Raw genomic sequence first — 57,671 nt, forward strand, 5'->3', positions numbered from 1 at the left:
CCCGTTTCATCAGCCCTTAAGGCTTGTGCGCCCGCGACAGGAACTCGTGGGACTGCATCTCCAGCAGACGGCTGAGCGTACGCTGGAACTCGAAACTCAGGCGCCCGCCGGTATACAGGTCCTTGAGCTCTACCTCGGCCGAGATGATCAGCTTCACGTTGCGGTCGTAGAACTCGTCGACCATGTTGATGAAGCGCCGGGCGATGTCATCGGTGGTCACACCCATCTGCTCGACATTGCTCAGCAGCACGGCATGGAAGATCTTGCCCAGTTCGATGTAGTCGTTCTGGCTGCGCGGCCCGTCGCACAGGGCACGGAAATCGAACCAGGCGACGTCGTCGCAGGTGCGCAAGGCATGGATCTCGCGGTTCTCGATCATCAGCACGTCGTTCTCGACGGCCTGGGTGCACTCAGGGGTCAACGCCTTGAAGCTGGCGCGCAGGCTTTCATGCGCCGCAGCGTCGAGCGGGAAGTGGAACAGCTCGGCCTGTTCCAGGTGACGCAGGCGATAGTCCACGCCGCTGTCGACGTTCACCACATCGGTGTACTGCTTGATCATGGCGATCGCCGGCAGGAAGCGCGCGCGCTGCAGGCCGTCCTTGTACAGGCCGTCCGGGACGATGTTGGAAGTGGCCACCAGCGACACGCCGTTCTTGAACAGCTCTTCCATCAGGGTGCCGAGGATCATGGCATCGGTGATATCGGAGACGAAGAACTCGTCGAAGCAGATCACCTTGGCTTCATCGCTGAAGCGCTTGGCGATGATGGTCAGCGGGTTCTTCTCGCCCTTGAGGGTCTTCATCTCCTCGTGGACGCGCTTCATGAAGCGGTGGAAGTGCGTGCGCATCTTCTGCTTGAACGGCAGCGCTTCATAGAAGGTGTCGACCAGGTAGGTCTTGCCCCGGCCCACGCCGCCCCAGAAGTACAGGCCCTTGACCGGCGTCTGCTCCTTCTTGCCGAACAGCTTGCCGAACACGCCCGGCTTGTTGTTCTGCGCGTGTACCAGGTCGTCGTACAGGCGCTGCAGGTGACGCACCGCAGTTTCCTGCGCCGCGTCATGGAAGAAGTCGGGGCGTTTCAGATCGGCTTGGTATCGTTCTAGGGGCGTCATGATTTCGTTAGCGAGGCAACAAAAAACGGGCCGTCACTGTAGCGACCGGCCCGCTTAATGGCAATCAGACTTGCGTCAAAGTGACTCAGTCCGCCTGTGGCGCCAGGGCCTCGCGCAGGCTGGTGATGGCCGCGTCACGGGCCTCGGCGGCCTCGAACTGCGGCCCGTCGGCAACTTGCTCACCGTTCAGCCAGAGCGAGAAGCCCAGGCCCTCGACACGCACGTCGGCCTCGCCGCCCTGCTGCAGCTGCTTGCTCACCGCCCCCGCGCTCTTGCCATCGGCGAAGCTGCGCGACAGCAGCAATTGCTCGCCATCGGCGGCCAGCAGGCGGAAGCGGAAGCTGCCATCCTCGTCACGGAAGCTGACGAAGCGGGCGCTTTTGGCGGCCTTCTTCTTCACCTCGGTGCTGGCCTGCACGGTGGTGCGGAACGAACGCAGGCCAACAGCCTCGCGCAGTTGCTCGAGGAACGGCGTGGCGATCTTGCGGGCCTTGGCGGCACCGGCCAGGAGGATGTCCTCGAGGTCCGACGGGCGCGAGATCAGCTGGTGATAGTGCTCGCGCTTTTCGGCCAACTGACCATCGAGCAGCTGGAACAGGCGCTGCTTGGCATCGCCCCAGCCCAGGCCCTGCAGCAGCTCTTCGCGGAACTCGGCGCACTGCCCCGGCGTTGAGAAGGCCTGGAACAGGGTGAACAGGTGCGAATTGTCCGGATCCTTGGCTTCGCCGGGGGCCTTGGAGTCGGTGACGATGCGCGAGATCGCATCCTTCATGTCCTTGGCGCTGGTGAACAGCGGGATGGTGTTGTCGTAGCTCTTGGACATCTTGCGACCGTCCAGGCCCGGGAGCGTGGCCACGCTCTCCTCGATCACCGCCTCGGGCAGGGCGAAGAAGTCCTTGCCCTGGCCGAACAGGTGGTTGAAGCGCTGGCCGATGTCGCGGGCCATTTCCACGTGCTGGATCTGGTCGCGACCGACCGGCACCTTGTTGGCATTGAACATCAGGATATCGGCGGCCATCAGCACCGGGTAGCTGAACAGGCCCATGGTCACGCCGGCGTCCGGGTCTTCGCCGGCCTCGACGTTCTTGTCCACCGACGCCTTGTAGGCGTGGGCACGGTTGAGCAGGCCCTTGGCGGCGACGCAGGTCAGCAACCAGGTCAGCTCCGGGATCTCGGGGATGTCCGACTGGCGATAGAAGGTCACCTTGGCCGGGTCCAGGCCACCGGCCAGCCAGGTGGCGGCGATCTCCAGGCGCGAACGCTGGATGCGCTGCGGATCGTCGCACTTGATCAGGGCATGGTAGTCGGCCAGGAAGTAGAACGAGTCGGCACCGGGCTGCTGGCTGGCGAGGATGGCCGGGCGGATGGCGCCGGCGTAGTTGCCCAGGTGCGGGGTGCCGGTGGTGGTGATACCGGTGAGGATGCGCGTGGTCATGGGGGTTCGCTTATTTCAGGCTTGGCTCAGTTCGAAAGGCGCGGCAGCAGCAGATCCTTCAGATCGGTCAGCTTGCCATGGAAAAAGTGTCCGCATTCTGCCACTTTCAGCAGCTCGTGGGGGCGCGACAGGGCGGCGGACCAATCGTAGACCAGTTGCGGATCGACCACCTCGTCGGTGTCCGGCTGCACGACGGTCAGCGCAACGCGCTTGGGCAGCGGAAACTGCGCGTTCAGACGCATCACCGCCGGGGCGATCATGAACAGCTGTTGCAGCTCGACACCCGCCGCCTCCAGGCGACCGGCCAGGCTGGCGGCAACGAAGCCGCCGAAGGAGAAGCCCATCAGCACCAAGGGCAGCTCAGGATGCTGCTGGCGCAGCCAGGCTGCGGCAGCCTCGGCATCCGCCACCTCGCCAGCGCCCATGTCGTGGCTGCCGGCGCTCTGGCCAACGCCGCGGTAGTTGAAGCGCAGGGTGACGTAACCGGCATCACGGGCGGTACGCTGCAGGGTCGAGACCACCTTGTTGAGCATGGTGCCGCCCTGGACCGGGTTGGGGTGGCAGATCAGCACCGCGCCACGGGCATCGGCCACGTCCAGGTACAACGCCTCAAGCTGGCCGATCGGGCCATCGATGAACAAGGGGGTTTCGCGGATAAGCAAGGTACTACTCCGTGACCTCGTGAAGGGTCGACTCGTCTAGCAAAGGAATTCTGTTCTGATTTGCGATCGCTCGCGGTATACAGCGCAGGTCTGAGCCGTTAACGTAAAGCAAAGCCGTTTATAGAGGAAGGACTCGTGGAACACTCGCTCCTTGTTTGGTTGCTGCCGACCCTGGCCCTGGTTGTCGGTGTCGTCGTCGGTTTCGCGCTGGCCCGCCTGCTGCCCAACGCGGCACCGAGCAATACCCAACGCCAGCTGGATGACATCCAGCAGCGCTTCGACAATTACCAGAACGAAGTGGTGACCCACTTCAACAGCACTGCATCGCTGGTCAAGAAACTGACCCAGAGCTACCAGGACGTGCAGGATCACCTGGCCGAGGGCGCCAACCGCCTGGCCCTGGACGAGCTGACCCGCCAACGCCTGCTGGCCGCGCTGCACTCCGAAGCCGCGCAAGGCCCGCGTGATCGCCTGACGCCGCCGAAGGATACCGCCGAAGTACCACGCGACTACGCACCGAAGTCGCCGAACTCGCCGGGCATGCTCGATGAGAGCTACGGGCTCAAGCGCTGAATCGATGACATGAAAAAGGCCTCGCAAGAGGCCTTTTTTGTGGGAAGTCGCAAACGGGATCTGCGTGGGAGCGGGCTTGCCCCGCGATTAAGCCGGCCCAGACCTCGTCAGCGATACCAGGCCGCCCCCTCCTCGCCGATGCCATAAAGCGCCCGCGCCTGCCCCAGCACATCCGACGGCATCACGCCCTGACATACCAGCCCGTACAACGCTGCCAGCACTACGGCATACCGGTCCACCTCGAAAAACCGTCGCAACTGCTGGCGGGTATCGCTGCGCCCGAAACCATCGGTGCCCAGGGTGGTATAGGGCGCCTGCACATACTCGGCGATCAACTGCGGCCAGGCACGCACATAGTCGCTGGCCGCGATCACCGGGGCGTCGCCGGACAGGCAACGACGCACATGGCAATCCACCTGCTCCCCGGCTATTGCCAGGCGTTGCGCATCCCTGGCCCCACGCGCCAGTTCGCTGAAGCTGGTGACGCTGAACACCTCGCTGTCGACCTGCCAGTCATTGGCCAGCAACTCACCGGCAGCGATCACCTCGCGCAGGATGGTGCCCGAACCCAACAAGCGCACCTGGCCACGGGGAGCGGCCGAGGAATGCCGGGCAAACCGGTACATGCCCCGCAGTACATCGTCGTGCATGTCTTCGGGCAACGACGGTTGCGGGTAGTTTTCATTCATCACCGCCACATAGTGGAACTCGTCCTGCTGCTCCACAAGCATGCGTCGCGCGGCATGGTCGAGGATCACCGCCAGCTCGCCGGCAAAGCATGGGTCCCAGGCCCGGCAGTTGGGCACCGTCGCGGCCATGACCAGGCTCGATCCGTCCTGGTGCTGAAGCCCCTCGCCACCCAGCGTGGTGCGCCCCGCGGTAGCACCCAGCAACAGGCCTCGGGCGCGCTGGTCGGCGGCGGCCCAGATCAGGTCGCCGACCCGCTGGAAGCCGAACATCGAGTAATAGATGTACACCGGCAGCATCGGCTCGCCATGCACCGCGTAGGCGGTGGCTGCCGCGACCCATGAGGAGATCGCCCCGGCCTCGGTGATGCCCTCCTCCAGCAGTTGGCCATCCCGCGCCTCCTTGTAGACCAGCAGCGAGCCCGCGTCCTCCGGTTCGTAGCGTTGCCCGTGGGGCGAATAGATGCCGATCTGGCGGAACAGGCTGGCCATGCCGAAGGTGCGCGCCTCGTCGGCGACGATCGGCACCACCCGCGGCCCCAACCCAGGCGCCTTCAGCCAGTTGCCCAGCAAGCGCACGGCGGCCATGGTGGTGGACATCTCCTTGCCCTCGGCGTGCAGGGCGAAACCGCCGAACGCCTCCAGTTCCGGCACGGGCAAGGTGGCGCAGTCGTTGCGGCGCAGCGGCAACGGCCCACCCAGTGCCTGGCGGCGCTGGCGCAGATAGACCATCTCTGGACTGTCCTCGGCCGGGCGATAGAAACGCAGTTGCTCCACCGCCTCATCCGACAACGGCAAATGGAAACGATCGCGGAAGGCCAGCAGCGCCTGCACATCGAGTTTCTTGGCCTGGTGCGCGGTCATCCGCGACTCGCCGGCACTGCTCATGCCATAGCCTTTCTTGGTCTTGGCCAGGATCACCGTCGGCCGGCCCTTGCACGCCCTGGCGGCGGCATAGGCGGCATGCAGCTTGCGAAAATCATGACCACCGCGCTTGAGGGCGTTGATCTCTTCGGCGCTCATATGCGCCACCAGGCGCTGCAAAGCCGGGTTCTGCTTGAAGAAGTGTTCGAGGTTGTAGCTGCCGTCCTTGGCACCGAGGGTCTGGAACTGCCCGTCGGGTGTCGCCGCCAACTGACGCAGCAGCGCATGTTCATGATCGCGGGCGAACAGTGCGTCCCACTCCGAGCCCCACAGCACCTTGATCACGCTCCAGCCGGCGCCGCTGAACAACGCTTCGAGTTCCTGGATGATCTGGCCATTGCCGCGTACCGGGCCGTCCAGGCGCTGCAGGTTGCAGTTGACGATGAAGGTCAGGTTGTCCAGGCCTTCACGGGCAGCCAGGGTCAGGCCGGCAGTCGACTCCGGCTCGTCCATCTCGCCATCGCCGAACACACCCCAGACATGCCGGCCAGAGGTGTCGAGCAACCCGCGATGTTGCAGGTAACGCATGAAGCGCGCCTGATAGATCGCACTGAGCGGGCCAATGCCCATCGAACCGGTGGGGAACTGCCAGAAGTGCGGCATCAGCCAAGGGTGCGGATAGGAGCACAACCCGTTGCCGGCGACCTCCTGGCGGTAGTTGGCCAGCTGTTCCTCGCTCAGGCGCCCTTCAAGAAATGCGCGGGCATAGACACCCGGCGCCGAGTGCGGCTGGAAGAACACCAGGTCGCCGCTGCGTTGCACGCCACCGCCCTCGCCGCGAAAGAAATACTGGAAGCCGACCTCGAAGATTTCCGCCGCCGAGGCGTAGCTGGCGATATGCCCGCCCAGCTCGCCATAGGCATGATTGGCCCGTACCACCATGGCCAGGGCGTTCCAGCGCAGGATGCCGGTAATACGCTCGTCCAGCTCGAGATCGCCGGGATAAGCACCCTGCTGTTCCACCGGCACGGTGTTGCGGTAGGCCGAGAAGGCCTGGGCCTCGCGCTCCAGGCCCAGCTCGAGGGCATGGGCCTGCAGGCGCTGCAGCAGGTAGCGGGCCCGCGTCGGGCCGCAGTGGGCCAGGGTCGAGGCCAGCGCCTCGCACCACTCGGCGGTTTCCGCTGGGTCGCTGTCCAGGGCGGCATCAAGGGCCGTCAACGGCTCGTTCGGGTTCATCATCGCTACCATCGCGCAGGCCTCGTCCGTGGCGGTTCAGGCACAGGCCTTCAGGGCCTGGGCAATGTCGGCAAGCAGGTCATCGATGTCTTCCAGCCCCACCGACAAGCGCACCAGCCCTTCCGAGATGCCATGCTCGGCACGCTGCTGTTGGGTATAGCTGGAATGGGTCATGCTCGCTGGGTGCTGGGCCAACGACTCGGCATCGCCCAGGCTCACCGCGCGGCTGAACAGCTGCAGGGCGTTCATGAAACGGCGCCCGGCTTCGATCCCGCCCTTCAGCTCGAAGGCAATCATCCCGCCCGGCAGGCGCATCTGCCGCTGGGCCAGCGCGTACTGCGGGAAGGATGGCAAGCCTGGGTAATGCAGCAACTCGACCTGCGGCTGCTGCGCCAGGAACTCGGCCACCTGCTGGGCATTGGCGCAGTGACGGTCCATGCGCAGGGCCAGGGTCTTGATGCCGCGCATCAACAGCGAGGCGTCGTGGGGCGAGAGCACGGCGCCAGTCATGTCCTTGAGCCCCTCCAGGCGGATGCGGTCGATCAGCGCCTTGCGCCCCACCACCAGGCCGGCGGTGATGTCGCCATGCCCGGACAGGTACTTGGTGGCCGAATGCACCACCAGGTCGACGCCCAGTTCCAGCGGGCGCTGCAGGTAGGGTGTGCAGTAGGTGTTGTCGACCACGATGCTCAGGTCATGGCCCTGTGCAGCCTCGACCACCGCGGCGATATCCACCAGCTGCATGTTGGGGTTGGCCGGCGACTCGAAGTAGATCATCCGCGTCTTGGCGGTGATCGCGGCCTTGAGTGCCGGGATATCGTTGAGGTCGACATGGCGGATCTTCACGCCAAACTCGCCGATGCCGTGGTGCAAGTAGGCGAAGGTGCAGCCATACAGGGTGCTGCCGACGATCAGCTCGTCACCCGGGCGTAGCAGGGTCCATAGCGTGGCGGTGATGGCGCCCATCCCGGAGGCCAGCGCCAGCCCGGCCTCGCCGCCTTCGAGCGACGCCATGCGTTGCTCCAGCAGGGCCAGCGTCGGGTTGGAAATACGGCTGTAGAAGTGCCCCGGCTCTTCGCCGGCGAAGCAGGCGGCACCGTACTCGACAGTCGGGAAAGCGTAGGTGGCGGTCTGGTAGACCGGCGGCACCAGGGCGCCGCCGTGGGACAGCGGGTCATAGCCATGGTGGATGGCCCGCGTGGAGAAACCGGTGTTGTTGTTGGAGTCGCGCATGGCAACAGTCTCTTGTGGTTTGTTATAAGCTTATGCCACCAAGCTGCCGCGCTTTTTCCAAACTTGCCCACGCAATCGGGCATGTTTTGAAAGAAAAACAACAAAAATTGAAGATGGAGGGCAAGATATGCCTTCAGCGCTCGACCGTACCGACCGCGCCCTGCTCGCTGCCCTGCAGGACAACGCCCGCCTGACCGTTTCCGAACTCGCCGACCAGGTCGCCCTGACCACCTCGCCCTGCTGGCGGCGGGTCAAGTTGCTCGAGGACAACGGCTACATCACCGGCTACCAGGCCATGCTTTCGCCCAAGTCGCTGGGCTTCGGGGTGACCGCGTTCGTCAGCATCATGATGGACTCGCACACCAAGGAAATGGCCCTGGCGTTCGAGAAACGGCTGATGGAGATCCCCGAGATCGTCGCCTGCCACAATATCTCCGGACGCTATGATTTTTTGCTGGAGATCCTGGCGCGGGACCTGGAATCGTTTGGCGAATTCACCCGCGAGGTGCTGCAGCGGTTGCCGGGGGTGAAGGAGATCTATTCGAGCTTTTCGTACAAGGCGGTGAAAGAGCGACGGGTGATTCCCGTTTCCGAAACGCATATCTAGGGCCGCCCTGCGGCCCATCGCCGCGGTTCGTCGCCACGACAAGCCGGCTCCCACACCGACCGCGCTGACCTGAAACCCTGCGCCATCCTGTGGGAGCTGGCTTGCCAGCGATGGGCTGCAAAGCAGCCCTAAATGAAAAACCCCGCCGAAGCGGGGTTTTTCACATCAGGCCATCAATCAGATCGCCCCACGCTGACGCAGCACATCCAGCACCAGCTTCACGCCTTCATCGACGCTGACCGACTGGGTGTCGATCACCAGATCCGCATCCAGCGGCACATCGAACGGGAAGCTCTCGCCCGGGATGTTGTCGCCACCGGCGGCATACAGGCCCTGCGGGTCACGCTCGCGACACACCAGCGGCGAAGCCTGGACGTACACGGTCACCAGGCGCTCCTTGCCGATCAGCGCCCTCGCCTGCTCGCGGCCTTCGGCGTCCGGCGCGACGAACGCGGCCAGTGTCAGCAGACCGGCTTCGTTGAACTGGCGCGCCACATGGGCGGCGCGGCGCCAGTTCTCGGTGCGCCCGGCGCGGTCCTGCGGCAGGCCCTTGTTCAGGTCGTGACGCAGGTTCTGGCCGTCGAGCACGTAGACTGCACGGCCCATGTCGAACAGCTTGCGCTCCACGGCGTAGGCCAGGGTGCTCTTGCCGGCGCCCGACAGGCCGCTGAACAGTACGGTGGCCGGTTGCTGGCCGAAACGCAGGGCGCGCTCTTCGGTGGACACATGAGCCAACTTGCCGTGTTGGCCAGTGCCACCGTGCGGCAGAACCGGCGGGGCAATGATCATGCCGGCACCGACGGTGCCGTTGGTCAGGCGGTCAATGACGATGAATGCGCCGGTGATGCGGTTGCTCTCGTAACCGTCCAGGGCGATGGCGCTGTCCAGGGCGACCTTGACCCGGCCGATCTCGTTGAGTTGCAGCGCGCTGGCCGCGCCCTGCTCCAGGGTGTTCACATCGACCTTGTGGGTGATGCTGGCGATCGAACCCGGCACATAGCTGGTGGCGCGCTTGATATCGTACTTCTTGCCCGGGAGCATTGGCTCCTCGGCCATCCACACCAGCATGGCGTCGAACTGGTCGGCCACCGTTGGAACATTGTCGGCATGCACCAGCAAGTCGCCACGGGAGATGTCGATCTCGTCTTCCATGGTAAGGGTCACCGCCTGGCCAGGCCCGGCGTTCTCCAGTTCACCTTCATAGGTGACGATGGACTTGACCCGGCTGCTCTTGCCCGACGGCAGCACGACGATCTCATCGCCCTTGTGCACCACGCCACCGGCGATGGTGCCGGCAAAACCGCGGAAGTTGAGGTTCGGGCGGTTGACGTACTGCACCGGGAAACGCAGGTCGGTGACATTGCGGTCGGCGGCGATCTCGACCGTCTCGAGGATCTCCATCAACGCCGGGCCCGTGTACCACGGCGAACGCTCGCTGCGGTTGACCACGTTGTCGCCCTTGAGCGCCGACATTGGCACGAAGTGCAGGCTGCTCGGCTTGAGGTCGATGCCCTCGGCGAACTTCAGGTAGTCGGCCTTGATCGACTCGAAGACCTGCTCATCGAAGCCCTTGAGGTCCATCTTGTTGACCGCGATGACGATGTGCTTGATGCCCAGCAGCGATGCGATGTAGCTGTGCCGGCGGGTCTGGGTCTGCACGCCGTAGCGGGCGTCGACCAGAATGATCGCCAGGTCGCAGGTCGAGGCACCGGTGGCCATGTTGCGGGTGTACTGCTCGTGCCCCGGGGTGTCGGCGATGATGAACTTGCGCTTGGCGGTGGAGAAGTAGCGGTAGGCGACATCGATGGTGATGCCCTGCTCGCGCTCGGCCTGCAGGCCGTCGACCAGCAGTGCCAGGTCGACTTCCTCGCCGGTGGTGCCGGACTTCTTCGAGTCACGGGTGATGGCCTCGAGGTGGTCCTCGTAGATCATCTTCGAATCGTGCAGCAGGCGCCCGATCAGGGTGCTCTTGCCGTCGTCCACGTTGCCGCAGGTGAGGAAGCGCAACAGCTCTTTGCGCTCGTGCTGGGCCAGGTAGGCGAGGATGTCCTCGCTGATCAGATCAGATTGGTGCGACATGCTGGAACCCTGAAATTAGAAGTAGCCTTGGCGTTTTTTGTCTTCCATGGAGCCGGCGCCATCGTGGTCGATGACACGGCCCTGGCGTTCGGACGTCCGGGTCAGGAGCATTTCCTGGATGATGTCCGTCAGGGTCTCGGCTTCGGACTCGACCGCCCCCGTCAGCGGGTAGCAGCCCAGGGTACGGAAACGCACTTTCTTCTTGACGATGCGCGCCTTCTCCTCGTCGCTCAGGTGCTCGAGGATGCGCTCGTCGTCGATCATGATCAGGGTGCCGTTCTTCTCGATTACTTCACGCTCGGCGGCGAAGTACAGCGGCACGATCGGGATGCCTTCGAGGTAGATGTACTGCCAGATGTCCAGCTCGGTCCAGTTCGACAGCGGGAACACGCGGATCGACTCGCCCTTGTTGACCTTGCCGTTGTAGATGTTCCACAGCTCCGGGCGCTGGTTCTTCGGGTCCCAGCGGTGCTTGCTGTCACGGAACGAGTAGACGCGCTCCTTGGCGCGGGACTTCTCTTCGTCGCGGCGCGCGCCACCGAAGGCGGCATCGAAGCCATGCTTGTCCAGCGCCTGCTTCAGGCCCTGGGTCTTCATGATGTCGGTATGCTTGGAGCTGCCATGGGTGAACGGGTTGATGCCCTGCGCCACACCCTCGGGGTTGACGTGGGTGATCAGCTCCAGGCCCATCTCTTCGACCATCTTGTCGCGGAAACGGTACATCTCCTGGAACTTCCACTGGGTGTCGACGTGCATCACCGGGAACGGCAGCTTGCCCGGGAAGAACGCCTTGCGCGCCAGGTGCAGCATGACCGCGGAATCCTTGCCGATCGAATACAGCATCACCGGGTTGTCGAACTCGGCGGCCACCTCGCGGATGATGTGGATGCTCTCCGCCTCCAGCTGTTTCAAGTGCGTCAGATTGTCGACCATGGCTACTCACGAAAAACGATCTTATGGACGGCCTGCGGGCCGTGTTCGAGCGAGCCACTTTATCACAGCACCTGATTCTATTTAGGCGGGTGGCTAGATCGAAAAGGTCTAATGATATGACTGGGGGTTTGGGCAAAAAAGCATCGCGGGGCAAGCCCGCGATGAGGCCGTCAGATCGGATTCGGGCAATCGATGAACAGGTGCTCCAGGGCAAAGCGACGCGCCAGGTAATCGCCCAGCGCCTGCACGCCATAGCGCTCTGTTGCGTGGTGACCGGCGGCGATGAAGCTGATGCCGTTCTCGCGGGCACTGTGGAAGGTCTGCTCCGACGCCTCGCCACTGAGGAACAGGTCGACTCCGGCGGCGATGGCGGTGTCGATGTAGCCCTGCCCGCCCCCGGTGCACCAGCCGACCCGGCGGATCGTCTGCTCACCCTCGATGAGCAGCGGCTCACGCCCCAGTGCCTCCTGCACGCGGCGGGCGAAATCCCGCGCCGATACCGGCTCGGCCAGCGAACCGACCAGGCCGACCACCTTGGGATTGTCGGGGTCCAACGGGCCTTCGACGGTGATGTCCAGCTGGCGCGCCAGCTGCACGTTGTTGCCCACCTCCGGGTGCACGTCCAGCGGCAGGTGGAAGGCCAGCAGGCTGATGTCGTGCTTGAGCAGGGTCTTCAAGCGTCGCTGCTTGATACCAGTGATGCAGGGGTTTTCGCCCTTCCAGAAATAGCCATGGTGCACCAGCACCAGGTCGGCCTCGGCCTCGACCGCGGCGTCCAGCAGCGCCTGGCTGGCGGTCACGCCGCTGACGATGCGGCTGACCTGGGGACGGCCTTCGACCTGCAGGCCGTTGGGGCAGTAATCCTGGATCCTGGCGCTGGCCAGGTAGCGCTCGGCTTCCTCGACCAGGATATTGAGGGCGACGGCCATGAAAAATCTCCTCGAATTCGGCATTGCGACGGGCGTCAGGCCCTATAATGGCCGCCATTATGGGCCGTCGCCGGCGTGGGGGAAACCGCCGGCAGGCGCTCGGGGTGTCCGGCCATCGCCGTTCGGTATCTTCAGGTGTATGATCGCGCCCGCTCGCGCCCCGGGCCCATAGACACGGCCCCCGTCCCACTCCCAGGATCGATTCATGCTCAAGGCTCTGCGTTACTTCGGCTGGCCCCTGCTCACCGGTGTGCTGATCGCCATGCTGGTCATCCAGCGCTTCCCCGAATGGGTCGGCCTGCCCAGCCAGGACGTCAACCTGCAACAAGCCCCACAAACCACCAAGCTCATGCAGGGGCCGGTCTCCTATGCCGATGCCGTGACCCTGGCCGCGCCCGCAGTGGTCAATCTCTATACCACCAAGGTGGTGAACAAGAGCGCGCACCCGCTGTTCGAGGACCCGCAGTTCCGCCGCTTCTTCGGCGACAACCTGCCCAAGCAGCGGCGTTGGGAGTCGAGCCTCGGCTCGGCGGTAATCATGAGCCCGGAAGGCTACCTGCTGACCAACAACCACGTCACCAGCGGCGCCGACCAGATCGTCGTGGCCCTCAAGGATGGCCGCGAGACCCTCGCCCGGGTGATCGGCAGCGACCCGGAAACCGACCTGGCAGTACTGAAGATCGACCTCAAGAGCCTGCCGGCGATCACCATCGGCCGCTCCGACAGCATCCATATCGGTGACGTGACCCTGGCCATCGGCAACCCCTTTGGTGTCGGTCAGACCGTGACCATGGGCATCATCAGCGCCACCGGCCGCAACCAGCTGGGCCTCAACAACTACGAAGACTTCATCCAGACCGACGCGGCGATCAACCCGGGCAACTCCGGCGGTGCGCTGGTGGATGCCAACGGCAACCTGGTGGGCATCAATACCGCGATCTTCTCCAAGTCCGGTGGTTCGCAAGGTATCGGCTTCGCCATCCCGGTCAAGCTGGCATTGGAGGTGATGAAGTCGATTATCGAGCATGGCCAGGTGATCCGTGGCTGGCTGGGCATCGAAGTACAGCCGCTGAGCCAGGAACTGGCCGAATCGTTTGGCATGCAGGGGCGCCCGGGAATCGTGGTCGCCGGTATTTTCCGCGACGGGCCGGCGGCACGTGCGGGGCTGCAACTGGGCGATGTGATCATGAGTATCAACGGCGAGCCCGCCGGTGACGGGCGCAAGTCGATGAACCAGGTGGCGCGGATCAAGCCGACCGACAAGATCAGCATCGAAGTGATGCGCAATGGTCAGCAGATCAAGCTGATCGCCGAGGTGGGCCTGCGGCCGCCACCAGCGCCGGTGGCCGCCAAGGAAGAGAAGTAAGGCTACAGGTGTGGGGCCGCTCAGCGGCCCCTTTACCGCGTCACGTCGCCACGACAAGCCGGCTCCCAAAGTTGCTATAGGCCTGATTGATGTGGGAGCAACTGCCCTGTGTCGTTTCAGCTCCCACAGGGACGGCGCTTGAATTGAGGGCCGCGCGGTCAGAGTGGGAGCCGGCTTGTCGTGGCGACGAACCGCGGCGAAAGGGCCGCGAAGCGGCCCCGGGTACATCAATGCAGGATCTGGCTCAGGAACAGCCTGGTTCGATCACTGCGCGGCCGGTCGAAGAAGTCGTCCGGCGCCGCCTGCTCGACGATCTCCCCCTTGTCCATGAAGATCACCCGGTTCGCCACAGTGCGGGCAAAGCCCATCTCGTGGGTCACGCAGAGCATGGTCATGCCATCCTCGGCCAGGCTGACCATGGTGTCGAGCACCTCCTTGACCATCTCCGGGTCCAGCGCCGAAGTCGGTTCGTCGAACAGCATGATCTTCGGCTTCATGCACAGCGCCCGGGCAATCGCCACCCGCTGCTGCTGACCGCCGGACAACTGCCCGGGGTACTTGTGCGCCTGCTCCGGAATGCGCACGCGCTCGAGGAAGTGCATGGCGATTTCCTCTGCTTTGCGCCGCGGCAGCTTGCGCACCCACATAGGCGCCAGGGTGCAGTTCTCGAGGATGGTCAGGTGCGGGAACAGGTTGAAGTGCTGGAACACCATGCCCACCTCGCGGCGGATCGCCTCGATCTGCTTGAGGTCGTTGGTCAGCTCGACGCCGTCGACGACAATACGCCCCTGCTGGTGCTCTTCCAGCCGGTTAAGGCAGCGGATGGTGGTCGACTTGCCCGAGCCCGACGGCCCGCACAGCACGATACGCTCGCCCTGGCGCACGTTCAGGTTGATGTCCTTGAGCACATGGAACTGGCCGTACCACTTGTTCACGCCCTGCATCTGGATGATGCCTTCGGGGCCGGCAGGCTGCTTGATCGCTTCACTCATTTCGAAACTCCTAACGCTTGTGGCCAGTGTCCAGCTTGCGCTCCAGATGCATGGAGTAGCGGGACATACCGAAACAGAAAATCCAGAACACCAGGGCGGCGAACACATAGCCCTCGGTCGCCATGCCCAGCCAGGCCGGGTCGGCTGCGGCCTGCTTGACGCTGTTGAGCAGGTCGAACAGGCCGATGATGATCACCAGGCTGGTGTCCTTGAACAGGGCAATGAAGGTGTTGACGATGCCAGGGATCACCAGCTTGAGCGCCTGGGGCAGGATCACCAGGCCCATCGCCCGCCAGTAGCCCAGGCCCATGGCCGCGGCGGCTTCGTACTGGCCCTTGGGGATGGCCTGCAGGCCGCCGCGCACCACCTCGGCGATGTACGCCGACTGGAACAGGATCACGCCGATCATCGCCCGCAGCAGCTTGTCGAAGCTCATGCCTTCGGGCAGGAACAGCGGCAGCATCACCGAGGACATGAACAGTACGGTGATCAGTGGCACGCCGCGCCAGAACTCGATGAAGGTCACGCAGACCACCTTCACCGCCGGCATGTTCGAGCGCCGCCCCAGCGCCAGCAGGATGCCCAGTGGCAACGCGCCGACAATGCCGACCGTGGCGATCACCAGGGTCAACATCAGGCCGCCCCATTGGCTGGTGGGCACGGTGTCCAGCCCTAGCGCGCCACCGTGCAGCAGGAAGTAGGCCAGGATCGGGTACACCACCAGGAAGCCCAGGCCATACACAGCCTTGCGCGGGAAGCGCTTGATGAACAACGGGGCCGCGCCGAGCACGGCGAGCCACACGGTCAGGTCGACGCGCCAGCGCAGTTCCGTCGGGTAATAGCCGTACATGAACTGGCCGAAGCGCTGCTGGATGAACACCCAGCAGGCGCCCTCCTTGGTGCAGTCGGCGCGGGTGGTGCCAACCCAGTTGGCGTCGATGAACGCCCACTGCACCAGCGGCGGCACGATCAGCCACACCAGGTACAGCGCGAACAGCGTCAGCAATGTGTTGAGCCAGCTGGAGAACAGGTTGGCCCGCATCCAGGCGAGCACGCCAACGGTCTTCACCGGTGGCGGCATGTCGGGTTTGAAAACATGGGCTGTCACGGAAGGACCCTCACCGTTCGATCAGCGCAATGCGCTTGTTGTACCAGTTCATCAACAGCGAAATGCTGATGCTGATGGCGAGATAGACGCTCATGGTGATGGCGATCACCTCGATGGCCTGGCCGGTCTGGTTGAGCACGGTACCGGCGAACAGCGAGACCATCTCCGGGTAGCCGATGCCGGCAGCCAGCGACGAGTTCTTCGCCAGGTTCAGGTACTGGCTGGTCAGCGGCGGGATGATCACCCGCAACGCCTGGGGGATGATCACCTTCCGCAGCGTCGGGCCTTCGCGCAGGCCCAGCGAACGGGCCGCCTCGGTCTGACCGTGGCTGACCGAACGGATACCCGAGCGCACGATCTCGGCGATGAACGCTGCGGTGTAGATGGTCAGCGCCAGGGTCAGCGCCAGCAGCTCGGGGATCAGCACCCAACCGCCGACGAAGTTGAAGCCCTTGAGCTGCGGCACTTCCCAGTGCACCGGGCTGCCGAACAGCAACGCGCACACACCGGGGATGCCGATCAGCAGCAGCAGGCCCACCCAGAACTTGTGGAACGGCTGGCCGGTTTCATCGAAGCGCTTGTTGGCCAGGCGCACCATCAACACGATGGCGACGATCGCCAGCACCAGCGCGATCATGAACGGCCAGAAGCCCTCGGCCATGGCGGCGCCAGGCATGTTCAGGCCACGGTTGCTGATGAAGAAGGTGCCGTCGATATTGATGCTGCCCCGCGGCCCCGGCAGGGTCAGGAACACGGCGAAGTACCAGAACAGGATCTGCAACAGCGGTGGGATGTTGCGGAAGGTCTCCACGTACACCGTCGCCAGCTTGCTGATCATCCAGTTCGGCGACAGCCGCGCCACGCCGATGATGAAGCCCAGCAAGGTAGCCAGGATGATGCCGATGAAGGTCACCAGCAGGGTGTTGAGCAGGCCGATGACGAACACCCGGGCGTAGCTGTCCGATTCCACGTAGGGGATCAGGTGCTGGGCGATGCCGAAGCCGGCACTGCGCTCGAGGAAGTCGAAGCCCGAGGTGATGCCCCGGTGCTGCAGGTTGGTCTGGGTGTTATGGAACAGGTACCAGCCCAGGCCCACCACGAAGACCACGGTGAGGATCTGGAACAGCCACGCGCGCACACGTGGATCACTAAGGGAAAACCCTTTCCGTGCGCCGATTTGATTTTGCATGAAGTGCCCCGAAAAGAAGGGATTCGAACGACCCGCGGCGGCAGGATGCCGCCGCGGGGTGCAGCCATCAGCGCACAGGTGGCGCGTACTGGATGCCGCCGTTGTTCCACAGGGCATTCATGCCACGGTCGATCTTCAGGTCGGTGCTCTGGCCCAGGTTCTTCTCGAACACTTCGCCATAGTTGCCGACTTGCTTGACGATCTGCACTACCCAGTCCTTGGGCAGCTTGAGGTCCTTGCCGTACTCGCCATCGGCGCCCAGCAGGCGGGCGACGTCAGGGTTCTTGGTGGACTTGGCCTCGGCCTCGACGTTCTTCGAAGTGACCCCTGCTTCTTCCGCGTTGAGCATGGCGAACAGGGTCCACTTGACGATGCTGAACCATTCCTCGTCGCCCTTGCGCACGACCGGGCCCAGGGGCTCCTTGGAGATGGTTTCCGGCAGCACCACGTACTCGGTCGGCGCGGCCAGCTTGGAGCGCTGGGCGAACAGCTGCGACTTGTCCGAGGTCAGCACGTCGCAACGGCCGGACTCCAGCGACTTGGCGCTCTCGTCGGAGGTGTCGAAGGTGATCGGGGTGTACTTGAGGTTGTTGGCGCGGAAATAGTCGGAGACGTTCAGTTCGGTGGTGGTACCGGCCTGGATGCAGATGGTGGCGCCGTCGAGCTCCTTGGCGCTGGAGACACCGAGCTTCTTGTTGGCGAGGAAACCGACGCCGTCATAATAGGTGACGCCGGCGAACACCAGGCCCATGCCGGCATCACGCGAGCTGGTCCAGGTGGTGTTGCGCGACAGCACGTCGACTTCGCCGGACTGCAGCGCGGTGAAGCGCTCCTTGGCGTTGAGCTGGCTGAACTTGACCTTGGTCGCATCGCCGAACACGGCGGCAGCCACGGCGCGGCACACATCGGCGTCGATGCCGACGATCTTGCCCTGTGCGTCAGGCACGGAGAAGCCGGGAAGACCATCGCTCACGCCACACTGGATGAAGCCCTTCTTCTTCACCGCGTCGAGGGTGGCGCCGGCCTGGGCGAAGCTGGTGGCGCCCAGCGCGGCGGCGGCGGTCAGGACTGCCAGGGTGGTTTTCAACATCTTCATCAACAACCTCCAAATCGCTCTTGTTGTATGAGCCGGAATTGCACCGCACCCTTATGAGGCGCATCCGACCCCTTGTTGGCTTGTTTTTGGGTCAATTGGCGCAATGGGCTGTTCTATGACAGCCTTCGATCCACACGAGGGGTGTTACCGGGACCGGCCCACCTCTTCGCATGACAAGGACATAGCAAAGGGCGTACCACAGTCCACGGCTTAAGCGATAAAGCGGTAGTCAAGTAGGAAAAGTTGTAGAGTTGCGACATCTTTTTTTGGCATTAACCGCCAATGCCTTCTTTTTACGCACTACATCAGTACGCCAGCACTCTTTCGGAGCAGTCATGACCCAACCGCTGATTCTCGAACCGCAGAAAACCGCCGACGCCTGTGTGATCTGGTTGCACGGCCTGGGAGCCGACCGTTACGACTTCCTACCGGTAGCGGAATTCATGCAGGAACGCCTGCTCAGCACCCGCTTCATCATGCCCCAGGCGCCGACGCGCCCGGTAACCATCAACGGCGGCTACCAGATGCCCAGCTGGTACGACATCAAGGCCATGACCCCAGCGCGAGCAATCGACGAAGCGCAACTGGAAGAGTCGGCCGACCAGGTGATCGCCCTGATCAAGGCCGAACAGGCCAAGGGCATCAACTTGTCGCGCATCTTCCTCGCCGGGTTTTCCCAGGGTGGTGCGGTGGTGCTGCACACAGCCTATATAAAGTGGCAGGAAGCGTTGGGCGGGGTCATCGCCCTCTCCACCTACGCGCCGACCTTCAGCGACGCGCAGCAACTGAGTGCCTGCCAGCAGCGCACGCCGGCGTTGTGCCTGCACGGTGTGCACGACCCGGTGGTGATCCCCTCGATGGGCCGCACGGCGTTCGAGTACCTCAATACCTGGGGTGTGGCCGCCCAGTGGCATGAATACCCGATGGAGCACGAAGTGGTGGTCGAGGAACTGACGGACATCCACGACTGGCTGAGCCGCCAGTTGCAGTGATTCTGTAGCCCAGCCCGTATTGCACTACGCCGCGCCCGATTCTTGCTTTACACTGCCCGGCGTACATTCCTTAACCAGTTGACGAGACGACCGTGCTCAAGGCACTCAAGAAAATATTCGCCAAGGCAGACACCGCGCCACAGGCCGCCGAGCCCGTCGCCACGATCCCGCCCGCGCCAGCCGCGCAACCGGCTGCCGCCAAGGCCCCGACACGCCAGCACGCCAAGCCCAAGGCCACCGCAAAGACCGCTGCCGAGCCGCAGCCCGCAGACCAACCGCGTGCCGAGCAACCGCCCAAGGACAAGCCGCGTCGCGAACGCAAGCCCAAACCCCAGGCCAGCCTGTGGAAGCCCGAGGACTTTGTGGTCGAGCCGCAGGAAGGCAAGACGCGTTTCCACGATTTCAAGCTCTCCAATGAGCTGATGCATGCCATCCACGACCTCGGCTTCCCCTATTGCACGCCGATCCAGGCCCAGGTCCTGGGTTACACCCTGCGCGGCCAGGACGCTATCGGCCGGGCCCAGACTGGCACCGGCAAGACCGCCGCGTTCCTGATCTCGATCATCTCGCAGCTGCAGCAGACCCCACCGCCCAAGGAACGCTACATGGGCGAGCCGCGGGCGCTGATCATCGCCCCGACCCGCGAGCTGGTGGTGCAGATCGCCAAGGATGCCCAGGCACTGACCAAGTACACCGGCCTGAACGTGATGAGCTTTGTCGGCGGTATGGACTTCGACAAGCAGCTCAAGTCACTGGAAGCGCGCCATTGCGACATCCTGGTAGCCACCCCGGGCCGCCTGCTGGACTTCAACCAGCGCGGCGAGGTGCACCTGGACATGGTCGAGGTGATGGTGCTGGACGAGGCCGACCGCATGCTCGACATGGGCTTCATCCCCCAGGTCCGCCAGATCATCCGCCAGACTCCGCCCAAGAGCGAGCGCCAGACCCTGCTGTTCTCCGCCACTTTCACCGACGACGTGATGAACCTGGCCAAGCAGTGGACCACCAACCCGGCCATCGTCGAGATCGAGCCGGAGAACGTCGCCAGCGAGACCGTCGAACAGCACGTCTACGCCGTGGCCGGCAGCGACAAGTACAAGCTGCTGTACAACCTGGTTACGCAGAACAAGTGGGAACGGGTGATGGTTTTCGCCAACCGCAAGGACGAGGTGCGGCGCATCGAGGAAAAACTGGTGCGCGACGGCATCAACGCCGCCCAGCTCTCGGGCGACGTGCCGCAGCACAAGCGTATCCGCACCCTGGAAAGCTTCCGTGAAGGGCGCATCACCGTGCTGGTGGCCACCGACGTGGCCGGCCGAGGCATCCACATCGACGGCATCAGCCATGTGATCAATTTCACCCTGCCGGAAGACCCGGACGACTACGTGCACCGCATCGGCCGCACCGGTCGCGCCGGCACCAGCGGCGTGTCGATCAGCTTTGCCGGCGAGGACGATTCGTACCAGTTGCCGGCGATCGAAGAGTTGCTGGGGCGCAAGATCAAGTGCGAGATGCCGCCGGACGAGCTGTTGAAGCCCGTGCCGCGCAAGCATCACTGAATGGCAGGATCGGGGCCGCTACGCTGCCCTATCGCCGGCAAGCCGGCTCCCATAGAGATACGCGCTCCTGTGGGAGCCGGCTTGCCGGCGATCCGGGGCGCAGCCCCGGCCAGCGAATAGAGCATCACCAGCGCCCCGCCGCATCCTGGTCGCTCTGCTTGCCTTCCACCCAGCGCGGCCCTTCCTGGGTATTCTCCTTCTTCCAGAACGGCGCTCGGGTTTTCAGGTAATCCATGATGAAGTTGCAGGCATCGAACGCCGCCTGCCGATGCGCGCTGGCCACGCCGACAAAGACAATCGGCTCGCCCGGTTCCAGGGCGCCGATTCGGTGCAGTACCTCGACCTTGAGCAGCGGCCAGCGCCCTTCGGCCTCGACCACGATCTTGGCCAGGGCCTTCTCGGTCATGCCCGGATAGTGCTCGAGGAACATCCCCGCCACCTCCCGGCCATCGTTGAAGTCGCGCACATAGCCGACAAACCCGACCACAGCGCCCACGCCGACATTGGCGGCGTGCATGGCGTTGACTTCGGCGCCCGGGTCGAAGGCCGCCTCCTGAACGCGCACGGCCATGGTCAACCTCCGGTCACAGGTGGGAAGAACGCGATCTCGTCACCCTCTTCCAATGGCTCATCGAGCCGGCACAGCTCTTCGTTGCGGGCACACATCAGGTTCTGCTCGGCCAGCACCGCGTAGTGTCCACCCTTGCCCGCCAAGGCCTGGCGCACGTCGTCCAGCACCTTGAAGTCGCCTTCCAGGCGCTCGGCGTCGATGCCCAGCAACTCACGGTAACGGGCGAAATACATGACCTTGACCTTCATCACCCCTCCACCTTGTAGTGCCCGCTCTTGCCACCGGTCTTCTCCAGCAGGCGCACCTGCTCGATGACCATGCCTTTGTCCACTGCCTTGCACATGTCGTAGATCGTCAGCGCGGCAACGCTCGCGGCGGTGAGCGCCTCCATTTCGACGCCGGTCTGCCCGGCCAGCTTGCAGCGGGCGACAATGTGCACCACGTCCTCGCCCTCGGCGGCCAGCTCGACCTTGACGCCGGTGAGCATCAGCGGATGGCACAGCGGGATCAGGTCGCTGGTCTTCTTAGCCGCCTGGATGCCGGCGATGCGCGCCACGGCGAACACGTCGCCCTTGGGGTGTTGGCCATCGACGATCATGCGCAGGGTGTCCGGCAACATGCGCACCCGTGCCTCGGCAATCGCCTCGCGGGCGGTCACGGCCTTTTCAGTGACGTCGACCATGTTGGCGCGCCCCTGGGAATCAAGATGAGTCAGCACTGCTCTGCTCCTGGGAAGGGATGACAGAGTGTAAACCCGCCGGTCAGCTTTGAGCAGAGGGCAGAACAGCGCATCGCAGGACAAGCCCGCCCCAAAAGTGGGGACGGGCTTGCTGGCGACAGGTTACAGGTGCGACTCGGCGTACTCGGCCAGTACCGAGCGTGGCACGCCCTGCAGGGTGATATGAACGCCGTGGGGGAAGTCCTTGAAGCGCTCGGTGAGGTAGGTCAGCCCGGAACTGGTGGCCGACAGGTAAGGGGTGTCGATCTGCGCCAGGTTGCCCAGGCAGACCACCTTCGAGCCGGTCCCGGCACGGGTGATGATGGTCTTGATCTGGTGTGGCGTGAGGTTCTGGCACTCGTCGATGAGGATCAGGCTCTGCTGGAAGCTGCGCCCACGGATGTAGTTCAGCGACTTGAACTGCAGCGGCACCCGCTCGAGGATGTACTCGACACTGCCGTGGGTGCTCTCGTCATCCATGTGCAAGGCTTCGAGGTTGTCGGTGATCGCGCCCAGCCAAGGCTCCATCTTCTCCGCCTCGGTGCCCGGCAGGAAGCCGATCTCCTGGTCCAGCCCCTGCACGCTACGGGTGGCGATGATGCGCCGGTAGCGCTTGCTGACCATGGTCTGCTCGATGGCCGCGGCCAGCGCCAGGATGGTCTTGCCTGAGCCCGCCGCGCCGGTCAGGTTGACCAGGTGGATATCCGGGTCGAGCAAGGCGAACAGCGCCAGGCTCTGGTGGATGTCCCGTGGCTTGAGGCCCCAGGCTTCCTGGTGCAGCAGCGGTTCCTGGTGCAGGTCGAGCAGCAGCAGCTCGTCGTTGCGGATGCCCTTGATCCAGCCGACGAAGCCCTGTTCGTCGATGATGAACTCGTTGACGTGCACGGCGGGCAAGTTGTCCGTCAACTGCACCCGATGCCAGGTACGGCCACGCTCCTGACGCGTGTCGACCTTGCTCACGCGGTCCCAGAACGACCCTGTGACCGAGTGGTAGCCCTTGGACAGCAAGGACACATCGTCGACCAACTGGTCGGTGCTGTAGTCCTCGGCGGCGATCCCGCAGGCACGCGCCTTCAGGCGCATGTTGATGTCCTTGGTCACCAGCACCACGTCGAGGTCCTTGCGCTTGGCGCGCAGGTCCAGCAGCTGGTTGATGATGATGTTGTCGGCGAGGTTCTCGGGGAGCAGGCGGTTGGGCTCGTTGCGCGTGCTCATGAGGATGGACAGGAAGCCCTTGGGCCCGCTCTTGCCGCGCTGGATCGGCACGCCCTGCTCGACATCGCTGGGCGAGGCGTCGCCGAGGGTCTGGTCGATCAAGCGGATGGCCTGGCGACATTCGGCGGCGATGGTCTGTTTACCGGTCTTGAGCTTGTCGAGTTCCTCCAGCACCGTCATCGGTATGGCGACGTGGTGCTCCTCGAAGTTGAGCAGGGCGTTGGGGTCGTGAATCAGGACGTTGGTATCGAGCACATACAGGATTGGCTGGTTGGAGGAAGGGGTGCGTCCTTGGTCATCCATACTCGTTCACCTTATGTGAAAGCCACACGGCGCGAACGGCTGCGCCGCAGAGTGACTGCCGTTCTCCCCGTATCCGCGTCGTTACGGGCGGGAAGCTCACCTGGCAAGGAAGGCGTGGATGACGCCACCTGTGCTGCAGGGTTCGGCTGTCTGGTTCCTTGATACCGCAAAAACCATGACCGGAAAAAGTCTTTTTACGCTCAGGTGAAGTTTATTTTTCGGATTGACGAACAGGGCTTGGCGTGGGCCCGGAGCAGGACTACAGTCAGGGATCAGGTGCCGCGAAATACACTCAGGCGCGCACGAAACGTTGGCGCAACACATCGCTCAGGGCGTCCACCAGCAACACCAGCACCAGCATGGCGATGATCACCGTACTGGCCTGGGCCTCCTGGAACAGGCTCAGGGTCGCGTAGAGCATCTGCCCCAGCCCGCCCGCCCCCACGAAGCCCAGCACGCTGGCCATGCGGATGTTGTTCTCCCAGCGATAGAGGCTGTACGCCAGCAGTTGCGGCCACAGATTGGGCAACGTGCCGAAACAGAACGCCACCACTTGGCTGCCACCTTGCAAGCGGATCGCCGCCGCAGGCTCTGGCGGTGCATTTTCCAGCGCCTCGGCGAACAGCCGCCCCAGCACCCCGGCAGTGTGCAGGGCCAGCGCCAGCGTACCGGCATTCGGCCCCAGGCCTGCGGCCAGCACGGTCAGCGCGGCCCAGACCAGTTCCGGAATCGCCCGCAGCGCGTTGAGCAGCAGGCGCGACGCGCCCTGCAACGACCAGCCAAAACGCCCGGCGGCCGGCAACGCCAGCACCATGCCCAACAGCATCGCCAGCAGGGTACCCAACCCGGACATCGCCAGGGTTTCCAGCGCGCCATGACCCACGGCGCGCAGATGCTCGAGCGACAGGTCCGGTTGCAGGAAGCGCCCAGCGTACTCGGCCATCTGCCCGAGCCCTCCATCGCCGATCACGGCATGCAGGTCCAGCTCCAGGTAGGCGAATGAAGCCAACACCGCTACCACGATACCCAGCAGCACCAACAAGTTTATCGCCCGGCTCATGCAAGCCTCCCGCGCAGCAAGCGGCTGAGCAGGTCGGCCAACATCACCAGTGCCAGGAACGCCAGCAACATGCTCGCCACCTGGTCACCGGCAAACATGCGCATCGACAGGTCGATCTGCTGCCCCAGCCCTCCGGCCCCGACGAAACCCATCACCACCGAAGCGCGTACCGCGCACTCCCAACGGTAAACGGTATACGACACGACTTCCGCCGCCGCGTTGGGCAGGATGCCGTAGCAGAAAGCGGACAGACGACCGCTGCCGGCCTGCAGCAAGGCATGCACCGGGCGCTGGTCCACCGACTCGAAGATTTCCGCGTAGACCTTGCCGAGCATGCCGCTGTAGGTGATGGCGATGGCCAGCACCCCGGCGGTCGGCCCAAGGCCCACGGCGCGGACGAACAGCAGCGCCCAGACGATCTCCGGTACGCTGCGCAGGAACACCAGCAGGCCACGCACCGGCAGGCGCATACCCCGTGACCAGGAGCCTGGGCGAACGCCTTGGGATGCCGCACGCAGCGACAGGGCGCGGCTGGCCAGCAGGCTGGCCGGCACCGCCAACAACAGGGCCAGGGCCATGCCGACGGTCGCCACGGCCAAGGTCTGCAAGGTAGCAACCCAAAGCAGGCCGAGAAACGCCGCATCGTGGGCCGGCGGCCAGAAAGCACCGACGAAACTGGCCATCTGCTGACGGTTCTCCGCCTGCAGCAGCACGCCGGGGTTCAGCTCGCTCACGTAAAGCCCCGGCCACAGCAGCGCCAGGCACAACAGCGTCAGCAACAAACGGGGCAGCGCTGCGGGGTCGCGGGCGGCGGCGTTCAACATCGCGGAATCTGCACGGTCAGGGTCGCTCCCACGCTGACCGGCGAGGCCAGCTGTTCATTGGCGTAGAGCGCCTCAAGCAGGCTTTCGCTCACCGCCTCAGCCGGGCAGTCGAAGGCCACCTGCCCTTCGCGGATACCAATGACCCGCGGGAAATGCGCCAGCGCCAGCTCCACCGCATGCAGGCTGGCGACCAGGGTCACGCCATGCGCCTGGGCATGCCGATTGAGCAGCGCCAGGCTGTGATCGGCCAGGACCGGGTCCATAGCCGAAACGGGCTCATCGGCCAACAGCACCTCCGGGCGCTGGTAGAGCACTCGGGCGATGCCGACCCGCTGCAGCTGCCCCCCGGACAACTGCCCGCACTGGACGAACAGCTTGTCCGCCAGCCCCAGGTCAGCCAGAACCTGACGGGCTCCCGGCACATCGCCCGGATGCACCAGGTTGAGCAGGCCACGCAAGGTGCTCCACTGCCCCAGCCGACCGGCCAGCACTGCCGTCACCACTCGCTGGCGCGGCGGCAACGGCGGCGCCTGGTGCACCAGGCCGATGCGCGCGCGCAGGCGCTGGCGCGCGTGCGCCGACAACGCCCACGGCTGCGCGTCGAGCACATCGAGCAGCCCGGCGCTGGGCCGGGTGGCCGTGGCCATCAGGTGCAGCAGGCTGGACTTGCCGGCCCCGGAGGGCCCGATGATCGCAACCCGCTCCCCCTTGTCGATACACAGGTCGACGGCATTCAGGGCCTGTACCTTGCCGTGGCGCAGGCTGGCCTCGTGCAGACGAATGCTCACTTCAGCAGGCCGGCCTCGCGCGCGGCCTGCTCGGTACCCTGGTAGTTCTCAGGCTTGGTTTCGATGAAGCGGCTGGCGGCCTGCAGGTCTAGGATCACCTTGTCCGCAGGCTTGGCCGGATCCAGGGCGAGGAAGGCCTGCTTGATCTTCTCTTTCAGCGCCGGGTCCATTTTGCCGCGCACGGTCCAGTTGTAGTCGTAATACGTCGGTGTGGTGGCGAATACCTTGACCTTGTCGGTATCGACCTTGCCGGCATCGACCAGTTTCTGCCATACGCTGGCGTTGAGTACGCCTGCATCGACCTTACCCGCCGCCACCCAGGCCACGGTGGCGTCGTGGGCACCGGAATAGGCGACGCGGCTGAAGTAGCTCTCAGGCTTGATGTTGTCTTCCTTGAGCATGAAGTAGCGCGGCATCAGGCTGCCGGAGGTGGACGAAATCGAGCCGAAGGCGAAAGTCTTGCCCTTCAGGTCGGCCAGGCTCTTCACGTCAGGGTTGGCGGTGATGAACTTGGAGGTGAACTGGGCATCCTGCTCCCGCTGCACCAATGGCGTGGCGGTCGAGTCCTTCAGGTGCACCTGAACGAAGGTGAAGCCCCCCAGCCAGGCCAGGTCCAGGCGATCGCTGGCCAGCGACTCGACCACCGCTGGGTAGTCGGCGACCGGCACGAACTGCACCTTCATGCCCAACTGCTGCTCGAGGTATTCACCCAGCGGCTTGAACTTGCGCAGCAGTTCGGTCGGTGCTTCATCGGGGATGGCGCTGACGCGCAGGACGTCGGCGGCCTGGGCGACCACGGCGCAGCAGGACAACGCGAGACCGGCAAACAGTGCCAGGGGGCGTTTGAGCATGGGGGGTTCTCCGGTTCAATAGCGGGGCTTGGGTCAGTGTCGCATCGCGGGAAGTATAAGAGTCGCAGGCACAAAGGCCAGCTTTGCTACAATCGCGCATCACGAAAAGTCGAGGTGCACATGAGCGAGCCGATTCGTCTGACACAGTACAGCCACGGCGCTGGTTGCGGCTGCAAGATTTCTCCCAAGGTCCTGGATGTGATCCTCGCCGAGAGCGGTACGCAGGCCCTCGACCCGAACCTCTGGGTCGGCAACGCCTCGCGCGACGACGCTGCCGTATACGCCCTGGATGACGAGCGCGGCGTGGTCTCGACCACCGACTTCTTCATGCCCATCGTCGACGACCCGTACGACTTCGGTCGCATCGCCGCCACCAACGCCATCAGCGACATCTACGCCATGGGCGGCGACCCGCTGATGGCCATCGCCATCCTCGGCTGGCCGATCAACCTATTGCCGCCGGAGGTCGCCCGCGAAGTGATCCGCGGTGGTCGAGCGGTCTGCGCAGAGGCAGGCATCCCCCTGGCCGGTGGCCACTCCATCGACGCCCCGGAACCGATCTTCGGCCTGGCCGTGACCGGCGTGGTGAGCAAGCGCCACCTCAAGCGCAATGACACCGCCAGCGTCGGCTGCCGCCTGTACCTGACCAAGCCGCTGGGCATCGGCATCCTCACCACCGCCGAGAAGAAGGCCAAGCTGCGCGAACAGGACCAGGGCCTGGCCCGCGACTGGATGTGCACCCTCAACACACCGGGAAGCCGCTTCGGCAAGCTCGACGGCGTGCAGGCGATGACCGACGTCACCGGCTTTGGCCTGCTCGGCCACCTGGTCGAAGTCGCCGAAGGCAGCGGCCTCACCGCGCGCCTGCAATTCGCTGCGGTGCCGCGCCTGCCCAGCGTCGAACATTACCTGGCCGAGGGCTGCATCCCAGGCGGCACCTTGCGCAACTTCGACAGCTACGGCCACAAGATCGGCGCGCTGAGCGACGAGCAGAAGCACCTGCTGTGCGACCCGCAGACCAGCGGTGGCCTGCTGGTGGCAGTCAGCCCGCAGGGCGAGGCCGAATTCCTCGCCGTGACACGGGAGCTCGGGCTCGAATTGGCGCCGATCGGCGAGCTGGTCGAGCGACAGAGCCACGCAGTCGAGGTGATCTGATGCGCCCCGACTGCACCGAGCTGAAACAGCTGTTCCTCGACGACGTGCCGATGATGGACATGCGCGCGCCGATCGAATTCACCAAGGGCGCTTTCCCCGGCGCCGTCAACCTGCCGCTGATGAACGACCAGGAGCGGCAGAAAGTCGGTACCTGCTACAAGCAGCAGGGTCAGGCCGCCGCCATTGCCTTGGGCCACCAGTTGGTCAACGGCGCGCTCAAAGAGCAGCGCCTGGAGGCCTGGGCGGCATTCACCCAGGCTCATCCCGACGGCTACCTCTACTGCTTCCGTGGCGGGTTGCGCTCACAGATCGTCCAGGGCTGGCTCAAGGAAGCCGGCATCCAGTATCCGAAGGTGGTGGGCGGCTACAAGGCCATGCGCACCTTGCTGCTGGAAACCACCCAGCAAGCGGTGCAGCACTGCGACTTCGTGCTGCTGGGCGGCCTGACCGGCACCGGCAAGACCGACGTGCTGCTCCAGCTGGACAACGTGCTGGACCTGGAAGGCCACGCTAACCACCGCGGCTCCAGCTTCGGCAAGCGCGCCACCGCGCAGCCGGCGCAGATCGACTTCGAGAATACGCTGGCCATCGACATCCTGAAGAAACGCGAGCGTGGCTTCGACCAGTTCGTGCTCGAGGACGAAGGCCGCGTGGTCGGCAGCTGCGCGGTACCGCTGGAGCTTTACCAGGGCATGCAACGCTATCCGCTGGTGTGGCTCGAAGACAGCTTCGCGCATCGCGTGGAACGCATCCTGCGCGATTACGTGATCAACCTGTGCGCCGAGTTCATCGCCGTGCACGGTGAAGAGGCCGGCGGCCCGCTGTTCGCCGAACGCATGCGCCAGAGCATGGCCAACATCTACAAGCGCCTGGGCGGCGAGCGCTTCCAGCGGCTGTCGGCGTTGCTCGACCAGGCGCTGGAGGAGCAGTTGCGCAGTGGTGACGTGAGCCTGCACCGAGGGTGGATCGAAGGGCTGCTCAAGGAATACTACGATCCGATGTACGCCTACCAGCGGGCGGCCAAGGCACAACGGATCGAGTTCGCCGGAGACGGGGTGGAAGTGCGTGAGTACCTGAAGGCCCGGGCACTGCGTGAGCAACGCGGCGCCTGACTCGCAAGCCCGCTCCTACTCCCCTGTTGGAGCGGGCTTGCCCGCCCAACCAAAGGGGTCACTGTACTCCGCGTCAATGCTTGTACAACTTGAACTCACGATCTATCCAGATCACATGAAAAATCCGCCCACTGCGGTACCCCACCATCGCCACCAGGTCGAAAGCCCTGAACGCCAGCAGCCGAACATCTTCAGTGAGGAATAAAGGCAATACAGCCCTGATACTGCCGCGCGAAATCGTCTCCGTACCATAGCCATGGCGATCGAGCTGGCGGATCTCTCGCCACGTGCGCTGACTGATCTGACGCAAGCGCTCGAGCATCCTGGCGCGCTCTGCCTGCTGGCAGTCCTGAATGCACCAACCTGATGGCAGATACTCCAGTGAGAACACCGGGGGGCGCAGGTCCGACTCGTCAGACTCGCCAGCCATGTGGCGTGCCCTTACCTGATTTCCCTGGGCATCTCGCTCCTTGAGCCGCTTACGTACCATCGCTCAGTTCACCAGGTGATTCCTGAAATACCGTTGCATTTCGTCCCGGGGAATCTCCCGGCTGAAAGCGCCCTCCTGATAGTTGTCCCGCCAGGGGTCTTCTTCATGGGTCAGTTGACGGAGCTTCCACGCCGAATACTGCCCATAGACCTCGAAGACCTCCTTGATCAGGCGGGTCTGATCCCTGGAAAAGCAGGTCGACTCGAACACTGCAGGCATCGGGACCGGGTTCGAGCCATGCTGGCTGAACCGACGGTAGAGGTCGGCCACGACCGGGCCATGCATCCAGGCCTCGATACGCTCTTCGAACAACGGGGCGCCCAGCAAGGCCAGGCTGAAGCCCTGCGCGTAGTAGACGAGCTTCTGCAGCTTCAGGTTCGAGATCTCACCCGTCTCGCCTTCCAGGGTGAGGAAGTAATTGGCGACATCGATGCTTTCAGGCATGTGCTCCTCCCTTGGTGAACGTGCTGTCCATGAGCTGTACAAAAATACAGCCATCAGCGTCGCGGCGATACCCTTCAGCCGACCAGTTCACCCGCCAATCTGTAAGCTGATGCTGCGCTACTGCCCCGGGCTGAGCACCCGTTCCAGCTCCGCCGCCCGGTCCTTGCTCATGTCCATCTCGCACATCGCGCCTTCGATGCGGTAGATGCTGCCGTTGCTCAACTTGCCGTGGAACGCGCAGTTGCCGTCGCGGTACTTCATCCAGGTGCGCTGTACTTCGCGCAGGTCCTTCTGCTGCTGGCTGTCGAGCTTGGCCATGAGCTGCTTGTAGACCCGGTTCAGCCGGTCATCCTGCAACCGGGTTTCGGCCTGGATGCAGGCGCCCATTGCCAGCGTGCTGGAGGCTTTGTCCATGCACTGGGTGTAAGTAGGCGAATAGTCCTCGGCCTGGGCGCCGGCAACGATCAGCAGGGCGGCGGCGCCGACCAGGCAATGCTTGAACATGGGCTTCCCTTTTCGCAAATGAATGCGGCACAGCCTAGCACCCTGCTCCGCCTTCGTTCACGCACAGCGCCTGGATTTGCGCCCGCAGCCAGCGGTGCCCGGCATCGCCGTCGCGCCGCGAGTGCCAGGCCTGGGCGAAGGCGAACGGCGAGATCGCCAGGGGCGGCGCGAACTGGCGCAGGGCCGGGTCCAGGCGAGCACCAACGAGGCTGCGCCGGGCCACGGTGAGCACCAGGTCGGTCCCGGCAATCACACTTTGGGCCACGCCCCAATGCGGCAGGGTCAAGGCGATGCGCCGACGCGCGCCCAAGGTGGCCAGGGCCTGGTCGATCTCGTTGTCGATGCCGGGGCGCACCGCCACCAGCACATGGGGGCGCGCCAGCCACGGGTCCAGCGCCAGGCTGGCGCGGGGCGGCAGGCTGGCGCGGTCAGCCAGACAGACGAAGGACTCCTCGAACAGCACCTGCTGGGCCATTTCCGTCGGCAACTCGGGAAACACACCCAGCGCCAGGTCCGCCTCGCCGTCGATCAACTGGCCGAGCATCGCCTCGCGGCTGCCCTGGGACACCACCAGGTCGATGCCCGGCGCTTCGCGTCGCAGCAGGCGCATCAACGCTGGCAACACCACACGGGCGCCATAGTCGGACATGGCCAGGCGAAAGGTACGCCGGGCCCGCGCCGGCTCGAAGCCCGGCGTGCCGAGCAATCCGTCGAGTTGCTGCAAAGCCTCCTGCAACGGCGCGTGCAGAGCTTCGGCGCGGGCCGTCAGTTGCAAGCGGCCACCGCGTCGAACCAGCAGCGGATCGGCGAAGATCTCGCGCAACTGCGCCAACGCATGGCTGACCGCCGGCTGGCTGCGGTGCAGGCGCAATGCCGCACGCGAGACATGCTGCTCGCTGAGCAGGGCGTGCAGGGACAGCAGTAGATTGAGGTCGATACGGCGCAAATCATCCATGCCACGAATACAGCCTGTGCAACGTTCGAATTTCCATCATTCAAATGCATAGCGAAGACTGACGCCAGTGTTTTCATCAGGAGTAGACACCATGCCCGCCAGCCTCTTCGCCGCCCTCCCCTTGCTCATCGCCCTGCTTGCCGGGGCCGCAGTGCCGTTTCAGGCGGGCAGCAACGCCGCGCTCGGACGCCTGCTCGACCATCCGCTGTGGGCGGCCGGTGTTTCTTTGCTGGTCAGCCTGCTGATGCTGGTGCCGGCCCTGCTGCTGATGCGCGCGCCGCTGCCGCAGGTGCAGCAACTGGCCCATGCGCCCTGGTGGGCCTGGTTCGGCGGGGTTGCCGGGGTGCTCTACATCACCGCCGCGCTGGTGCTGACGCCACGGCTAGGCGCGGCGGGGTTCATCGTCTGCGTGGTGGCCGGGCAGGTGCTGTCGTCGCTGCTGATCGACCAGTTCGGCCTGATGGGACTGCCGGAGCGGCCGGTTAACCTGTTGCGACTGGCGGGGGTGGGGATGATCGTGATCGGGATGATCGTGGTGCAATGGGGGACGGCGCGGTAAGGCCATCACAAGCTTTGCGGCTGCTCCGGCGGCACGATCACCTTGTGCGGCTCGAAACGCAGCGACGGCATCTGCGTACCGGCATACAGCGCCACGCTGAGGGCCGCGATCAGCGCCACATCGAGCCAGCCCCAGCCCGGTACATCCGCTGCTGAACGCGCCTTCCAGCACCACCAGAGCTGCCCCATGCAAAACACCAGGATCGCCATCAACCACAGGTAGAAGCCCGCGCCAAAGCCGGTCACGTCCTGGAAGGCGTAGCTCTGGTTGTCCGGCAAGCGGGTGATCGCAAAGCTGCTGGCCGCCAGATACAGCGCCAGCAGGCCGCACCCCAGTGCCAGGCGGCGGAACCGTCGGTGGGCGAGGATCGCCAACGCCAGCAGTGGGTTGGCGAACCACTGGTACAGGCCAAAGGCAATACCCCACGGCCCGTAGAGCAGCATCTGCAATGCCGGTACATGTCGCCCCGCACCTGTCAGGGCACCATCGAAGGCCAGGCCCAGCAGGTACAGGGCGAGGCTTGTGGTCAGGTAGAAAGCGGGCAAGTCAGGCACCTGGTAAAAGCGGACGAGCTGCGACCTTAACCCAGCCCCTGCCGTCTTTCCAAACCCAAGGCGCGTCTGGCCCCGACAAAAAGGCCGCGCAGCCAATCTGGAGAGTTCAGCCTGCCTGTACCTGCTCCATTGGCTCGTCGGAACTGCGAATCTGCACGCCCAGGCTGGGCATCTGAGTCGCCAGGTAGATCGTGCTCGTCAGCACCGCGATCAGCAGCACATCGAACCAGCGCCAGCGCGGCATATCCTGCGCCGTCTGCGCCTTGCGGCACCACCATCCCTGCCCCAGGCAGAACAGCAGGATTGCCAGAGTCCACAGGTAGTAGCCGGGGCCGAAACCGGTAAGCGGCAGGAAATCATAGCTGCGGTTGTCCGGCAGCCGCTCGATGCCCAGGCAACTGAGCGCCAGGCCCAGGGCGATCAGGCCCGCGCCAAGCGCCACCCGGCGAAAACGCCGGCGGGCGAGGATTGCCAGCCCCAACAACGGATTGGCAAACCACTGGTACAACCCGAAGGCAATGCCCCATGGGCCCATGACCAGTATCTGCAGCGCCGGCATATGCCCGTCGACGCCCATCAGCAGGCCATCGAAACACAGGCAAAGAAGGAACAGCACGAGGGTGAACATCACATAAAAAGCAGGCACGCGCAGGCTCCATCCAGCAGCGAAAGGCGCGACCATAGCGCAAGCGGGCGTCAGGCGACAGGCGGTTCGAGCAACAGACCGTAAAGCCCCGAGTCAGACAGCTCGCCGGCCACGCACCAGCGGGCGCGCAGGGTGCCCTCAAGGACGAAGCCCTGGCGCTCCAGGGTACGTGCCGAGCCCTGGTTGCGCGGGTCGATTTCCGCCTCCAGGCGGCGCAGGTGCAGGGTGTGGGCCAGGTAGTCGATGAAGCAGGTCAGCGCTTCATCCATGTAGCCCCGGCCCTGGGCCGACTTGGCCAGGCAGTAGCCGATTTCGCCCCGGCGCGAGGTCTCTTCGAGGTTGAACAGCTGGACCATGCCGATCAGCTCGCCATTGTCACGGCGGTACATGCCCAGCTTGAGCAACTGGCCGGCGGCATACGCCTCGCGGTCGGCGGCCAGGGCGCTCTCGGCCTCGGCCAGGGTCTGCCAGGGGGCGTGGTACCAGTAACGCATGACCTCGGGGTCGGCCATGATGGTCAGCCACTGCTGCGCGTCGCCATGACGCATGGGGCGCAACTGCAGGCGTGGGCTGTCGAGGCACAGGTCGCTGGGGAAACTGCGGGGGTCGGGCACGCCGGGACTCCTGTCCGGTGGTGAGGAGATGACAGTCTAACGACAGTGGCTCGGTCTGGCATCCCTGGGGCCGCTTTGCGGCCCCCTTTCACCGCTACCGGTTCAGCCCCAGCTCCATGTCATCGATCAGCCCCTTGGCCAGCCCGCTGAGAATCCGCGCCGCGCTGGCAGCCATGAGGTCACCCTCCATCTCGGCCTCGGTGGTGAAATGCGCCACGCAGCCGAGCAACACCGACAGGTCGCTGAAGGCGCGGTCGAAATTGAATTTCAGGAACAACCACCTCGATCCTTCTCACAGATTAGGGTGGCAGTCGTACGCATGGTGAGAAGCTCGTGTGTAACCATGAATCCACGGTCAGGCCAAAGCCTGCACGCGCACGACCGCCATTGACGAAATCGACATGGTTCACACAACGGGCTTCTCACACCCGGTCGCCAAATGTGACGACCCAGAGACGGTATCCCTGATGTATTTCCCGGCCAATTCAGAGCCTTCCGGCAGGCGCGTAGGATAGGTCCGAAGCGCTGGCTGGCTGAAGGATTTGGTTTCAAATTCGGAAATGTCTTACGGGTTTGGATCGAGGTCTTGATCGCGTTATGGCGGCCAGGTGCTTGACGATGGCCTTGCAGCGCCTATGAGACCGAGCGCCGCCCGCGCGGCGCATCGCTGGCAAGCCAGCTCCCACATTTGTTTCGGGCCAGTCTTGCCTGTGAAGTTGTCGCTGTCCGCCTTGATGCATGTCTTGAGACCGGTGGGACACCAGTGGCGCCCACACTGAAACCGCGTCGTACCCACAAGGCGTACAGCCGCGGCGGCGCAGGCATAACTGGCCCGAAACAAATGTGGGAGCTGGCTTGCCAGCGATGCGCCGCGCGGGCGGCGCTCGATCTTATAGACGCTGCAAGATTTGCGGCGAACACTTGGTGGCCCTGATACGGTCATCAGCCCTCGCGGCTAAAAACCAAGAAAAGGCCAGGCTTGAGATTGCCGGAGGCTACAAAGCAGCCCCCTGCAAGCTACCTCAGAACCCCATGCTGAAGCTCACCACCACACCATGGTCGCGGTTCTCGCTGGACAGCTGCCCGGAGTAGCCGACCCCGAGCTTGCCGCTCGCGCCCACCGACAGGTCCACCCCGGCCTCGACCACCGCCGCGTCCTTGGCAATCGGCACACCCTCGGTGCTGAAACCGTCGCCGCCACCGATGAAGCGCAGATCGGCATCGGGCTTGTCGTCACCGAACGCATGGCGCCAGCCCACCGACAACCGCGGCGTGATGGTGCTGCCGTTGTCGAGCAGGATGCGCTTGCCAGCCCGCACGCCCAGGGTGGAGAAGGTCACATCCTGGTCGACCTTGCCCTCCAGCCGCCCTGCCCCGCCCTTCTCATGGGCGGTGTCGCTGTCGTAGTTGACATAAGCCAGCCCGGCGAACGGCTCCAGGGCAATGCCGCCGGCATCGATGGCGTAACCCACCTCACCGAACACCTGGGCGCTGCGCGCCTTGTACTTGGCCTTGAGGCGGTCGTCATAGCTGCCCACGGTGACATCGCGCTTGGTGTCGATGTCGTGCCAGCTGTAGGCCACGCCCAGGCGAGCGGCGAAGGCATCCAGCTGGTAGCCGAGGTAGGTGGTCAGGTGGTAGCTGTCCACCGTGGCGTCCGAGCGGCGACGGTGCGCGTCGATGCTCGAGCGGGTGTAGCCGGCGGCGGCGCCCACTTTCCACTCATCGTCCAGCGCGCGGTCGACACCGAGCATGAAGCCCGACAGGTCGCGGTCGACGCTGGCATGGCTGCTGCTGCCGTCGTAGGTGCCCCAGCCGCCGATGGCGCGGATCCAGCCCACGGCCTGGCCCTGGCAGCCTTCGCTGGTCAGTTGCTGGTTGGCGGTCGGCGCCAGGGTGCGACGCGGGTCGTCCTGGTTGGTGCAGTCGGCTTGGCGCAGGCGGTCATTGACCGCGTCGCGGACGTAGCGCGAGTCCTCGATCAGCACGGTCGCGGTGCTGGCGTGGATCTCGCCGGACAGGCTGTCGAACGCCGCCTGGGCGCCCTGGCGGTCCAGCGGCAGCAGGTTGTTGACCAGCTCGGCCGGCGCCCCGGCACTTGCCAGCGCGGTGGCCACGCCACGCTGGTTACCGGTGGCGGCGACATCGGCGAAGGAGTTGCCGTTGCGGCTGACCGACAGGGTCACCTGGTTGGCGCCGTAGTCCAGCGAGCTGTTGAGGAACGCCGAGTTGGCCAGGTTGGTGGTGGCGAAGGTGCCGTTTACCCCGCCCGCGGCGCTGACCACGGTGTACTGGCCGTTGCCACTGGCCAGGTTGGCGACCATCAGGCTGCCGCCGAGGTTGGCGGTGCCGCCCACATTCAGGTAGTTCACCGGCGAGGTACCGAGGTCGATCACCAAGGTGCCGGTGGCGCCGTTGGTGAAGTTGCCCGACACGTTGAGGTTGCCGGCAGGCCCTGGCAGCACGGTGCCGTTGTTGGTCAGCCCGGCGACGGTGCCGTTGCCGGTCAGCGCGGCGCCGTTGGCCACCGTGACCTGGGCTGCGAGGTTGCTGCCCGGATTGGCGGCATCGCCTACCTGGAGCACGCCCTGGTTGACGTTGAAGGCGCCGCTGAATGGTTGGTTGCCGGTCAGCAGCAAGGTACCGCCGCCCTGTTTGGTGGTGGTGCCCGTACCGCTGAGGGTGCCATTGAAGGTGCCATTGCTGCCTTGGGCAAAGACCAGGTTGGCGTTGTTGAGGATGTTGCCCTGCAGGCTGGTGGTGTTGCCGACCAGGGTACCGCCGCTCACGGTAGTGCCACCGCTGTAGGTGTTGGCACCCGAGAGGATCAGAGTGCCAGCGTCGAGTTTCTCGATGCCGCCGGTACCGACCAGCGGCACGCTGACGGTGGCGGTGCCGCCAGCGTTGACACGCACCGGCGCCAGGCTGCCATCGCTACCGTTGACCGGTGTCAGGCTACCCCCAGCACCCGGAACGACCTGATAGCCGTTGCTGAGGAACTGCAAGCCCTCGAACGACTGGTTGCCCACCACGGTGACGGTGCCCGGAGTACCGCCGAAGACCGCGTAGCCACCACTCCAACCTTCGTTGCTGGTGCCGCTGGCGTTGGTCCAACCAGTGTTCGGCCCCCAGGTACCACTGCCGCCGCCGATGCTGCCATCGGGGTTGGTCTTGCCACCGTTCCAGAACTGCAATTCTTCGCCGTAGTTCTGCACCACCAGGTTGATCTGGTTGGCGATAGCGGTCTGCAGGCTCAGGTCACCCAGGACCACGCTGCCCGGAATGGCACCGAACACCAGGCCGTTGTCGGTGAGCGTGCCGCCGTAGCTGAACAGTTGGTAGACACCGGTACCGAAGCCACCGGCATCGGTAATGTTCAGCGTGCCGTCCAGCACCAGGTTGCCGTTGACCTTGACCACGGTGGTGGAGGCCGCCGGGGCGCCGAGGCTGAAGTCCAGGGCGCTGCCCGACGCCAGGTCGAGGCTGCCGACGGTGAGCGGCGTGGCGCTCTGGCCGGCAGCCAGGGTGGCGCCATTGGCGATCTGCACGGCACCGCCGTAGGTACCGCTGCCGCCCAGGCGGGCGCCGGTGGCGACCTGCACGGTGGCACTGTCGAGGCGGCCATTGACCAGCAGGCTGCCGGCGTTGACCTGGGTCGCGCCGGTCAGGCCATTGATGCCGGTCAGCAACAGTTCGCCAGTGCCGTTCTTGGTCAGGGTGCCAGTACCGGTGAGGTTGCCGGTGTAGCTGCCATTGGCGTTCTGCTCGAAGGTCAGGGCTGCGTTGTTGAGGATCGCGCCTTGCAGACTGGTGGTATTGCCCACCACGCCGCCTGCGTTGATCTGGGTGCCGCCGGTGTAGGTGTTGGCACCGTTCAGGGTCAACAGGCCAGCGCCATTCTTGATCAGCCCACCGGTGCCGCTGACCACCCCGTTGAGGGTCAGGGCGTTGCTGCCGGCGATGGCCAGGGCGCCGTTGAGCACGGCATTGTTGACCAACGTCACGGCGGTGTTGCTGTCCAGCGTGGTACCGCCCGCGGCCGTCAGGGCGCCACTGCCCAGCGCGCTATTGTTGCCTAGCACCAGGGTGCCGCCGTTGAGGGCGGTACCGCCGCTGTAGCCATTGGCAGCGTTGAGCACCAGGGTGCCGCCGTCTTGCTTGGCGACGCTGCCGGTGCCGTTGAGGGCGACGTTGAGGGTGGCGGTGGCGCCGCTGTCGACCCGCAGGTTGGTGGTGCCGTTGCCCAGCAGTTCACCGGCCGTCCCGGCATTGAGCACATAGCCGTCGGTGACGAACTGCAGGCCGGTGATGCTGTGGCTGCCGTTCACGGTGACGGTACCGGGGGCGCCCTGGAACACGGCGAAGGTATCGTTCCAGGTGCCGTTGAGCACGCCGTTGGCGTCGGTCCAGTTGGTGTTGGTGGCATCCCAGACGCCGCTGCCGCCCTCGATCACGCCGTTGGCCACGGTCTGGCTGCCGTCCCAGAACAACACGTTGCTGGCGCCACCGACCACCAGGTTGACCTGGTTGGCGACGGCGGTCTGCACCGTCAGGTCGGTGACCGGTACCGGCGTGGTGCCGAAGCTCATGCCATTGTTGGTAAGGCTGCCGCCGTAGGCGAACAGGCGGTACACGCCGGCGCCGAAGCCGCCGATGTCTGTGACATTGAGGGTGCCACCCAGGGTCAAGTCGTTGGCCACGTTGACCAGTGGAGTGCCACCAGCCGACGGTGCCCCGAGCGAAGCGTTGAAGTTGGCGCCGCTGTCGAGCACCAGGTTGCCGGCGTTCAGGGTGCTGCCGCCGATGGCCGCCAGGTTGCCGCCGTTAGCCACGGTCACCGAACCACCGAGGCTGCCGACGCCGCTGAGGCTGGCGCCGCTGGCCACGTTGACCGTGCCGCTGGCCAGCGAGCCATCCACCTTGAGGCCGCCGCCCTGCACGTTGGTAGTGCCGGTGTGGCTGTTGGCGCTGTTCAGTGCCAGGGTGCCGCTGCCGAGTTTGTTCAGGGTGCCGCTGCCGCTGATGTTGCCGCCGAACACGCCGCCCTCGACCGTCAGGCTGTTCCCGGCGGCGATCTGGATCGCGCCGCTACCGCCGATTTCACCCAGCGTGGTGTTGCCGTCGAGGTTGAGGCTGGCGCCACTGCTGACATTCAGCTCGCTCTGGCTGCCGAGGGCGGTGGTGCCGACGGTGCTCAGGCTGCCAGACAGGATATTGAGGATGCCGCTGAAGGTGTTGTTGCCCGACAGCGTCAGGTCAGCCAGGCCGCTCTTGTTCAGTTCACCGGCGCCGCTGAGCACGCCGGCCAGGTGCAGGTCATTGCTGCCCAGCACGTTGAGCACGCCGCTGACATTGACCGGATTGGCCAAGGTGACGGCACTGGCGCTGTCGAGGTTGGCGTTACCGGTGACGTCCAGGCCGCCGCTGCCAAGGGCGGCATCATTGCCAACCACCAAGGTGCCGGCCTGCAGCTCGGTACCACCGCTGTAGGTGTTGGCGCCCATCAGCGCGAAGCGGGCGAGGCCGGCCTTGAGCAGGCGGCCGCTGCCGCCGACGGTGCCGCCGAGGGTCAGGTCGTTGCCGCCCAGAATCGTCAGGTCACCCGTGGCATTGACGCTGTTGGCCAAGGTCACGGCCTGGCTGCTGTCCAGGCTGGTGCCGGCCACGGTATTCAGGCTGCCGCTGCCCAGCGCGGTATTGGAACCCAGCACCAGGGTGCCGCCATTGAGCGCAGTGTTGCCGGCATAGGTGTTGTTGCCGGCCAGCGCCAGCCGGGCGCTGCCAGCCTTGACCAGGCCACCGGCGCCGCCGATGTTGCCGCCCAGCGCCAGGTCGTTGCTACCGGCGATGTTCAACGGCCCCGCCAGAGTGATGGCATTGCCCAGCGCGACCGAGGCGTTGCTGTCGAGGGTGGTACCCGCCGCAGTTTCAAGCGCACCGTTGCCCAGGGCCGTGTTGCTGCCGACGATCAAAGTGCCGCCACTGAGCACGGTACCGCCGCTGTAGCTGTTGTTGCCGTTGAGCACCAGGGTACCGCTGTCGAGCTTGTTGAGCTTGCCGACGCCGGTCAGGCCGACATCGAGGGTCGCCGTGGCACCCGGGTCGACCCGCACGCTGGTGTCGCCACTCGTGCCGTTTATCAGGTCGAGCACACCGGCGGTACCGGCCAGCAGGCGGTAGCCATCGCTGACGAACTGCAGGCCGTTGACCGTCTGGCTGCCGTCGACGGTGACATCGCCGGCTATACCCTGGAACACCGCGAAGGTGCTGCCCCAAGTGGTGTTGGTCAGGCCATTGAGGTCAGTCCAGTTGGTATTACCGGCATTCCACACCCCGGCACCGCCGTCTACCTGACCGTTGGGCAAGTTCTGGCTGCCATCCCAGAATTGGATATTGAGCCCCGCAGCGCTGACCAGCAGGTTGACCTGGTTGGCCAGGGCGGTCTGCAAGGTCACGTCGCCCAGGCCCACGCCCAGCGGCAGGCTGCCGAAGTCCAGGCCGTTGTCGGTGAGGGCGCCGGTGTAGTCGAAGACGCGGTACACACCGTTGCCGAAGCCGCCGATGCTGCTGACATTGAGCGTGCCGTCGAGGGTCAGGTTGCCACCGACGTTGAACAGCGCGGTGCCGCCAGTGGACGGCGAGCCGAGGCCGATATCGACGATCGAACCGCTGTTGAGCACCAGGCTGCCGAGGCCCAGGGTCGCGCCGCTCTGCCCGGCCAGGTGGCCGCCGTTGTCGATCACCACCGAGGCATTGGCGGTGCCGCTGCCGGTAAGGGTCGCACCGCTGGCCACGGTCAGCAGGTTGCTGCCCAAGGTGCCGTCGACTTTCAAGGTACCGGCGTTGACCTGGGTATTGTCGGCCAGGTTGCTGCTACCGGTCAGGGTCAGGGTACCGCTGCCGACCTTGGTCAGGCCGCCCAGGCCATTGAGGGCGCCAGCGAAGGTGCTGCTCAGGTTGTTGCCGCCCAGGCTCAGGACGCTGCCGACGCCAACATCGACCAGGCCACTGCCGGTCAGGCTGCCAAGGCTGGCATTGCCATTAAGGTTGAGCTGGCCGCTGGCGCCGACATTGAGGGTGTCGACGTTGGCCAGCACACCGCTGCCGAGGGTGGTGAGGGAACCCGCCTGGATATCCACGTTGCCGCTGAAGGTCTTGACGCCGACCAGGGTAAGGTCGTCGACACCGGTCTTGACCAGATTGCCGCTGCCGCCGAGGTCGCCGCTGAGGATCAGCGCACTTGCGGTTTCGACAGTCAGGTTGGCGCCGTTGCTCAGGGCTACGGTGTTGCCCAGGGCCATGGCCGAGCTGTTGGCCAGGGTGGCATCGGCGGTGACCGCCAGGGTGCCGGTGCCCAGTGCGCCGCTGCTGCCCAGGGTCAGGCGCCCGGCGTTGAGCTGGGTACCGCCCTGGTAGCCGTTGTTGCCATTGAGGGTCAGGTTGCCGCTGCCGTTCTTGGTCAGGCCTGCCGTGCCGTTGATCACGCCGTTGAGGGTCAGGTCATTGCCGCCATCGACGGTCAGGCCAGCGTTGAGGGTGACGTTGTTGGCCAGGCTAGTGCTGGCGCCGCTGCTCAGGGTCGAGGCCCCGGCGACGGTCAGGGCGCCCTGCCCCAGCGCGTTGTCGTTGCCGACCACCAGCCGGCCGGCACCGAGGGTGGTGCCGCCCAGGTAGCTGTTGGCGCCGTTGAGGATCAGGGTGCTGGTACCGGCCTTGTTCAGGCCGCCGACGCCATCCACCACGCCGGTGAGGGTCAGATCGGCGCTGCCCGGCAGGTTGAGGGTGCCGCCCAGGTGCACGTTGTTGGCCAGGGTGACGCCCGCACCGCCGGCATCGAGGCTGGTGTTGGCGCCGGTGCTGAGGTCGCCGCTACCCAGCGCGGTGTTGCTGCCGACCACCAGGGAGCCGCCATTGAGGGTAGTGCCGCCGCTGTAGGTGTTGTTGCCGTTGAGGGTCAGGCTGGCGGCGCCGTTCTTGACCAGGCCGCTGTTGCCGGAGACCACGCCATTGAGGGTCAGCGCCTGGCTGCCGCCGAGGGTCAGGTTGCCACCGGCGAGGTTGACGGCATTGGCCAGTACCAGCGCCTGGCTGGCGTCGAGGCCGGCGGCGCCGTTGACGGTCAGGGCCCCGCTGCCCAAGGCGCCGGCATTGCCCAGCAGCAGGCTGCCAGCCTGCAGCGAGGTGCCGCCGGCGTAGGTATTGATGCCATTGAGCACCAGCTGCCCGACACCCAGCTTGTTCAGCGCCCCGGCACCGCTGATCACACCGTCAAGGGTCAAGGGCTGGGCATTGTTGATAGCCAATGTGGCAGCGGCGCCGAGGCCAATGGCATTGGCCAGTTGCAGCGCCCCGGTGGTGGCCAGGGTGCTGTTGCCGGTCACCGACAGGTTGCCCGTGCCCAACGCGGTGTTGTTGCCCAGCGTCAGGGTGCCAGCGCCAAGCGTGGTAATGCCTTGATAGGTGTTGGCGGCGCCGAGGGTCAGGTTGCCGGTACCGGTCTTGGTCAAGCCGCCGGTACCGCTGATCACGCCGTTCAATGTCAGGTCGTTGTTGCCGGTCAGGCCCAGGGTGTCGTTCAGCGTCACCTGGTTGGCCAGGGTCAAGGCACCCGTGGTGGCCAGGTTGCTGGCGCCGCCGACGACAAGGTTGCCGGTACCCAGGGCCTGGTTGTTGCCCAGGGTGAGCGTGCCGGCATTGAGGGTCACGCCGCCAATCAAGGTGTTGGCGCCACTGAGGGTGAGGTTGCCGACGCCGTTCTTGGTCAGGCTGCCGGCCCCCGTGACCAGCCCGCCCAGGCCCAGGTCGTTGCTGCCGGCGATGGTGAGGTTACCCCCCAGGTTGACGGTGTTGCCGATAGTGATCGCCGAGGCGCTGTCCAGCGTGGTCCCGGCAGCCGCGTTGAGCTGGCCGAGGCCGAGGGCGCTGGCGCTGCCGAGCACCAGGGTGCCGGCATTGAGATTGGTGTTGCCCAAATGGCCATTGGTGCCGTTCAGGGTCAGGGTGCCGCTGCCGGTCTTGGTCAGGCCGCCGACGCCGCTGACGTTGCCGCCCAGGGTCAGGTTTTGCGCCCCGGCGACGGTCAGGTTGCCGGCCAGGTTGACCTGGTTGGCCAGGGTGACGTTGGCATTGCTGCTGAGGGTGGTGCCGCCGGCTGCGTTCAGGGCACCCGTGCCCAGTGCAGTGTTGCTGCCTACCACAAGGGTGCCACCGTTCAGGCTGGTAATGCCCTGCTGGCTGTTGCTGCCGTTGAGGGTGAGCGTACCGGCACCAGCCTTGATCAGGTCACCGGTGCCGCTGAGCGCGCCGTTGAGGGTGAGGTCGTTGCTCCCCGGCAGGGTGAGGTTGGCGTTCAGGGCGACGGTGTTGCCAAGCGCCAGGTTGCCGGTGGCGTCCAGGCTTGAGGCGCCGGTAACGGTCAGGCCCCCAGTGCCCAGCGCCTGGGCGTTGCCCAGGGTCAGGGTACCGGCACCCAGGCTGGTGCCGCCGCTGTAGGTGTTGGCATTGCCCAGGGTCAGGTTGGCACCGCCGTTCTTGGTCAGGCTGCCAGTCCCCGAGACCACGCCGGACAGGCCCAGATCGGCGGAACCGGCGACAGTCAGGGCACCGCTGAGGCTGAAGGCGTTGCCGAGGGTGACAGCTGTATTGCTGTCCAGGATAGTGCCGTTGGCGGTGCTGACCGTGCCGGTACCGAAGGCAGTGTTATTGCCGACCACCACCGTGCCGCCATTGAACAGGGTGCCGCCGGTATAGCTGTTGGCCCCATTGAGCACCAGCGTGCCGCTGTCGAGCTTGGCCAGTTGGCCGCTGCCAGAGAGGCCAACGTTGAGGGTCGCGGTGACGCCCGGATCGACGCGCAAGGCAAAGGCGCCGTTGCTGCCGTTGACCAGGTCCAGGCCACCGGCGCCGATCAGGCGATAGCCGTTGGTGACGAATTGCAGGCCGGTGGCGGCCTGGGTGCCGACCACGGTGACATCGCCCGCGGTGCCCTGGAAGACCGCGAAGTCGCTGGCCCAACTGCCATTGAGCACGCCGTTGACATCAGTCCAGTTGGTATTCCCCCCGTTCCACGTACCGGTCCCGCCGTCGATCACACCATTGGGCACGCTCTGCGCCCCATCCCAGAACTGCACGGTGCCGGTGGCGCCGCCGACCAGCAGGTTGACCTGACTGCCGATGGATGTCTGCACCTGTAGGTCGCCGGGCAACACGACACCCGGCACGTTGCCGATCAGCAGGCCGTTGTCCACCAACCCGCCGGTGTAGTCGAACAGCCGATAGATACCGGTGCCGAAGCCGCCGAGGTCGGTGACGTTGAGGGTACCGTCCAGGGTCAGATTGCCATTGACGCTGACCACTGCGGTGCCGCCGGTGGCCGGCGATGCCAGGCCAAAGTCGAGGATCGAGCCGCTGTGCAGGGTCAGCGCACCAGTGCTGAGGGTCGCGCCGCTGTTGGCCAGCAGGTGCGCGCCGTTGGCTATGTCGACTGCGCCCAGCAGGCTGCCGGTACCACCGAGGCTGGCGCCGCTGTTGACCTGCACGCTGGGGCTGGCCAGCGAGCCCGTGACGTTGAGCAGGCCGGCATTGACCGTGGTATTGCCGCCGAGCACGTTGACGCCGGACAGTTCGAAGCTGCCAGTACCGGTCTTGATCAGCCCGCCACTGCCCGCCAGGGCACCACTGAACACACTGTTGAGGTTGTTGCCGCCCAGGGTCAGGTCACCGCCGCCGGCGATGTTCACCGTGCCGGCCCCGCTCAGGCCACCGATGGTGGCGCTGGCACCGAGATTGAGGCTGGTGCCGGCGCCGACGCTGACCGCCGAGGTATTGCCCAGGGCCGTGTTGCCGACCGTGGTGATGCTGCCGCCAAGCAGGTCGATGGCGCCGCTGAAGGTGTTGTTGCCGGTGAGCGTCAGGTCGGACACGCCGTTCTTGATCAACCCGCCGGTACCACTGAGCACACCGCCCAGGGTCAGGTTGTTGCTGCCGCCAAGGGTCAGGTTGGCGCCGAGGTTTACGTTGTTGCCCAGGGTCATCGCCACGCTGTTGGCCAGCGTCGAGGCGCCGCCGACGTTCAATGCCCCGGTGCCCAGCGCGGCGGCGTTGGCCAAGGTCAGGGTGCCGGCATTGAGGTTCAGGCCACCGCTGAAGGTGTTGGCGCCGCTCAGGGTCAGATTGCTGCTGCCGTTCTTGGTCAAGGCCCCCGCACCGCTGATCACGCCGCCCAAGGTCGTGGTGTTGCTGCCTGGCAGGGTCAGGGTGGCGCCGTTGCCAAGGGCGATGGCGTTGCCGAGGTTGAGGGTAGCGCTGGAGTCGAGGCTGGCATTGCCACCCACGCTCAAGGCGCCGCCGCCGATGGCGTTGTTGTTGCCCAGGATGAGAGTGCCGGCATTGAGGGTGGTGCCGCCACTGTAGGTGTTGTTGCCGTTGAGGGTCAGCACGGCGCTGCCGTTCTTGACCAGTGCACCGCTGCCGCTGATGAGGCCGCCGAGGGTGGTGGCGTTGCTGCCCAGCACGGTCAGGGTATTGGCGCCGAGGTTGATGCCGTTGGTCACGGCGACGGCGGTACTGGCGTCGAGATTGGCGTTGCCGCCCACGGTCAGGGCGCCGATGCCCAGCGCGGTGTTGCTGCCCAGGGTCAGCGTGCCGGCATTGAGCTGGGTGCCGTTGGTGTAGAGGTTGTTGCCGCTCAGGGTCAGATTGGCGTTGCCGTTCTTGACCAACGAACCGATGCCGCTGACCACGCCGCTCAGGCCCAGGTCGGCGCTGCCATCAATGGTCAACGGACCGGCGATGTTCACATCGTTGGCCAGGCTCACCGCCGTATTGGCATCCAGGTGGGTACCGGCCAGGGTATTGAGGGTACCGGTACCCAGCGCGGTGTTGCTGCCGAGCACCAGGGTACCGGCGTTCAAGCGGGTGATGCCGCTGTTGCTGTTGTTGCCGGTCAGGGTCAGGGTGGTGCCGCCATTCTTGGTGATGCCGCCGGCACCGGCGATGGTGCCGCTCAGGGTCAGGTCGTTGCTGCCGGGCAGGATGAAGTTGCCCGCCAGGTTGAGCGCGTTGCCAAGGTTCAGCCCGGCCGCACTGGTGTCCAGCGTGGTGTTGTTGGCGGCGTTGAGTGCGCCGGTGCCCAGTGCGGTGTTGCTGCCGACCACCAGGGTGCCGGCGTTGAGGGTAGTGGCGCCGCTGTGGGTGTTGTTGCCGCTCAGGGTCAAAGTGGCGCTGCCGTTCTTGATCAGACCACCAGTGCCACTGAGGGCGCCGGCCAGGGTGAGGTTGCTGGTGGTCGGCAGGGTCAGGTCGGCAGCGAGGTTGACGGCGTTGTTCAGGGTCATCGCCGTCGAGTTGGCGAGGGTCGATGCGCCACCGACCGTCAACGCGCCGGTTCCCAACGCGGCGGCGCTGGCCAGGGTCAAGGTACCGGCATTGAGGGTGAGGCCGCCGCTGAAGGTGTTGGCGCCGCTCAGGGTCAGGTTGGTGGCGCCATTCTTGACCAGTGCGCCGGTGCCGCTTATCACCCCGCCCAAGGTGGTGGTGTTGCTGCCTGGCAGGGTCAGGGTGTTGCCGGCGAGGTTGATGGCATTGCCCAGGTTCAGGGTGCCGCTGCCGTCGAGGCTGGCATTGCCGCCCAGGGTCAGGCCGCCAGTGCCGAGGGCATTGCTGTTGCCCAGGGTCAGCAGCCCGGCGTTCAGGGTGGTGCCGCCGCTGAAGGTGTTGTTGCCATTGAGCGTCAGGCCGGCACTACCGCTCTTGACCAGGGCACCGGTACCGCTGATCTGCCCGGTCAGGGTGGTGGCGTTGCTGCCCAGCACGGTCAAGGTATTGCCGCCCAGGCTGATGCTGTTGGTCGCCGAGACGGCGGTACTGGTATCCAGGTTGGCGTTGCCGCCCAAGCTCAGGCCGCCGATGCCCAGTGCGGTGTTGCTGCCGAGAACCAAGGTACCGGCATTGAGCTGGGTGCCGTTGGTGAAGGTGTTGCTGCCACTCAGGGTCAGGCTGGCGTTGCCGTTCTTGACCAGCGAGCCGATGCCGCTGATCACGCCGCTCAGCCCAAGGTTGGCAGTGCCGTCGATGGTCAGGGGGCCGGCGGCAATGACGTCGTTGGCCAGGCTGACCGCGGTGCTGGCGTCCAGGTGAGTCCCCACGGCGGTGTTGAGGATGCCGGTACCCAACGCCGTGTTGCTGCCGACCACCAGGGTGCCGCCATTGAGGAAGGTGGAGCCGCTGTGGGTGTTGGCGCCGGTCAAGGTCAGGGTGGTATTGCCGGCCTTGCTCAGGCCGCCGCTGCCGGCGATGACGCCACTCAAGGTCAGGTCGTTGCTGCCGGGCAGGTTGAGGTTGCCGGCCAGGTTCAGGCCGTTGCCGATGTTCAGCCCGGCGACACTGGTGTCCAGGCTGGTGTTGGCCGCGGCGTTGAGCACGCCGGTGCCTAGCGCGGTGCTGCTGCCCAGCACCAGGGTGCCGGCGTTGAGCGCGGTGGCGCCGCTGTGGGTGTTGTTGCCGCTGAGGGTCAGGCTGGCGCTGCCATTCTTGACCAGGCCGCCGGTGCCGCTGAGGGTCCCGGCCATGTTGAGGTTGTTGGCGCCTGTCAGGGTCAGGTTAGCGCCCAGGTTGACGGCGTTACCCAAGGTCATCGCCGCGGTGTTGGCCAGCGTCGATGCGCCGCCCACGGTCAGGGCCCCGGTACCGAGCGCCGTGGCGCTGGCCAGGGTCAGGGTGCCGGCGTTGAGGGTGAGGCCACCGCTGAAGGTGTTGGCGCCACCCAGGGTCAGGTTGGTGCTGCCGTTCTTGACCAGCGCGCCGGTGCCACTGATCACACCACCCAGGGTGGTTGCGCTGGTACCAGGCAAGGTCAGGGTGTTGCCGGCCAGGTCGATGGCGTTGCCGAGGTTCACCGACACGCCGGCATCCAGGCTGGCATTACCGCCCAAGGTGAGGCCCCCGGTGCCCAGGGCGTTGTTGTTGCCCACGGTGAGGACACCGCTGTTGAGGGTCGTGCCGCCGCTGAAGGTGTTGCTGCCGTTCAGGGTCAACCCGGCGCTGCCGTTCTTGACCAGCGCACCGGTGCCGCTGATCACGCCGCCCAGCGTGGTGCTACTGCTGCCCAGCAGGTTCAGGGTATTGGCGCCCAGGTTGACGGCGTTGCCCAGGCTCACCGCCGTGCTGGCGTCCAGGCTGGCGTTTGCGCCAAGGGTGAGGGCCCCGGTACCCAGGGCGTTGCTGTTGCCGACAGTGAGCTTGCTGGCATTGAGGGTCAGGCCGCCACTGAAGGTGTTGTTGCCGCTCAGCGCCAGGTCCCCTGCCCCGTTCTTGACCAGCGCACCGGTACCGCTGATCACGCCACCCAGGGTGGTGGCGCTGGTGCCGAGCAGGTTCAGGGTGTTGGCGCCAAGGTTGATGGCGTTGCCCAGGCTTACCGCGCTGCTGGCATCGAGGCTGGCGTTGCCACCCAGGGTCAGCGCGCCGCTGCCAAGGGCACTGCTGCTGCCGACGGTAAGCTTGCCACCCGCCAGGGTGGTACCGCCACTGTAGGTGTTGGCACCGTTGAGGGTGAGGTCGGCGGCGCCCGCCTTGGCCAGCGCACCGGTGCCGCTGATAATGCCACCCAAGGTGGTGGCATTAGTGCCAGCGAGGGTGAGCGTGCCTGCGCTCAGGTCAATCGCGTTGCCCAGGTTGAGCGCCGAGGCACTGTCCAGGATGCTGCTGCCGGTCACCGTCAGGGCGCCGCTGCCCAGCGCCGTGTCGCTGCCCAAGGTAAGCGTTCCGCCGCCCAGGGAGGTGCCGCCACTGAAGGTATTGAGCCCATTGAGCGTCAGGCTGCCGGTGCCGCTCTTGACCAGTGAGCCGGTGCCGCTGAGTACGCCGCCAAGGGTCAGTGCGTTGCTGCCGGGCAGGGTCAAGGCTGCGTTCAGCGCCACTGCATTGTTCAACACCAGCGGCACGCTGCCTTGCAGGCTGCCGGCGCCACTGACGGTCAGCCCGCCGCTGCCGAGCGCCGTGGCGCTGGTCAGGTTGAGGCCGCCAGCGGCCAGGGTGGTACCGCCACTGTAGGTGTTGCTGGCGCCAAGGGTGAGCAGCCCGGCACCGGTCTTGGTCAAGCCGCCGACACCCGAGACCACGCCGTTGAGGGCCATGTCGGTGGCGCCACCCACGTTCAGGCCGGCATTCAAGGTCAGCGCATTGTTAAGACCCAGGCCTGCCACCGTGCCCGCGAGACCACCGCCGTTCACTGTGATGCCACCGGTGCCGAAGGCGCTGGCGTTGTCGAAGTTGAGCAAGCCACCGTTGAGGGTGGTCTGGGTGGTGCCGTTGAGCAATTGCCCGATCAGCGACCAGGTACCGCTGTCGACGATCAGGCGGTTGAAGTTGATGTAGTTCGAGGCGTTGATGGTGCCGCTGCCCGTGGTGCCGCTGCCGCCGCCGATGGCGTTCTGCAACGCCAAGGTGTTGGTGCCGCCAGCACCGCCGTCGACCACGCCAGCAGGCGCGAAGCCCAGGTTGGGGTTACTGGTGACCAACAGCGACACACCGACACCCGCCCCCGCGCTGAGGCTGGAGCCGGTAATGGCGTTGAAGCGGTTGGTACTGCCGGCGCCCATGGACAGGCTACCGGTCAGGCTCCCGGCGTTGGTGAAGGTGTTGCCGGCTGCGGACGCCTGAAATGCCGTGCGACCCAGCACGGTGCCGGTGTTGGTGAAGTTTACTGTTCCGCCCCCGCTCACGGCGATGACCGGGGTGTCCTCGCTGATTATCGTCAGACTGGCCAATGCCGTGGAGCCGATGCTGCCGGCGTTGTTGATGGTAGTGACGCCGCCGGCAGCGTTACGCACGTCCATTGCCATGCCGGTAAGGTTCAACAGGCTCGCGCCCAGCACCGCCCCGGTTCCTCGAATCACACCCGTGGCATTGTTGGTGATGTTGATGGTACTGGCAGTGCTGGTGTTGCCGATCACGGCGCCGGTGGACTGGATGCTCAGGATCCCCAGCAACGACGGGTTGACGGTACCGGAGTTGTTCAACGTGATGTTATTGCCGGTAAGCGACAGCGCGGTGCCGCCCACGCCCAGCAGCACGCCCAGCGAGGCACCGGTGTTGACGTTGACGGTAAGGCCGCTGCCACTGTTGGAATAACTCGGCGCGAGCGGGTTGGCCGCGCCGCTGCAGGTCACCGTGGAGCCGGCCAGGCTGCAGGCGGCCAGCGCCTGTTCACCGTGCAGACCAAAGGCCATGGCCGTCACGGCCAGGCTGACGGCCAGCGACAATTGGGAGAAACGGGCGGGCGAACGGGGGGCGGCGCGACTGTCCACGGAGAGCTCCTTCGTGGATCAGGCGATTCAGTCCTTGAAAGCGTGCACAGCGGGTTGGGCAAGAGCAGTGACACACGCGACGGCCGAAACACCTGATCTATGGCTACGAATATCCTTTGAAGGAATGTGTAGCCGCTCAGGGGCGGGCGGTTTGGCGTCGAAGCCGGTCAAATGGTGTTAATACTTTGTCGAGGCGGCACGTGTTTCGCGGGTTTCAGCGATACACCCATTGGATCCAACCGACGAACGGTAGTGCCTGCTCCGCCAGGAACAGGCGCGACCTGAGCGGAATTCAGGCGACCTCCGCCCCGTCGTCCGGCCAATGCGGCTCGTTGGCGCCCGGCGGCGTCAGCGGTGGCAGGCCATAGGCTGCCCGAGCGTCGTCACAGCTCGGATTGTGCACGCCGTTCTCCCACGACGCCTCGAATTCGCGGCAGGGGCTGGAGCGGTTCTCATAGATGGAGCACGCCACCTGCGTGCCGATCTCGCCACCGAGACTGACGCAACGGCAGGGCTTGGCGTCGGTGCCAATCATGGCGACGCGGGTCGGGTTGATCTGCACAACCAGGTCGTCGGGCACCAGGCCACCGGCGGACTGGCACTCACCCCAGAAGAAAGACACACGAAAGTAGCCGCAGCAGGCGCCGCAGGTCAGGCAAGGGTTCTGTTCGGACATGATGACCAGGGAGGGAGGTTGTTGTTATCGGGGCGGGCGCCCGCGGCGCTATTTGTAATCCAGGCGCGGGCGGCTGAGAAGAGGGGGAATGCAAAAAAAGATCGCCGCTGATCGGCGATCTGAAAGTCGTGATCGATATCGCCTGTATCGGCCCATCGCCGGCAAGCCGGCTCCCACAAGGTCCGGTGCCATCCTGTGGGAGCCGGCTTGCCGGCGATGAGGTCGGACCTGTTTACTTGCTGGTCAAACCATCGGCGCGGAACATCTGGCGGATCCCGCGAATAGCCTGGCGGATACGGTCCTGGTTCTCGATCAGGGCAAAGCGCACATGATCATCGCCGTAGTCACCAAAGCCGATCCCCGGCGACACACAGACCTTGGCCTCGGCCAGCAGCTTCTTCGCGAACTCCAGCGAACCCAGGTGAGCGTACTGCTCAGGGATCTTCGCCCACACGTACATCGACGCCTTGGGGTTCTCGACCATCCAGCCCAACTCGTGCAGCCCCTTGACCAGCAGGTTGCGGCGCTGGCGGTACTGCTCGGCGATATCGCGCACGCATTGCTGGTCGCCTTCCAGGGCGGCGATGGCAGCCACCTGCAGCGGGGTGAAGGTGCCGTAGTCGTGGTAACTCTTGATCCGTGCCAGGGCGCTGACCAGCTCCGGATTGCCGACCATGAAGCCGATCCGCCAGCCCGCCATGTTGTAGCTCTTGGACAGGGTGAAGAATTCCACCGCGATGTCCTTGGCCCCCGGTACCTGCATGATCGAAGGTGCCTTCCAGCCGTCGTAGACGATGTCGGCGTAGGCCAGGTCGTGCACCACCAGCACATCGTACTGCTTGGCCAGGGCCACCACCCGTTCGAAGAAGTCCAGCTCCACGCACTGCGCGGTGGGGTTGGAAGGGAAGCCGAGGATCATCATCTTCGGCTTGGGGATCGACTCGCGGATCGCCCGCTCCAGCTCGTTGAAGAAGTCCACGCCAGGCACCAGCGGTACCGAGCGTACCTGGGCGCCGGCGATCACCGCACCGTAGATGTGGATCGGGTAGCTGGGGTTGGGCACCAGGACCGTGTCGCCGTGGTCTAGGGTGCCGAGCATCAGGTGCGCCAGGCCTTCCTTCGAGCCGATGGTGACAATGGCTTCGCTCTCCGGATCGATGTCGACCTCGTAGCGTTCCTTGTACCAGTTGGAGATGGCGCGGCGCAGTCGCGGGATACCACGGGAGGTGGAATAGCCATGAGTATCTTCGCGCTGGGCAACCTGCACCAGCTTCTCGACGATGTGCGGCGGGGTGGCGCCATCGGGGTTGCCCATGCTCAGGTCGATGATGTCCTCGCCACGGCGGCGAGCGGCCATCTTGAGCTCGGCAGTAATGTTGAAGACGTAAGGGGGGAGACGATCGATGCGCGCAAAGCGGCGCGGCGAACCTGGGTTGGCCATGTGTTCCTCAAGAGACGTAAGCGCCCGGAACCGTCCGAGCGACGCTGGCCGCTGCGGCGGCCGACAAACAACATAATCCCGCCACTATCACTTCGTAAAGGATAATTTCCTGTTTTATTAGATTTTTTCAGACGCTTTCTTTGAAAAAATCGTAATTACAGAACCACCCTCTAGCAGGCGATGCTTGCCGTAATACCGGCAAGCATCGCCGTCAAAGGGCTCAGTAGACCTGCACCCGCCATAGTTCGCGCGCGGCCGAGGCCGCGCTCATCGGCAGCCGCCCATGCAAGGTCTGGTAGTTGTCGATCAGCACCAGATCACCCGCCTGCCACTCATGGGCAATCAGGCATTCGGGGTCGTAGACCAGTTCGTCGAGCTGGCTGATCAATGCTTGCTGGAAGGCTTCGTCATGCCCCTGCACCTTCTGCTCGAGGGTCTGCAACGACGACTGGCAGCCCTCCTGATAGCGCAGTACCGGCTCGCCACTGCGCGGATCGAGGTCGACCAGCGAGTAGCTGCGCGGCGAACCGCCGAAATAGGTCATGCGCGTGTAGTAGGTCAAATCGATGCCCTGCCACTGGCGGGCGGTGCGCAGGCCCACCTTGCGCAAGGCGTTGCGGCTGTCGACGACGGTGGTCTGCCCTTCCCCCGGCTGTGGCGGCGTCTTGCAATACAGCATGAAGGTGTGGGCGCAGAACTTGGGATCGCGCTGCACCAGCGGATCGCTGTCGGGCAGCATGTTGAGGTCCCAGTGCAAGGGCGTCTTCTCCAGTGAATGCACCACGCCTTGGGGCTGGTCGGCCGGCTTGACCACATGTACCTCACCAAAGGACCAACGGTAGATGGTGCCGAAACGCTCGCAGTCGGCGGCGAATGCCTGCTGGTCGGTGAATTCACAGCCTCTGAGGCAGACAAAACCGAAACTGCGCACCAGGGCCTGCAAGGTCTGGGTGGACAGTCGCTGGAAACCCAGCCCCAGCGGGTCGCTGACCAGCAAACCGAACAGGGGGAGCTTCTGCAATGTGAAGCTGAAGCCCTCAAGCGCCTCCCCCGCTGTTTCGTGGAACAGCCACGGCTGCCCCTGCCAGGTCACCAGTACATGCCGCGCGGGGTCGATCTGCGCGCGGCCTCGCAAGGTCTGGCGACCGTCCAGCTGGCGCACCGGCACTGCATGCCACGGGCTGGCCACATGATCGAGCCCCTCGGCCAAGGCTACGGTGAACTTGGGGCCCGCATTGTCGTACTGGTGCACCGACAGGCGCACGTGGCCGGGGAAAAACCGCTCGACCGCCGCATTCAAGGCCTGGCCGCGCAGCATCATCTGGTAGGCCTTGTAGCTGATCTGGCGCAGGTGCTCGTCTTCGTCCTGCCCGGCCTGGCGGCATAGGCGCAGGTCGTTGTAGAGGTGGCTGCACAACTTGTCGTGGGTCCGGCCCAGGGCCTCGTCGTGCTGGCACTGCTCGATCAGCGCTTCGACGTTCTTCCACGGCAGGCGGGCCTGCTTGATCAGAGTGGCGCGCAGGGCCTCGGCACTGCTGGCCTGGGGGAACAGGTCTTCCATGCTCACCCAGCGGATGCAATGGGTCGTGCACAGGGTGCGCAGCGCTTGGTTGTAGGCGCGGCGCACGTCGTCCGGCACGCCGACGATATCGTTGAAGGTGGTACCGTCGCTGAGGATTGCGATCTCGCAGCCAGGGGCGTGGAGCTCGGCGAGTTCCTGGGCGAGGCGGTCGAGGCGCTCGATGGCGATCACCTCGCCATGATCGGGCAGCACGCCAAAGGTCTTGTCGTGATCATTCGGCGACTTGCACGGGAAACCCGGCAACACCATGCGCAGTGGCTCGCCGCTGTCGAAGCAGCGCGCCAGGTCGCGGGCCAGGTGCGCCCTGCCCGCTTGGTCGAAGCGGTCGCCTTGCGCCTTGAGCAGGTAACCGTCCAGCACCTGGCCGACGGCTTCCATCCAGCTGTCTTTGTCTTGCATGTCGTGTCTTCCTTGAGAACGGCTACAGCGAACCGATTGGCGTTGCGGATTGGCTTGCACGGTGGCGCACTTGCTCCGGGCCCAGGGCCCGGAGCAAGTGCAAGGGCTGTTGGCAATGGAACTGCGGCCGCTGCTCGAGCAAGGCTTGCCACACCCCGTAGCCCCAACCGACGGCGGCAGCGGGCATGCCGGCGGCCTTGGCGGTCAACAGGTCGATGGGGGTATCGCCGACGAACAGGCAGTGGCTTGGGTCGATGCCCAGCCGTTTAGCGGCCTGCAGCGCGATGTCCGGTGCCGGCTTGAGCCGCTCGCCGGGACGATGGCCCAGCACCGCGCCAAATCGCTGCGCGGGCAGCAGCCCTTGCACGACACGCTCGGCGAGCGGGTGGGCTTTGTTGGTGACGACGGCCATGGGCAACCCTTTGCCGGCAATCGTCTCGATCAGGTCGACACAACCGGGGAACGCTCGGGAACGCTGGACCAGGTTGTCGTGATAACAGCTGCTGTAGTCGTCATGCAGGCGTTGGCGTTGCTCGGCGTCGAGGCCGACCGCGGCCCGCTCGAGCATCGCCGACACACCGCCACCGATCATGCCGCGCACCTCATCCGGCTGCAGCGCGCGCAGCCCGTGCAGAGTCAGCACATGATTCAGGCACCAGGCAATATCAGGCAGGGTATCGACCAAGGTGCCGTCCAGGTCGAACAGAACCGCGCGTATGTCCATTGGCGCCACCCTCACTGTGCGCTGGCGTAGTGGCAAGGCCGGCCACGGCGGAATACCAGCCGGCTGTAACGCTCATCGACATTGCTGCGTCGGTCGAGGGTCACCACGCCACGGCGCTTGATCGCCACCGAATGCCAGGGGGTGCGCCACAGGTCGCTGGTCGGCACCAGGCGGATGCCGATCTTGCTCGATACCGCCAACTGCGGGTGAATCGACAGGCGCAGGCAATGCGGATAGCGCGCTTGCAGCAACGCACTCCAGGCCTCACTACGCTGGATCACCCGCTGGGAGGCGGGCTTGGCCGCCTTCTTCACCGCGTTCATGCTCATGCCTTCGAACTCCACCAGCCCGGCGTAGTCCTCGGCGAGGAAACGATGGATGCCGCAGTACATCAAGCGCATGTGCTCCTCGTCCTCGAAGCGCTGCTGCAGGGCGCGCAGCGACTGGCCATGCTCGATCATCAGCTCTTCGCGCATGGAGTCCAGGCAGCCCAGTTGCGGATAGGCATCCTTGAGGTCGAACAAGGTGAAACGGCCGGGATAGTGCTGGCCGGCATAGCGCTGGATATCGTCGGTGTAGGCCTGTACATGGGCATCGGGCACCCGCACCAGGTCGGCGAAGACATAGCCGTCCGAGCAGATGTGAATGACCGCACCGGGGGCATGCAATGCGCGGATTTCCTCAGCCAGGCGATTCAGCTCGTCGATGGCATGGTGCTCTGCCAGGTCGGGGAGCGGGCCGAGGGTCTTCTGGCGGTTGGGCGACTTGCCGGGGAAGGCCGGGAGGACCATCTCCACCGGCAGCCCGCGCTCGACGGCCTGCAGCACCTTGGGCAGGTGCGGGGCGAGCACGGCATCGTCCAGCGCGTCATCCTGCCCGGGGGCCAGGCTGCGTCGACGAAACAGGCATTCGAGGATGGCCAGCGCGGTAGCGGTACTGGCAGAGGCATGGCGTTGGCGCAGCGAAGCCGCGCACGCCGAAGGAGCGGAGCTCGATTCGGTCATGGAACAGTCCTTGTCATGTGGATCGATCCGAATGGATCGTGGCCTACCTTGGCCTACAGGTCATCCTGACCTGCGGCGCATAACATCCGGCAAAGGACATGGCGCTGTCAACTGCCCTTCGAATGAATTTTCCGAGACAAAAAAAACGCCCCGGCAAGCCGGGGCGTCTTGTGCAGCAGCGGTGTTTCAGCGTGCGTAGGTCATCAGCACGTCGGCCGCGGTCTGGCTGTCCACGCCCATCATTATGCTCAGGGCAGTGACGGTGAGGATGGAGAAGCCAAACACCTTGCGCGCCCACTTGCTGTCGTCCTCGGCCTTGTAGCCGCCCCAGGCCATGTACAGCCAGTACAGGCCCATGGCGGCCGCCACGGCGAGATAACCCAGGCCGGCATAGCCGCCGAGGGTCAGCATCAGGGTGGCGAGCACAAAGGCCAGCACGTACAGCACGATCTGCTTCTTCGCCGCGAGGATACCGCGCGCCACCGGCAGGACCGGGATGTTGGCGGCGCTGTAGTCCTTGAAGCGGAAGATGGCGATGGCAAAGCTGTGCGGCATCTGCCACAGGCTGAACATCACCAGCAGCGTGAACGCGGCCAGGTCGAAGCTGTTGCTCACGGCGCAGTAGCCGATCACCGGAGGCATGGCACCGGACAGGCTGCCGACCAGGGTGCCGTGCACCGATTTGCGCTTGAGCCACAGGCTGTAGAAGCCGACGTAGACCACGAAGCCAACCAGGGCGCAGAACGCCGACAGCGGGTTGGCCTGGACATACAGCAAGCTGAAACCCGCCACCCCGAGCAGGGTGGCGTAGATCAGCGCCAGGGGCAGCGACATGCCGCCCTGGACCATGACGCGGTTCTTGGTGCGCTCCATCTTGTGGTCGATGTCACGGTCGATGCAGTTGTTGAACACGCATCCGGACGCGACCACCAGGGACGTACCGATCACCACCGCCAGGAACAGGGCGAAATCCACATGCCCCTTGGCGGCAAGGAAGAAACCGCCTGCCACGGAAAGCACGTTACCGAAAATGATCCCCGGTTTGGTGATTTGGATAAAGTGCTTCACGGACATGCAGTCTTACCTCACTTGGCCAGCATTTCGAAGTGGATGCTGAACATGATCCACAGCGACAGGCCGACCAGCAGTGCAATTACCAGAACGGTGAACAGGAACGTCGACACGTTGGAGCGCTGCTCTTTCGAGCGGTCCATGTGCAGGAAGTACACGAGGTGCACCACCACCTGGATGACGGCCATGGCCACCACGATCAGGACGGTCAGGTTCTTCGGCAGGCTTGGGTACATCACCAGGCCGAACGGGATCGCGGTCAGGATGATCGACAGTACAAAGCCGATCATGTAGGACTTCACGCTACCGTGATTGCCTTCGTGATGAGTGTCGTGTGCGCTAGCCATTACAGAACCCCCAGCAGGTAGACGACGGTGAACACGCAGATCCAGACCACGTCCAGGAAGTGCCAGAACAGGCTCAGGCAGCTCATGCGGGTCTTGGCGGTCGGCGT

At 65.0% G+C, this 57,671-nt stretch carries 45 protein-coding genes (1 of these 45 running past the window's edge); 8 read left to right on the forward strand and 37 right to left on the reverse strand.

The window, feature by feature from the left end:
• Nucleotides 1-16: 16 nt before the first annotated feature.
• From zapE to ACQ4OD_RS15515, 3 genes are all read right to left on the reverse strand, one after another.
• A complete protein-coding gene (gene zapE, locus ACQ4OD_RS15505) occupies nt 17-1,111 on the reverse strand; it encodes a cell division protein ZapE (RefSeq protein WP_110700473.1) in 1,095 nt (364 codons plus the stop codon).
• An 85-nt stretch (nt 1,112-1,196) separates the two neighbouring features.
• Nucleotides 1,197-2,546: a tryptophan--tRNA ligase gene (locus tag ACQ4OD_RS15510; protein ID WP_198754371.1), complete on the reverse strand. Its 1,350-nt coding sequence runs from the start codon at nt 2,544-2,546 to the stop codon at nt 1,197-1,199.
• Nucleotides 2,547-2,572: 26 nt separating this feature from the next.
• Nucleotides 2,573-3,208 carry an alpha/beta hydrolase gene (locus ACQ4OD_RS15515; protein WP_198754370.1) on the reverse strand — a complete coding sequence of 212 codons (636 nt, stop codon included), beginning with the start codon at nt 3,206-3,208 and terminating at the stop codon, nt 2,573-2,575.
• A 135-nt stretch (nt 3,209-3,343) separates the two neighbouring features.
• Here ACQ4OD_RS15515 and ACQ4OD_RS15520 point away from each other — a divergent pair, with 135 nt between their 5' ends.
• The gene (locus ACQ4OD_RS15520; RefSeq protein ID WP_102685203.1) at nt 3,344-3,781 is read left to right on the forward strand and encodes a YhcB family protein; all 438 of its coding nucleotides are present in this window, start codon (nt 3,344-3,346) and stop codon (nt 3,779-3,781) included.
• 107 nt (nt 3,782-3,888) lie between these two features.
• Here the strand turns inward: ACQ4OD_RS15520 and mdeB are convergent, their stop codons facing one another.
• Nucleotides 3,889-6,570, reverse strand: a complete 2,682-nt coding sequence (gene mdeB, locus ACQ4OD_RS15525; protein ID WP_430944558.1) for an alpha-ketoglutarate dehydrogenase — start codon at nt 6,568-6,570, stop codon at nt 3,889-3,891.
• A 33-nt stretch (nt 6,571-6,603) separates the two neighbouring features.
• Entirely contained in the window at nt 6,604-7,800 is a 1,197-nt protein-coding gene (locus tag ACQ4OD_RS15530; RefSeq protein ID WP_430944546.1) for a methionine gamma-lyase, read from the reverse strand.
• A gap of 127 nt (nt 7,801-7,927) precedes the next feature.
• Here ACQ4OD_RS15530 and ACQ4OD_RS15535 point away from each other — a divergent pair, with 127 nt between their 5' ends.
• Nucleotides 7,928-8,407, forward strand: a complete 480-nt coding sequence (locus tag ACQ4OD_RS15535) for an Lrp/AsnC family transcriptional regulator (protein WP_430944547.1) — start codon at nt 7,928-7,930, stop codon at nt 8,405-8,407.
• Between the two features lie 177 nt (nt 8,408-8,584).
• Here the strand turns inward: ACQ4OD_RS15535 and cysN are convergent, their stop codons facing one another.
• The 3 genes from cysN to ACQ4OD_RS15550 form a co-directional block, all read right to left on the reverse strand.
• On the reverse strand, nt 8,585-10,486 hold the full coding sequence (gene cysN, locus ACQ4OD_RS15540; protein WP_430944548.1) for a sulfate adenylyltransferase subunit CysN: 1,902 nt from the start codon (nt 10,484-10,486) through the stop codon (nt 8,585-8,587).
• Nucleotides 10,487-10,501: 15 nt separating this feature from the next.
• Nucleotides 10,502-11,419, reverse strand: a complete 918-nt coding sequence (gene cysD, locus ACQ4OD_RS15545) for a sulfate adenylyltransferase subunit CysD (RefSeq protein ID WP_011535568.1) — start codon at nt 11,417-11,419, stop codon at nt 10,502-10,504.
• A 170-nt stretch (nt 11,420-11,589) separates the two neighbouring features.
• Nucleotides 11,590-12,348 (reverse strand): Nif3-like dinuclear metal center hexameric protein, encoded by a 759-nt coding sequence (locus tag ACQ4OD_RS15550; protein ID WP_139668769.1) that lies wholly within the window; start codon nt 12,346-12,348, stop codon nt 11,590-11,592.
• 205 nt (nt 12,349-12,553) lie between these two features.
• Here ACQ4OD_RS15550 and algW point away from each other — a divergent pair, with 205 nt between their 5' ends.
• Nucleotides 12,554-13,714, forward strand: a complete 1,161-nt coding sequence (gene algW / locus ACQ4OD_RS15555) for a Do family serine endopeptidase AlgW (RefSeq protein WP_102685198.1) — start codon at nt 12,554-12,556, stop codon at nt 13,712-13,714.
• Nucleotides 13,715-13,941: 227 nt separating this feature from the next.
• On the opposite strand, the gene ACQ4OD_RS15560 is transcribed toward algW, so the two are convergent.
• The 4 genes from ACQ4OD_RS15560 to ACQ4OD_RS15575 form a co-directional block, all read right to left on the reverse strand.
• Nucleotides 13,942-14,706, reverse strand: coding sequence for an amino acid ABC transporter ATP-binding protein (locus ACQ4OD_RS15560; protein ID WP_023629378.1), 765 nt, complete (start codon nt 14,704-14,706; stop codon nt 13,942-13,944).
• 10 nt (nt 14,707-14,716) lie between these two features.
• Complete coding sequence (locus tag ACQ4OD_RS15565) at nt 14,717-15,814, reverse strand: amino acid ABC transporter permease (protein ID WP_198754367.1); 1,098 nt, start codon at nt 15,812-15,814, stop codon at nt 14,717-14,719.
• 10 nt (nt 15,815-15,824) lie between these two features.
• Entirely contained in the window at nt 15,825-17,003 is a 1,179-nt protein-coding gene (locus ACQ4OD_RS15570; protein ID WP_139668765.1) for an amino acid ABC transporter permease, read from the reverse strand.
• Between the two features lie 67 nt (nt 17,004-17,070).
• The gene (locus ACQ4OD_RS15575) at nt 17,071-18,099 is read right to left on the reverse strand and encodes an amino acid ABC transporter substrate-binding protein (protein WP_198754366.1); all 1,029 of its coding nucleotides are present in this window, start codon (nt 18,097-18,099) and stop codon (nt 17,071-17,073) included.
• Between the two features lie 335 nt (nt 18,100-18,434).
• Between ACQ4OD_RS15575 and ACQ4OD_RS15580 the strand changes: the two genes are divergently transcribed.
• Both ACQ4OD_RS15580 and rhlB read left to right on the forward strand, forming a co-directional pair.
• On the forward strand, nt 18,435-19,091 hold the full coding sequence (locus ACQ4OD_RS15580; protein ID WP_110700510.1) for an alpha/beta hydrolase: 657 nt from the start codon (nt 18,435-18,437) through the stop codon (nt 19,089-19,091).
• A gap of 92 nt (nt 19,092-19,183) precedes the next feature.
• Complete coding sequence (gene rhlB / locus ACQ4OD_RS15585; protein ID WP_430944549.1) at nt 19,184-20,650, forward strand: ATP-dependent RNA helicase RhlB; 1,467 nt, start codon at nt 19,184-19,186, stop codon at nt 20,648-20,650.
• A 124-nt stretch (nt 20,651-20,774) separates the two neighbouring features.
• On the opposite strand, the gene moaE is transcribed toward rhlB, so the two are convergent.
• From moaE to ACQ4OD_RS15625, 8 genes are all read right to left on the reverse strand, one after another.
• Nucleotides 20,775-21,221, reverse strand: a complete 447-nt coding sequence (gene moaE / locus ACQ4OD_RS15590; RefSeq protein ID WP_139668757.1) for a molybdopterin synthase catalytic subunit MoaE — start codon at nt 21,219-21,221, stop codon at nt 20,775-20,777.
• Nucleotides 21,222-21,223: 2 nt separating this feature from the next.
• Entirely contained in the window at nt 21,224-21,469 is a 246-nt protein-coding gene (gene moaD, locus ACQ4OD_RS15595) for a molybdopterin converting factor subunit 1 (RefSeq protein WP_023629385.1), read from the reverse strand.
• Nucleotides 21,469-21,939 carry a cyclic pyranopterin monophosphate synthase MoaC gene (gene moaC / locus ACQ4OD_RS15600; RefSeq protein ID WP_046857035.1) on the reverse strand — a complete coding sequence of 157 codons (471 nt, stop codon included), beginning with the start codon at nt 21,937-21,939 and terminating at the stop codon, nt 21,469-21,471. Before moaC ends, moaD begins: the two co-directional genes overlap by 1 nt.
• Before the next feature lie 123 nt (nt 21,940-22,062).
• Complete coding sequence (locus tag ACQ4OD_RS15605) at nt 22,063-23,457, reverse strand: PhoH family protein (protein ID WP_102685458.1); 1,395 nt, start codon at nt 23,455-23,457, stop codon at nt 22,063-22,065.
• A gap of 292 nt (nt 23,458-23,749) precedes the next feature.
• A complete protein-coding gene (gene phnE / locus ACQ4OD_RS15610; protein ID WP_139668753.1) occupies nt 23,750-24,517 on the reverse strand; it encodes a phosphonate ABC transporter, permease protein PhnE in 768 nt (255 codons plus the stop codon).
• A complete protein-coding gene (locus tag ACQ4OD_RS15615) occupies nt 24,514-25,341 on the reverse strand; it encodes a PhnE/PtxC family ABC transporter permease (protein WP_430944550.1) in 828 nt (275 codons plus the stop codon). The genes phnE and ACQ4OD_RS15615 overlap by 4 nt, the downstream gene beginning before the upstream one ends.
• Nucleotides 25,335-26,129, reverse strand: coding sequence for a phosphonate ABC transporter ATP-binding protein (locus tag ACQ4OD_RS15620; RefSeq protein WP_139668750.1), 795 nt, complete (start codon nt 26,127-26,129; stop codon nt 25,335-25,337). Before ACQ4OD_RS15620 ends, ACQ4OD_RS15615 begins: the two co-directional genes overlap by 7 nt.
• Nucleotides 26,126-26,980, reverse strand: coding sequence for a putative selenate ABC transporter substrate-binding protein (locus ACQ4OD_RS15625; RefSeq protein ID WP_430944551.1), 855 nt, complete (start codon nt 26,978-26,980; stop codon nt 26,126-26,128). The genes ACQ4OD_RS15620 and ACQ4OD_RS15625 overlap by 4 nt, the downstream gene beginning before the upstream one ends.
• A 120-nt stretch (nt 26,981-27,100) precedes the next feature.
• Here ACQ4OD_RS15625 and selD point away from each other — a divergent pair, with 120 nt between their 5' ends.
• Nucleotides 27,101-28,135, forward strand: coding sequence for a selenide, water dikinase SelD (gene selD / locus ACQ4OD_RS15630; RefSeq protein ID WP_198754363.1), 1,035 nt, complete (start codon nt 27,101-27,103; stop codon nt 28,133-28,135).
• On the forward strand, nt 28,135-29,247 hold the full coding sequence (gene mnmH, locus ACQ4OD_RS15635; RefSeq protein WP_139668744.1) for a tRNA 2-selenouridine(34) synthase MnmH: 1,113 nt from the start codon (nt 28,135-28,137) through the stop codon (nt 29,245-29,247). Before selD ends, mnmH begins: the two co-directional genes overlap by 1 nt.
• A 73-nt stretch (nt 29,248-29,320) precedes the next feature.
• On the opposite strand, the gene ACQ4OD_RS15640 is transcribed toward mnmH, so the two are convergent.
• The 4 genes from ACQ4OD_RS15640 to ACQ4OD_RS15655 form a co-directional block, all read right to left on the reverse strand.
• Nucleotides 29,321-29,737 (reverse strand): hypothetical protein, encoded by a 417-nt coding sequence (locus ACQ4OD_RS15640; protein WP_430944552.1) that lies wholly within the window; start codon nt 29,735-29,737, stop codon nt 29,321-29,323.
• 3 nt (nt 29,738-29,740) lie between these two features.
• Nucleotides 29,741-30,181 carry a Panacea domain-containing protein gene (locus tag ACQ4OD_RS15645; RefSeq protein WP_198754360.1) on the reverse strand — a complete coding sequence of 147 codons (441 nt, stop codon included), beginning with the start codon at nt 30,179-30,181 and terminating at the stop codon, nt 29,741-29,743.
• A gap of 117 nt (nt 30,182-30,298) precedes the next feature.
• Nucleotides 30,299-30,685, reverse strand: coding sequence for a lysozyme inhibitor LprI family protein (locus ACQ4OD_RS15650; protein WP_046857044.1), 387 nt, complete (start codon nt 30,683-30,685; stop codon nt 30,299-30,301).
• Nucleotides 30,686-30,719: 34 nt separating this feature from the next.
• Nucleotides 30,720-31,640, reverse strand: coding sequence for a LysR family transcriptional regulator (locus ACQ4OD_RS15655; protein ID WP_430944553.1), 921 nt, complete (start codon nt 31,638-31,640; stop codon nt 30,720-30,722).
• Nucleotides 31,641-31,731: 91 nt separating this feature from the next.
• On the opposite strand from ACQ4OD_RS15655, the gene ACQ4OD_RS15660 reads away from it, so the two are divergent.
• Nucleotides 31,732-32,199, forward strand: a complete 468-nt coding sequence (locus ACQ4OD_RS15660; protein WP_198754359.1) for a DMT family transporter — start codon at nt 31,732-31,734, stop codon at nt 32,197-32,199.
• 5 nt (nt 32,200-32,204) lie between these two features.
• Here ACQ4OD_RS15660 and ACQ4OD_RS15665 read toward each other — a convergent pair whose 3' ends face one another.
• The 13 genes from ACQ4OD_RS15665 to ACQ4OD_RS15725 form a co-directional block, all read right to left on the reverse strand.
• On the reverse strand, nt 32,205-32,744 hold the full coding sequence (locus ACQ4OD_RS15665) for a hypothetical protein (RefSeq protein ID WP_139668735.1): 540 nt from the start codon (nt 32,742-32,744) through the stop codon (nt 32,205-32,207).
• 115 nt (nt 32,745-32,859) lie between these two features.
• Nucleotides 32,860-33,399 (reverse strand): YfhO family protein, encoded by a 540-nt coding sequence (locus ACQ4OD_RS15670; RefSeq protein WP_139668733.1) that lies wholly within the window; start codon nt 33,397-33,399, stop codon nt 32,860-32,862.
• A gap of 50 nt (nt 33,400-33,449) precedes the next feature.
• Nucleotides 33,450-34,013: a GNAT family N-acetyltransferase gene (locus ACQ4OD_RS15675; protein ID WP_139668730.1), complete on the reverse strand. Its 564-nt coding sequence runs from the start codon at nt 34,011-34,013 to the stop codon at nt 33,450-33,452.
• Between the two features lie 94 nt (nt 34,014-34,107).
• Nucleotides 34,108-34,290 (reverse strand): DUF3077 domain-containing protein, encoded by a 183-nt coding sequence (locus tag ACQ4OD_RS15680; protein WP_139668728.1) that lies wholly within the window; start codon nt 34,288-34,290, stop codon nt 34,108-34,110.
• Nucleotides 34,291-35,035: 745 nt separating this feature from the next.
• Nucleotides 35,036-50,320, reverse strand: a complete 15,285-nt coding sequence (locus tag ACQ4OD_RS15685; RefSeq protein ID WP_430944554.1) for an autotransporter-associated beta strand repeat-containing protein — start codon at nt 50,318-50,320, stop codon at nt 35,036-35,038.
• Between the two features lie 292 nt (nt 50,321-50,612).
• Complete coding sequence (locus ACQ4OD_RS15690; protein WP_038707396.1) at nt 50,613-50,996, reverse strand: YkgJ family cysteine cluster protein; 384 nt, start codon at nt 50,994-50,996, stop codon at nt 50,613-50,615.
• A 232-nt stretch (nt 50,997-51,228) separates the two neighbouring features.
• Entirely contained in the window at nt 51,229-52,437 is a 1,209-nt protein-coding gene (alaC, locus tag ACQ4OD_RS15695; protein WP_110700547.1) for an alanine transaminase, read from the reverse strand.
• A 220-nt stretch (nt 52,438-52,657) separates the two neighbouring features.
• Entirely contained in the window at nt 52,658-54,418 is a 1,761-nt protein-coding gene (locus ACQ4OD_RS15700) for an isocyanide synthase family protein (RefSeq protein ID WP_430944555.1), read from the reverse strand.
• A gap of 22 nt (nt 54,419-54,440) precedes the next feature.
• Entirely contained in the window at nt 54,441-55,142 is a 702-nt protein-coding gene (locus tag ACQ4OD_RS15705; protein ID WP_198754357.1) for an HAD family hydrolase, read from the reverse strand.
• Between the two features lie 11 nt (nt 55,143-55,153).
• Nucleotides 55,154-56,146 carry an L-tyrosine/L-tryptophan isonitrile synthase family protein gene (locus tag ACQ4OD_RS15710; protein WP_430944556.1) on the reverse strand — a complete coding sequence of 331 codons (993 nt, stop codon included), beginning with the start codon at nt 56,144-56,146 and terminating at the stop codon, nt 55,154-55,156.
• Between the two features lie 186 nt (nt 56,147-56,332).
• A complete protein-coding gene (cyoE, locus tag ACQ4OD_RS15715; RefSeq protein WP_430944557.1) occupies nt 56,333-57,220 on the reverse strand; it encodes a heme o synthase in 888 nt (295 codons plus the stop codon).
• 11 nt (nt 57,221-57,231) lie between these two features.
• On the reverse strand, nt 57,232-57,564 hold the full coding sequence (gene cyoD / locus ACQ4OD_RS15720; RefSeq protein ID WP_023629876.1) for a cytochrome o ubiquinol oxidase subunit IV: 333 nt from the start codon (nt 57,562-57,564) through the stop codon (nt 57,232-57,234).
• Nucleotides 57,564-57,671, reverse strand: partial view of a cytochrome o ubiquinol oxidase subunit III gene (locus ACQ4OD_RS15725; RefSeq protein WP_023629875.1) — the end only. It continues 516 nt past the right edge of the window; only the last 108 of its 624 coding nucleotides appear in the window; its start codon lies beyond the right edge, outside the window — the gene reads right to left on this strand; its stop codon occupies nt 57,564-57,566. Before ACQ4OD_RS15725 ends, cyoD begins: the two co-directional genes overlap by 1 nt.

Source organism: Pseudomonas sp. WC1, assembly GCF_050586565.1.
Taxonomy (GTDB): Bacteria; Pseudomonadota; Gammaproteobacteria; order Pseudomonadales; family Pseudomonadaceae; genus Aquipseudomonas.

Coding starts and splice junctions, on each gene's coding strand:
- moaE (WP_139668757.1), bottom strand. CDS start 21,221: ATGGCCGTGCGCGTTCAGGAGGCGGCCTTCGACCCGGGCGCCGAAGTC.
- ACQ4OD_RS15530 (WP_430944546.1), bottom strand. CDS start 7,800: ATGCGCGACTCCAACAACAACACCGGTTTCTCCACGCGGGCCATCCAC.
- ACQ4OD_RS15705 (WP_198754357.1), bottom strand. CDS start 55,142: ATGGACATACGCGCGGTTCTGTTCGACCTGGACGGCACCTTGGTCGAT.
- ACQ4OD_RS15645 (WP_198754360.1), bottom strand. CDS start 30,181: ATGCCTGAAAGCATCGATGTCGCCAATTACTTCCTCACCCTGGAAGGC.
- moaD (WP_023629385.1), bottom strand. CDS start 21,469: ATGAAGGTCAAGGTCATGTATTTCGCCCGTTACCGTGAGTTGCTGGGC.
- selD (WP_198754363.1), top strand. CDS start 27,101: ATGAGCGAGCCGATTCGTCTGACACAGTACAGCCACGGCGCTGGTTGC.
- ACQ4OD_RS15690 (WP_038707396.1), bottom strand. CDS start 50,996: ATGTCCGAACAGAACCCTTGCCTGACCTGCGGCGCCTGCTGCGGCTAC.
- ACQ4OD_RS15575 (WP_198754366.1), bottom strand. CDS start 18,099: ATGAAGATGTTGAAAACCACCCTGGCAGTCCTGACCGCCGCCGCCGCG.
- ACQ4OD_RS15700 (WP_430944555.1), bottom strand. CDS start 54,418: ATGCAAGACAAAGACAGCTGGATGGAAGCCGTCGGCCAGGTGCTGGAC.
- ACQ4OD_RS15570 (WP_139668765.1), bottom strand. CDS start 17,003: ATGCAAAATCAAATCGGCGCACGGAAAGGGTTTTCCCTTAGTGATCCA.
- phnE (WP_139668753.1), bottom strand. CDS start 24,517: ATGAGCCGGGCGATAAACTTGTTGGTGCTGCTGGGTATCGTGGTAGCG.
- ACQ4OD_RS15625 (WP_430944551.1), bottom strand. CDS start 26,980: ATGCTCAAACGCCCCCTGGCACTGTTTGCCGGTCTCGCGTTGTCCTGC.
- ACQ4OD_RS15655 (WP_430944553.1), bottom strand. CDS start 31,640: ATGGATGATTTGCGCCGTATCGACCTCAATCTACTGCTGTCCCTGCAC.
- ACQ4OD_RS15560 (WP_023629378.1), bottom strand. CDS start 14,706: ATGAGTGAAGCGATCAAGCAGCCTGCCGGCCCCGAAGGCATCATCCAG.
- alaC (WP_110700547.1), bottom strand. CDS start 52,437: ATGGCCAACCCAGGTTCGCCGCGCCGCTTTGCGCGCATCGATCGTCTC.
- mnmH (WP_139668744.1), top strand. CDS start 28,135: ATGCGCCCCGACTGCACCGAGCTGAAACAGCTGTTCCTCGACGACGTG.
- ACQ4OD_RS15510 (WP_198754371.1), bottom strand. CDS start 2,546: ATGACCACGCGCATCCTCACCGGTATCACCACCACCGGCACCCCGCAC.
- ACQ4OD_RS15615 (WP_430944550.1), bottom strand. CDS start 25,341: ATGTTGAACGCCGCCGCCCGCGACCCCGCAGCGCTGCCCCGTTTGTTG.
- cysN (WP_430944548.1), bottom strand. CDS start 10,486: ATGTCGCACCAATCTGATCTGATCAGCGAGGACATCCTCGCCTACCTG.
- cyoE (WP_430944557.1), bottom strand. CDS start 57,220: ATGTCCGTGAAGCACTTTATCCAAATCACCAAACCGGGGATCATTTTC.
- ACQ4OD_RS15580 (WP_110700510.1), top strand. CDS start 18,435: ATGACCCAACCGCTGATTCTCGAACCGCAGAAAACCGCCGACGCCTGT.
- cysD (WP_011535568.1), bottom strand. CDS start 11,419: ATGGTCGACAATCTGACGCACTTGAAACAGCTGGAGGCGGAGAGCATC.
- algW (WP_102685198.1), top strand. CDS start 12,554: ATGCTCAAGGCTCTGCGTTACTTCGGCTGGCCCCTGCTCACCGGTGTG.
- ACQ4OD_RS15640 (WP_430944552.1), bottom strand. CDS start 29,737: ATGGTACGTAAGCGGCTCAAGGAGCGAGATGCCCAGGGAAATCAGGTA.
- ACQ4OD_RS15710 (WP_430944556.1), bottom strand. CDS start 56,146: ATGACCGAATCGAGCTCCGCTCCTTCGGCGTGCGCGGCTTCGCTGCGC.
- zapE (WP_110700473.1), bottom strand. CDS start 1,111: ATGACGCCCCTAGAACGATACCAAGCCGATCTGAAACGCCCCGACTTC.
- ACQ4OD_RS15650 (WP_046857044.1), bottom strand. CDS start 30,685: ATGTTCAAGCATTGCCTGGTCGGCGCCGCCGCCCTGCTGATCGTTGCC.
- cyoD (WP_023629876.1), bottom strand. CDS start 57,564: ATGGCTAGCGCACACGACACTCATCACGAAGGCAATCACGGTAGCGTG.
- ACQ4OD_RS15535 (WP_430944547.1), top strand. CDS start 7,928: ATGCCTTCAGCGCTCGACCGTACCGACCGCGCCCTGCTCGCTGCCCTG.
- ACQ4OD_RS15605 (WP_102685458.1), bottom strand. CDS start 23,457: ATGGATGACCAAGGACGCACCCCTTCCTCCAACCAGCCAATCCTGTAT.
- ACQ4OD_RS15550 (WP_139668769.1), bottom strand. CDS start 12,348: ATGGCCGTCGCCCTCAATATCCTGGTCGAGGAAGCCGAGCGCTACCTG.
- ACQ4OD_RS15660 (WP_198754359.1), top strand. CDS start 31,732: ATGCCCGCCAGCCTCTTCGCCGCCCTCCCCTTGCTCATCGCCCTGCTT.
- mdeB (WP_430944558.1), bottom strand. CDS start 6,570: ATGATGAACCCGAACGAGCCGTTGACGGCCCTTGATGCCGCCCTGGAC.